The sequence below is a fragment of the Pseudomonas batumici genome (assembly GCF_000820515.1).
Lineage (GTDB): Bacteria > Pseudomonadota > Gammaproteobacteria > Pseudomonadales > Pseudomonadaceae > Aquipseudomonas > Aquipseudomonas batumici.
This window is the reverse complement of record NZ_JXDG01000064.1, coordinates 1-56,634: the sequence shown is the minus strand read 5'-3', so window position 1 is coordinate 56,634 and position 56,634 is coordinate 1. Positions and strand designations below refer to the sequence as shown.

Genomic DNA, 56,634 nt, shown 5'->3' with positions numbered 1-56,634 from the left:
CGGTGCTGTCCCGCGTGCGCATGAACCGCCAGTGGGGCGGCATCGTCGACACCACTCCGGACGCCTGCCCGATCATTTCGAAAACCCCGGTACCGAACATGTTCTTCAACTGCGGTTGGGGTACCGGCGGCTTCAAGGCCACCCCGGGTTCGGGCAACGTGTTTGCCGCGAGCCTGGCCAAGGGTGAAATGCACCCGTTGGCCGCTCCTTTCTCCATCGACCGCTTCCACAGCGGTGCGTTGATCGACGAACACGGTGCTGCTGCGGTCGCCCACTAACAGGAGAAATCCCTATGTTGCATATCTTCTGTCCTCATTGCGGCGAGCTGCGCTCCGAAGAGGAATTCCACGCTTCCGGCCAGGCGCATATCCCGCGTCCCCTGGACCCGAATACCTGCACCGACGAGCAGTGGGGCGACTACATGTTCTTCCGCGACAACCCGCGCGGCCTGCACCACGAGCTGTGGGACCACGTCGCCGGTTGCCGCCAGTATTTCAACGTGACCCGCGACACCGTCACCTACGAGATCCTGGAAACCTACAAGATTGGCGAGAAGCCGCAATTCACCGCTAAAGCAGAGAGTTCGAAAGTGCCCGGCGCGGCTGTGGGAGAGAAGGTATGAGCCAGGTCAATCGCCTGTCCAACGGTGGTCGGATCGACCGCAACAAAGTCTTGAGCTTCACCTTCAACGGCCAGGTCTACAAGGGCTTTGAAGGCGACACCCTGGCCGCCGCGTTGCTGGCCAACGGGGTCGATATCGTCGGCCGCAGCTTCAAGTATTCCCGCCCACGGGGCATTTTCGCCGCCGGTGCCGAAGAGCCGAACGCGGTGCTGCAGATCGGCGCCACCGAAGCGACCCAGATTCCTAACGTGCGCGCCACCCAGCAAGCCCTGTATCAAGGCCTGGTGGCCACCAGCACCAACGGCTGGCCGAGCGTCAACAACGACATGATGGGGATTCTCGGCAAGGTCGGCGGCAAGCTGATGCCACCGGGTTTCTACTACAAGACCTTCATGTATCCGCAGTCGTTCTGGATGACCTACGAGAAGTACATCCGCAAGGCCGCCGGCCTGGGCCGCTCGCCGACCGAGAACGATCCGGACACCTACGACTACATGAACCAGCACTGCGACGTGCTGATCGTCGGTGCCGGCCCTGCTGGCCTGGCCGCCGCACTGGCCGCCGCGCGCAGCGGTGCCCGGGTGATCCTCGCCGATGAACAGGAAGAGTTCGGCGGCAGCCTGCTCGACTCCCGCGAAAGCCTCGACGGCAAGCCGGCGGCCGAATGGATCGCCAGCGTCATCGCCGAATTGAAAGGCCTGCCGGACGTGCTGTTGCTGCCTCGTGCCACCGTCAACGGCTACCACGACCACAACTTCCTGACCATTCACGAACGCCTCACCGACCACCTCGGTGATCGCGCGCCGATCGGCCAGGTCCGCCAGCGTATCCACCGGGTCCGCGCCAAGCGCGTGGTCCTGGCCACCGGTGCCCACGAGCGTCCGCTGGTCTACGGCAACAACGACGTGCCGGGCAACATGCTGGCCGGCGCCGTGTCCACCTACGTCCGTCGTTACGGCGTGGCCCCGGGCAAGAAACTGGTGCTGAGCACCAACAACGATCACGCCTACCGCGTGGCCCTGGACTGGCTCGATGCCAGCCTGCAAGTGGTAGCCATCGCCGATGCCCGCAGCAATCCACGGGGTGCGCTGGTGGAAGAAGCGCGCGCCAAGGGTATTCGCATCCTCACCGGCAGCGCCGTGATCGAAGCCCGTGGCAGCAAGCACGTGACCGCGGCGCGGGTCGCCGCCATCGACGTCCGCGCCCATAAAGTCACCAGCCCCGGCGAATGGCTGGAATGCGACCTGGTAGCCAGCTCCGGCGGCTACAGCCCGGTGGTACACCTGGCCTCGCATCTGGGCGGCAAGCCGACCTGGCGTGAAGACATTCTCGGCTTCGTGCCGGGCGAAGCACCGCAGAAACGCGTGTGCGTCGGCGGCATCAATGGCGTCTACGGTCTGGCCGATACCCTGGCCGACGGTTTTGAAGGCGGCGTTCGCGCGGCCAGCGAAGCCGGTTTCAAGGCTGTCGAAGGCGTGTTGCCCAAGGCTTTGTCCCGTGTGGAAGAGCCGACCCTGGCGCTGTTCCAGGTGCCCCATGAAAAAGCCACTGCCCGGGCGCCGAAGCAATTCGTCGACCTGCAGAACGACGTCACCGCCGCCGCCATCGAACTGGCGACCCGCGAGGGCTTCGAGTCGGTCGAACACGTCAAGCGCTACACCGCGTTGGGCTTCGGTACCGACCAGGGCAAGCTGGGCAACGTCAACGGCCTGGCCATCGCCGCCCGTTCGCTGAACGTGACCATCCCGCAGATGGGCACCACCATGTTCCGTCCGAACTACACGCCGATCACCTTCGGCGCGGTGGCCGGCCGTCACTGCGGGCATATCTTCGAGCCGGTGCGCTACACCGCCTTGCAGTCCTGGCATGTGAAGCAGGGCGCCAAGTTCGAGGACGTCGGCCAGTGGAAGCGTCCCTGGTACTTCCCGCGCAACGGCGAAGACCTGCATGCGGCGGTCAAGCGTGAGTGCAAGGCCGTGCGCGACAGCGTCGGCCTGCTCGACGCCTCGACCCTGGGCAAGATCGACATCCAGGGTCCGGATGCCCGCGAGTTCCTCAACCGCGTGTACACCAACGCCTGGACCAAGCTCGATGTGGGCAAGGCCCGCTACGGCCTGATGTGCAAGGAAGACGGTATGGTTTTCGACGACGGCGTGACCGCCTGTCTGGCCGACAACCACTTCATGATGACCACCACCACCGGCGGCGCGGCCCGCGTACTGCAGTGGCTGGAGCTGTACCACCAGACCGAATGGCCGAACATGAAGGTGTACTTCACCTCCGTGACCGACCACTGGGCGACCATGACCCTGTCCGGACCGAACAGCCGCAAGCTGCTCAGCGAAGTCACCGACATCGACCTGGACAAGGATGGGTTCCCGTTCATGACCTGGAAAGAAGGTCTGGTCGGCGGTGTACCGGCGCGGGTGTTCCGGATTTCCTTTACCGGCGAGCTGTCCTACGAGGTCAACGTCCAGGCCGACTACGCCATGGGTGTGCTGGAGAAGATCGTCGAGGCCGGCAAGAAATACAACCTGACCCCGTACGGCACCGAGACCATGCACGTGCTGCGGGCCGAGAAGGGCTTCATCATCGTCGGCCAGGACACCGACGGCTCGATGACCCCGGACGACCTGAACATGGGCTGGTGCGTGGGCCGGACCAAGCCGTTCTCCTGGATCGGCTGGCGCGGGATGAACCGCGAAGACTGCGTGCGTGAAGAGCGCAAGCAGTTGGTCGGGCTCAAGCCGATCGATCCGACCAAGTGGCTGCCGGAAGGTGCGCAACTGGTGTTCGACACCAAGCAGTCGATCCCGATGAAGATGGTCGGTCACGTGACCTCCAGCTATGCCCACAACTCCCTTGGCTATTCGTTTGCCATGGCGGTGGTCAAGGGCGGCCTGAAGCGTATGGGCGAGCGGGTGTTCGCACCCTTGGCCGACGGCAGCGTGATCGAGGCGGAAATCGTTTCTTCGGTGTTCTTCGATCCGAAGGGCGATCGCCAGAACATCTGACGAGCCCAGGACACGGGATCAAGGTTGAACGCGGACCCTTGTAGGAGCCAGCTTGCTGGCGATGACGGCAGCACAGTCACTACAGGGGCCACGCCCAACCGCAAAGACAGCATTCAACACAGGTGTTTCACATGACCACAGCCAACGTTTACCAACAACGCCCGACTTCCGGGGCCAAGGCCGAGTCGTCGTTGCACCATGCCGACCTCGCCAGCCTGGTGGGCAAGGGCCGCAAGAACGCCGGTGTGACCGTGCGGGAAAAGAAACTGCTCGGTCACCTGACCATTCGTGGCGACGGCCATGACGCGGCCTTTGCCGCCGGCGTGCACAAGGCCCTCGGCCTGGAACTGCCCGTGGCGCTGACCGTGGTCGCCAAGGGCGAGACCAGTCTGCAATGGCTCGGTCCCGACGAGTGGCTGCTGATCGTCCCGAGCGGCGAAGAGTTCGCCGCCGAGAAGGCCCTGCGCGAGGCCCTGGGCGACCTGCATATCGCCATCGTCAACGTCAGCGGCGGCCAGCAATTGCTGGAACTGAGCGGGCCGAAGGTCCGTGAAGTGCTGAAGAAGTCCACCAGCTACGACGTGCACCCGAACAACTTCCCGGTGGGCAAGGCAGTCGGGACAGTGTTCGCCAAGTCGCAACTGATGATCCGCCATACCGCCGAAGACACCTGGGAGCTGGTGATTCGTCGTAGCTTCTCGGATTACTGGTGGCTGTGGCTGCAGGATGCGGCGGCGGAGTACGGCCTCAGCGTTCAGGCCTGAGGTTTGTTCGACCTGTAGGAGCCGGCTTGCTGGCGATAGCGGCCGACCAGGCGATGCAAGGCTTGCCGGCCTCATCGCCAGCAAGCCGGCTCCCACAAGGTTTGGTGTCATACACAAGGACAAGGATTGCCTGGAGCCTCCACCAGGATGCTCGCGATCGACCGCCTAGCGGTTGCCCCTCACGAACAGGAGTCAAGCTATGAGCCGCGCCCCCGATACATGGATTTTGACCGCCGACTGCCCCAGCGTGCTCGGCACGGTGGATGTGGTGACCCGCTACCTGTTCGAGCAGGGCTGCTATGTCACCGAGCACCATTCGTTCGATGACCGCCTCTCGGGGCGTTTCTTCATTCGCGTGGAGTTTCGCCAGCCCGACGGTTTCGACGAACTGGCCTTCCGCGCCGGCCTGGCCGAACGCGGCGAGACCTTCGGCATGCTGTTCGAACTGACCCCGCCGAACTATCGGCCGAAAGTGGTGATCATGGTCTCCAAGGCCGATCACTGCCTCAACGACCTGCTCTATCGCCAGCGCATCGGCCAATTGTCCATGGACGTGGCCGCCGTGGTGTCCAACCATCCGGACCTCAAGCCCCTGGCCGACTGGCACCAGATTCCCTACTACCATTTCCCGCTGGACCCCAACGACAAGCCGGCCCAGGAGCGTCAGGTCTGGCAGGTGATCGAGGAGTCCGGTGCCGAGCTGGTGATTCTTGCCCGCTACATGCAGGTGCTCTCGCCGGAGCTGTGCCGCAAGCTCGACGGCAAGGCCATCAACATTCACCACTCGTTGCTGCCCGGTTTCAAGGGCGCCAAGCCCTATCACCAGGCCTACAACAAGGGCGTGAAACTGGTGGGGGCCACCGCGCACTACATCAACAACGACCTGGACGAAGGCCCGATCATCGCCCAGGGCGTGGAGGCGGTGGACCACAGCCACTACCCCGAGGACCTGATCGCCAAGGGCCGGGATATCGAAGGGCTGACCCTGGCCCGGGCGGTGGGTTATCACATTGAGCGGCGGGTCTTCCTGAACGCCAACAGAACGGTCGTTCTCTAAGTTTTTTGCTGCCCGTGCGGGCCTCATCGCTGCGATGCGGCGTCCCGACAAGCCAGCTCCCACACTGGGCGCGGTGCCTGCCGCATTAATGGATGATGCAATTCCCTTGTGGGAGCCGGCTTGCCGGCGATGGCGCCCGTAAGAACAACGCAACAACCACAGGCAACAACCTGAGCAATCTACGCGTTGCCCCCTGGCGACGCGTCGCTACATAAAAACAACAGCGAGGTGTAAGCATGTCTGGCAATCGTGGTGTGGTGTATCTCGGCAATGGCAAGGTCGAGGTGCAGAAAATCGACTATCCGAAAATGCAGGACCCGCGCGGCAGGAAGATCGAGCACGGTGTCATCCTGCGCGTTGTCTCCACCAACATCTGCGGCTCGGACCAACACATGGTCCGTGGTCGCACCACCGCCCAGGTCGGCCTGGTCCTGGGCCATGAAATCACCGGTGAAGTGGTCGAGAAGGGCAGTGACGTCGAGAACCTGAAACTCGGCGACCTGGTCTCGGTACCGTTCAACGTGGCTTGCGGGCGCTGCCGTTCCTGCAAGGAACAACACACCGGCGTCTGCCTGACCGTCAACCCGGCCCGTGCCGGCGGTGCCTACGGTTATGTCGACATGGGCGACTGGACCGGCGGCCAGGCCGAATACGTACTGGTGCCATACGCCGACTTCAACCTGCTCAAGCTGCCGGATCGCGACAAGGCCATGGAGAAGATCCGCGACCTGACCTGCCTCTCCGACATCCTGCCTACGGGCTACCACGGTGCGGTCACCGCGGGCGTCGGCCCGGGCAGTAGCGTGTACATCGCCGGTGCCGGTCCGGTCGGTCTCGCCGCGGCGGCTTCGGCCCGCCTGCTGGGTGCGGCGGTGGTGATCGTTGGTGACGTCAACCCGATCCGCCTGGCCCACGCCAAGGCCCAGGGTTTTGAAATCGCCGACCTGTCCAAGGACACCCCGCTGCACGAACAGATCGCCGCGTTGCTGGGCGAGCCGGAAGTGGACTGCGCCGTCGATGCGGTGGGCTTCGAAGCCCGTGGTCACGGTCACGAAGGCGTGAAGCACGAGGCCCCGGCCACCGTGCTCAACTCGCTGATGGGCGTGGTCCGCGTGGCGGGCAAGATCGGTATTCCGGGCCTGTACGTGACCGAGGATCCGGGTGCAGTGGACGCCGCCGCGAAAATCGGCAGCCTGAGCATCCGCTTCGGCCTCGGCTGGGCCAAGTCCCACAGCTTCCACACCGGCCAGACCCCGGTGATGAAGTACAACCGCCAGCTGATGCAGGCGATCATGTGGGATCGGATCAATATCGCCGAGATCGTCGGTGTCCAGGTCATCAGCCTGGATGACGCGCCGAAAGGCTACGGCGAGTTCGATGCCGGCGTACCGAAGAAATTCGTGATTGACCCGCACAAGCTGTTCAGTGCGGCGTAAGCAGTAAAGGGCAAGACGGAAAAAGGGCGACTTCGGTCGCCCTTTTTAGTGGGTGAAATTCGGCGATCAGGCCCGCAGCCGCCAGCCCAATACGTCCATCAGATCGCAGCCATCGCGCAGGACCATCGCGGGGACTTGGAGGATGTGTTGGAAGTCGATGTCATTGGCGTTGTGCAGTTCGATGCGGGACAGGGCTTCGAGCATTTTCAGGGTGACTATTTCAGAAACAGCCTCTGATTGCTCCTGACACTTGGCTACTGGCAGAAGTATCAGGTTTTTGCCCGGCTGGGTTCAAGTACGGCGGATGGCATCGGCCAGTGAAGAATTTCGAGGGGCTTTTGGTGGAGAGACCCGCCCATTCTGGTGAAATTCCAGGCGGGGCGGGGGCTTCCACTCAGGTTCAATGCCAGATGGTCCGGAAACAACGGCGCTCTGCTTCTGTCCCTGGGGAACTGCCTGAGCGGATCGAGTGGAAGGTTTTTTAATGCCGAAGAGGTCTTTGAGATTGTTCCGGATCTTGGACATGGGCTTGGGTGCCCTCAGGATATTTCTCACACCCAACGTCAATCTGGCGGTCAGTCCCAGTATCGAAATACCGGCTCCAGCTACCGCCAGGATCTGGCCGGACTTTTTCGTCTCCTCGTTGCCCGCCAACTGCATAACCACTCCCGTGATGGACAAGGGCACCGCGATCAGGCTTGCGCGCGCGGCCCAAATCGAAGGACTGGTGCGGGCGGGTGTGTTGAAGATGGCCACCTTGAAATTGAGCATTGACGTCGCGATCGCGAGGACAGAGGGCAACCACTCGGCAAACTGTCCGGTCGGGTCCACCCTGTTCAGAGGATCGCCCAGCCCATAGGCATAAGCATTAACCCCTCCCTTGCCAAACGGACTCAGCCGATCCGGACTATTGAATCGCATCAGGACTGTATTGAACGCTCGATGGCCATTGCCCAATAAATAATGTCCAGTCACCGGATCCGCTCGTTCGCCGTTGAACCCCAGCAAACTCAGTGAGCCGTTTGTCAGTGCATGATGGCCGTAGGGGCTATAGGCGATGGCTTGGCGTTGTGCCTTGTCCAAGGTGTGCAGGACGGAGCGTTGCTGATCGGTCGCCAGCAGGGTGGTGTCGGTTGTTGTCCCCTGACGCTGTTGCTGGGCCAACAGCAGTTCTTCTTGCTGGAAGATTGAGTGGCTGATTATCCCGTGGATTTCGGTGGCCAGGCGGTCTTTCTGGTAGAAACGCTGCTGGCTCGGCAGGCTGGCCGGTGTACACGTCACCAGCCGGTCGAGTGGATCGTAGCGGTACTGGATCAGCAGGGTTCGTGGTGATGACATGGCGGTGGGTATCAGAGCGACCCGAGGTCTCTGAGCGTAGTTTCTGCGCAGGCTCAGGATTTGCCTACTGACAGAACTATCAGGTTCTTACTCGCGCCCCCGTTAAGTTACCAGGGGCGCGAACAGCGATCAGGCTCGCAGTCGCCAGCCCAGCACGTCCATCAGGTCGCAGCCATCGCGCATGACCATCGCGGGGACCTGGAGGATATGTTGGAAGTCGATGTCATTGGCGTTGTGCAATTCGATGTGAGACAGGGCTTCGAGCATTTGCGTCGCCGCGAGGAAGCGGGCGGCGGCGTTGGCGTGAAGCACATCGGTCGGGCTTTCGGCGTCGATCAGCAGGCTGGGGATCAGGCAGTCGATGGCGGTGAGGGGGATGTATTTCGTCATGGGTAAAGCCTCGGGAGTTCAGGATAGGGCTTACGCATGGGAGTTTAACGAGTCGCCAAACCCGTATCGCCAATAAGGGCGACCGGCGGACTATAAGCCGCAGGCTTCCGAGGAAGCAAGGTGGGGAATTGTTACTGATCATTCTCCTGTCGTAGGGAGGGTGATCTGAAGTTTCCAGATAGGAAGTTGTTGCCAGTTGGCCGGAAAGCCCATGGCGGCAACTTGGATGCCATGGTTGTAGATAAGGTCCTTCAAGCGCTGGCGCCAGTGATGCTGTGGGGCAATGCTATCCATTAGGTAGAGCAGAATAACCAGTGTGTTATAGACCTTGCGCGAATGTTTACTGAATTGTTGAGGTAGACCTGAAGGTTTGCTACGTGGAACTGCGGGTGTAATGGTGAAGTCGCGATTCCACAAGCGGCTATGGTGAGCGCAGGTGTTACGAACTAGCGACAGATGGCGGAGCCAGGACTCCAGGACTTTTTCATCCAGCCCATAGCTTGCGGCAATGGCCCGTCTCGTACGCATCGGTCCAAGATTGTTGTACCAGCGTGAGAGTAAACCGAGCGACATGACTTCACAGACGGCCCAGACCGCAGGCAGGCGCTCGCTGTAAGTGTCCAGGAGGTGGCGTATAAAAACTTCATCCGAGCGACGTACCTCGTCGCTCAATTTGTCCAGATTGTTTTGCCAGCGATCAGCCCTGAAGGCTAGAGACGGATCGAGGTGTGCATGCGTCCCGTGAGAATGAGCTAATTGGTAGGCCCATTGCGTGCGCACGGATACTTCAATACGTTCGATAGCGTCCAGCAGCAGTAGGCGTAGTTCCCGGTCAAAAACATAGAGATTCAGTACGCCTTCGAAGCTAGTCCCTGCACGAAAACGATGTTTGGCATGGTCATCTTCGAATGGCAGCCAATAGGCACCAAGGCGGTAGTAGTTGAGCTGCTGGAGATAGAACTCGGCTTGCACCGGATCGCCGACGGTCATGCCGCGTTGCTGCAGCAACTTAACCTGCTCAGGGAAGGAGGTAGGACGTTTACTGAAAGGCCGCTTCATTTTGTAGCGGCCTCCCGCAAAAAAGTAACCCGCCGGTTTGAGGAAGCGCTTGCGCGCAGAGCCTTGGCGGGTTTTGTTGGGCGAACTATAGGCGTAGCAGCCCGCCATGGGCAAGTCCGAGTCCCCTAAACGGTAAGGTTAAATACCTTTCCAGATGTTGCTTTACGCCGATACGAAGTGGTTTGTGTTGCTTCCCACACCTAAGATGAGCGCGATGATCTGACAAGGCCGGGATGGAGTGGAATGATGAACGCCAAGACTCACCAAAAGATGATGGCCGAAGCGCAGACCTGCTGCGTCCAAGACTGGTTGAGCGCTGTGTCGCGCTTGAATGCTCGCTTGGAGGTCTTACAGGCACCTGAAGTCGCACAAGGCTTGCGATTGTTGCTGGCAGCCAAGGGCAAGCTGAGCAGGCGACCTAAAGCGGGTTCTTCTTTCTGAGGTGACCCTTTCCCAATCGGCTATCGGGTGATCCGAGCCGCGAGCCTTGGAGCTCAAAGCGCCGCCAGCGGCCCCTGGTACAACACCGGTCCGGTCGGTTGCCCGGTTGGTGAGCCGCCCGCCGGCTCAAGGCTGACCGCCAGCACCACCGAGGTGCCGAGCAAGGCCTTATGCGCTTCGCTCAACTCGACTCGCCCCTTGCCTTCCTTCGGCACCAGCCCCAGGGACACCGGCTTGCCGTCCACTGGAATCACCCACAGTTCCAGGCTGCGGTCGGCTTGCACCGCCGCCAGGGTCAGCGGCTCCACTTGCAGGTACTCGGCATGGGCCTTGATCCGTAATGCCGGGGTTTGCGTGCCGCTGAGCAGGGTCGCGCTGGCGCTCACCGGGTCGTGGTTGTAGAGCACGCCCAGGGCCACGATCAGCACCAGCGAACAGGCCACCGCCAGGACCCGCAGCTTGCTCCAGAACGGCCGCCGCTCGGGCAGGTGCAGCCGTTGCGGATCGATCCGCGCCACAATGCCTTGCCACACACGATCCGGTACCGGCTGGTCGGGCACGGATTCGGTCAGGGCCATCAGGTTTTCCTGCCATTCGGCGACCTGGGCGCGCAGCTTGGCGTCATCACGCATCAGCTCTTCGAAGCGCCGACGCGCGGCCTTGGACATCAGGCCGATGGCGTAGTCGGCAGCCAGGGCGCGGCGCAGGCGGGGGTTCTGGTAGTTCATGATTCAAGGCACCTGCGCAGGCGTTCCATGCCACGGCGTATCCAGGATTTGACCGAGCCCAGCGGCGCGGGCAGTCGTTCGGCCAGTTCCGCGTAGGACAGGCCATGGAAGTAGGCCAGGGTGATCGACTGGCGTTGCGGGCCCTCCAGGGTTTCCAGGCAACGGTTCAGGGCACTGGACTGGCGGGCGCTGTCGAGCAGTTCTTGTGCCGATGGGCTATCGTCGGCCAGGCGCTCCGCCTGCCGATCGTCCAGGGGCACTTCGCGGAGCCTGCGCAACTGGTCGATGGCCCGGTTGCGGGTGATGTTGACCATCCAGGTCATCGGCGCCGAAAGGTGGGCCTCGTAGCGCGAGGCGTTGTTCCAGATACGCACGAAGCTTTCCTGGAGGACTTCCTCGGCCAGGTCCGCACGGCCCAGGCACCGCAGGGCCACGCCGTGCAGGCGTGGGGCGACGCTGCGATACAGCGTCTCGAATGCACGGCGGTTGCCCAGCGAACACTGGGCCAACAGCTGCCTGAGTTGTTCGGCGTCGGCGGTGGAAATGGCTGCTCTCCAGTCAATCAAAAGACGATGAATGGGCCGCGCTTTGCGCTCGTTGCCGGCTGAGGGTAGTTCACGGCAGGCGGTTGTTCCATTCATGAGGGCCTCACGGGCGGCACGACCATTGTGGGAGCCAGCTTGCTGGCGATGGCGGTCAACGATAACGCGGGGCGCCTGAAACACCCGGCGCCCTTGAGTTCATCGCCGGCAAGCCGGCTCCTACAGTAGAGCGGGAGCGGCGGCGGGGCCGGGTTCAGCCTTTGGGCAGCAGCACCTTGTCGATCACCTGGATCACGCCGTTGGACTGCATGACGTCGTAGGTGGTGATGTCGGCGGTGGTGCCTTTCTCATCCTTGATCACGATGTTGTGCGGGCCGTTCATCATCGCCCACAGCTTGCCACCGGCCACGGTGGTCAGTTCGGTCTTGCCGCCGCCGGCCTTGATGCGCTTGGCCAGCTCGGCCATGTCCAGTTTCCCGGCCACCACGTGGTAGGTGAGGATATGACTCAGGGTGCCTTTGTTTTCCGGCTTGAGCAGGTTGTCGACGGTGCCGGCGGGCAGGGCGGCGAAGGCGGCGTTGACGGGGGCGAAGACGGTGAACGGGCCCTGGCCCTTGAGGGTGCTGACCAGCCCGGCGGCCTTCACGGCGGTGACCAGGGTGGTGTGGTCGGCGGAGTTGACCGCGTTGTCGATGATGTCCTTGCTCGGCAGCATGCTTTGCCCGCCGACCGTCACGCTGTCGTGGTCCATGCTCATGCTCGCCGCCTCGGCCAGGCCGCCGAACAAGGCAAGGGTCAGCAGGCTGGCAATCAGGGGGGCTTTGATCGAAGTGCGTTTCATGATGAGGAATCCTTGTCGCTGTGAAGTCGGCCAGGGAGTCTGGCCGTGCTTGATATACGCAAGGGGGCGAGGATCGGATGCACAGGCCGCACATTCTTTTTACAGGTCCGGTGAGAGGATTAGCGGGCGGGAACAAGTCCGGCTTTTTTGACTCCAATGGCAAGTGTTCGGCGCCTGTGCCTGCTGGCGGGTGTTTTTGATGACTCTAGAGGGGTGGCAATGAAGATTTCACGCGGTGTGGTACTGGCTTCGCTCCTGACCTTCGCCGCTACGCCGGTGTTCGCGGCGTTCAGTCTGAACGACGCGGCGAATGCGGTCTCGGCCATGCAGGGCGGCCAAAGTGACAATGCGATGGCCCCGGCGGGCGGTCTGCTCAGCGCCCTGGGCTCGCTGGATGTCACCCCGGAACAGGCCGTGGGTGGCGCCGGTGCGATGCTGGGCCTGGCGAAGAACCAGCTCAGCAACAACGACTATTCGCAGTTGAGCCAGAGCGTACCAGGGCTCGACCAGCTGTCGGGTGTCGGTGCCCTGGCCGGCCTGGGCGGTTTGCTCGGCCAGTCGGATAACTCGTCGGTGGTGGGCAGCGCGCTGGGCAATGTGCAGAACATCGATGACCTGAACAAGGCCTTCGGCGCCCTGGGCATGGACAGCGGCATGGTCGGCCAGTTTGCCCCGCTGATCCTGCAATACCTGGGGCAGCAGGGTGTCGGTGGTCCGCTGCTCAACAGCCTGGGCGGTATCTGGGGCGCCGGTGGCTGAGAAGCCATCGGGCTCGAATAAAAACGCATCGAGCGGTTCAGGCCGCTCGATGCGTTTTTTTATGAGGATTGCCGAAGGTTGTCGGTCGACGGTGCCGGGTCGCTTTCGCGAAGCAAGGCAGCGATGCGCTGGTCCTTTTCGCTCCAGATCCGGTTGACCCAGTCCTGGATGCGCTGGCGGAACAGCGGGTCGTTCTCGTAGTCGCCCTGCCACAGGTCCGCGGTCAATTCGCGGGTCTGGAAGTCGATGATGACCTTGGGCAGGTTGCCGCTGATCAAATCCCAGAAGCCCGGGATCCGCTCCTGTGGATAGACCACGGTGACGTCGAGGATCGCATCCAGCTGTTCGCCCATGGCCGCCAGCACGAAGGCCACGCCGCCGGCCTTGGGTTTGAGCAGGTGGGTGAAGGGCGAGGCCTGCTCCCGGCGCTTGGCCGGGCTGAAGCGGGTGCCTTCCAGGTAGTTGACCACGGTCACCGGCTGGCGCTTGAACAGCTCGCAGGCGGCCTGGGTGATTTCCAGGTCATGGCCCTTGAGTTCGGGATGCTTGTCGAGGAAGGCCTTGGAGTAGCGCTTCATGAATGGGTAGTCCAGCGCCCACCAGGCCAGGCCGAGGAAGGGCACCCAGATCAGTTCCTTCTTGAGGAAGAACTTGAAGAATGGCGTGCGCCGGTTGAGCGTCTGGATCAGCGCCGGGATATCGACCCAGGATTGATGGTTGCAGACCACCAGGTACGACGTGTCGCCGCGCAGGCCTTCGGCGCCGCGAATATCCCAGCGGGTGGGGATGCACAGGGCGAAGATCAGCTTGTCGATCTCGGCCCAGGTTTCGGCGATCCACATCACCGCCGCGCTGGCGTAGTCGCGCAGACGACCGGGCAGGAGCAGCTTGAGCAGGGCGAAGAGCATCAGCGGGCCGAACAGCACCAGCGTGTTGAGCAAAAGCAGCAGCGTGACGAAACTGCCGGTGAGCAGGCGGTGCATACAGGGACTCTTTGAAAGCGTGAGGGCGCGCCATGATAAAGGCGACGCGGGCAGACGCCAAATCGCCTGGGCGACGCTAGGCGGGTGCTGATCAGTCCGGAGCGAACACGGCTCCCTGTAGGAGCCGGCTTGCTGGCGATGGCGGCCGTATAGTCGATTCAAGACTCACGGGCCTCATCGCTGCGATGCGGCGTCCCGACAAGCCAGCTCCTACCGGGGGAGAAGTAGGTCTGTCAGATTTGTTCATGAACCAACGCTGAAACAGCGGTCTAAAATGGCGCTCCTTGTGCGTCCACTCAAAGGTACAGCCGAAGTGAAATCCATTATTGCCCTGCTGTCTTTCCTGGCCCTGCCGGTCATGGCGGCCGAACCGACCCTCTACGGGCGCTACGAATACATCCGGTTGCCGGAAATCGGCCAGACCTTCAAGGCCAAGATGGACACCGGTGCGCTGACCGCCTCGTTGTCGGCCAAGGACATCGAGTTGTTCAAGCGCGATGGCGAGGACTGGGTGCGCTTCCGCCTGGGCACGGCGGATGCCGGCAACAAGGTCTATGAGCACAAGGTTTCACGGATCAGCAGGATCAAGACCCGTTCCGAGGAAGACGAGGACGGCGAAGCCGCCGATCCGAGCAAGCGCCCGGTGGTGGAACTGGAGATGTGCCTGGGCAATGTCAAACGCACGGTGGAGGTCAACCTGACCAACCGTAGCAGCTTCAACTTTCCGTTGCTGATCGGTGCCAAGGCCCTGCGTGAGTTCGGCGCGGCGGTGAATCCAGCCCGGCGTTATACGGCGGACAAGCCGGATTGTTGAGTGGCGCGTGTTAAAACGTGAGACGGTCGACGGAGCTTCCCTGAAAAGCAGTGGATGCTTTACAGGGAGGTTTTTTAACATCAGCCCAAGTTCTTATCGGCCTGCGGGCGAAGTGCTACGGGGACTGGGGGGGTGGAGTGTGAACAGGTCTACCTTAGCGAATTCTCTGATGTATTCGGCGCGTTTTATAATTGCGCGATGAGCGTTACCATAATTACCTATGTTCAATGAATTTGAATTGGATTTTAGATAATCTATCGCGAGATTGAAATGTGTGACATCGAGCACATACACATCATTGATCTTGATCATGTGCTTGATGCTTAGGTCTGGATATGCTCCGGAAAAATTGTACACTCCTGCTTCTTTCGCTTGTAAGTAGGCGCTTTCGAGGGTTGCTGGATCGGTGATCTTTTCTGCTCCATAGTAAAGGGTTGAAGGTGGGCGAATTGCTTCGTTTCGCTCGATGGTTTCTGCCAGATTTTTTAGTTTGGTGCGATGCCTGGCCGAATTGTTATTACGTCGAATACGCCTTTCTTCTGGGGACAGAAGCCGGCTCCCTCTGCCTCTTGGAGCGGCGCTTGCAGCTGTTTGGGCGACTGTTCCAGAGCTAGACGCAATCGGACGTGGTGGGCGTGGTGGTTTTGATAGGCCTTCGATCATTTTGGCTAATCGTTTTAAGGGGCTGTGCCCATTCGGATCTATCTGATTTACCGGGTCTCCCAGGCAATATGCATAACTATTAAATCCGCCTTCCGCAAATGGACTCAGACTGTCCGGGCTGTTGAAGCGCATCAGTACCGGATTGAAGGCGCGGTAGCCATTGCCCAGCAAATAATGTCCGGTCAGCGGGTCAGGCCTTTCGCCGTTGAATCCCAGCAAACTGAGCAAACCATTCCTGGCTGTACGTTGCCCATAAGGGCTATAGGCGCTGGGCTGCTGTTGTTGGGGGCTGAGGCAATGCAGGACTGAACGCTGGGCGTCGGTGGCCAACAAACGGCTTTCCCTTGCGCTTGCGTCCTGCTGGTGTTGCGCCAGCAGATGGTCGTCGTACTGAAATACAGTAGAGCGATTCGCGCCCTGAATTTCGTTGGCCAGGCGACTCTTGCAGTAGAAGCGCTGGAGATTCGCTTGGCTCAACGGTGCGCAGTCGACCAAACGATCCAGCGGGTCGTAGCGGTAGCGGCACAGGATGGTTTCGCGAGGGGTGATTGGCATCGGTCTGACTCCGGGCGAGGTCGAGGACACGTACACCAAGTGTTGGCTGTTTCCAGGCTCTTGCCTACTAGCAGAACTATCAGGTAACCGAGCGAGCAGCGTACAAGGCTCGCTGCTGATTGACGGAGCCGCACGCGTCCGGCACCGTTGCGCCATTAACGCCAAGTGCTCGGACGCCATGCCCCATATCCTGATTGTCGAAGACGAAGCGGCGATTGCCGATACCCTTATCTACGCCTTGCAGGGGGAGGGGTTCACCACCACCTGGCTGAACCTGGGCGGCGCGGCGGTGGAACATCAACGTGCGACACCCGCCGACCTGCTGATTCTCGATATCGGCCTGCCGGACATCAGCGGTTTCGAGGTGTGCAAGCAACTGCGGCGCTTTACCGAAGTGCCGGTGATGTTTCTCAGCGCCCGCGATGGTGAGATCGACCGTGTGGTGGGCCTGGAGATCGGCGCCGACGATTACGTGGTCAAGCCCTTCAGTCCGCGGGAAGTCGCGGCACGGGTGCGGGCGATCCTCAAGCGCGTGGTGGCCCCGGCACCGTCGCCGGTTTCCAGCGAACGCTTCCTGGTCGATCACGAGCGGGTGCAGATCAGCTATCGCAACCACCCCTTGAGCCTGACCCGTCACGAATTCCGCCTGCTCGCCTGCCTGCTGGAACAACCCGAGCGGGTGTTCAGCCGCGAGCAGTTGCTCGATGCGCTGGGCGTGGCGGCGGATGCCGGCTACGAGCGCAATATCGACAGCCATATCAAGAGCCTGCGAGCCAAGCTGCGGGCGGTGGCGGCCGATGCCGAACCGATCCAGACCCATCGCGGGCTGGGCTACAGCTACAGTTCGGGGAACAGCTGATGCCCTTGTCGATCCGGATTTTCCTGGTGTACCTGCTCTTCATCGGCCTGACCGGTTACTTCGTGCTGAACACGGTGATGAAGGAAATCCGCCCCGGCGTGCGCCAGTCCACGGAGGAAACCCTGGTGGACACGGCCAACCTGCTGGCGGAAATCCTCCACGATGACGTCAAGAACGGCACCCTCAGCCAGAGCCGCCTGCCGCAAGTGCTCAAGGCCTACGGCCAGCGCAAGCCGGCGGCGACCATCTGGGGGCTGGAGAAGAATCAGGTCAATCACCGGATCTACGTGACCGACGCCCACGGTATCGTATTGCTCGATTCCGCCGAGCAGGCGGTGGGGCAGGACTATTCGAACTGGAACGATGTCTACCTGACCCTGCGCGGCGAGTACGGTGCCCGCTCGACCCGCACGGTGGACGGCGACCCGAATTCCTCGGTGATGCATGTCGGCGCGCCGATCACCGACAACGGCCAGATCATCGGCGTGGTTACGGTGGCCAAGCCCAACAGTTCGTTGCAGCCCTACGTGGATCGCACCGAGCACCGCCTGCTCTGGTACGGCGCCGGGCTGATCGGCCTGGGCCTGTTGTTCGGTGCGCTGCTGTCCTGGTGGCTGAGCGCGGCGTTGCGGCGCCTGACCGCCTACGCCCAGGCGGTCAGCGAGGGGCGCCGGGCCGAGTTACCGCACTATCGCGGCGGCGAGATGGCGCAGTTGGCCAATGCCGTGGAACACATGCGCACGCAACTGGAGGGCAAGGCCTATGTCGAGCGCTACGTGCACACCCTGACCCACGAGCTGAAAAGCCCGCTGGCGGCGATTCGCGGGGCGGCGGAGTTGTTGCAGGGCGAGATGCCGCAGGCTCAGCGCGAACGCTTCGTCGGCAATATCGACAGCGAAAGCGCGCGGATGCAGCAGTTGATCGAGCGGCTGCTGAACCTGGCGCTGGTGGAGCAGCGTCAGGCGCTGGAGGAACAGGTCGAGGTGCCCTTGGCGAGCCTGGTGGATGAGGTGTTGCAGGCCCAGGCTGCGCGGATCGAGCGCGGGCGTTTGCAGGTGGAACAATCGATTGCGCCAGACCTGAAGGTCTTCGGCGAACCCTTCCTACTGCGCCAGGCCATCGGCAACCTGCTGGACAATGCGCTGGATTTCACGCCGACCGAGGGGGTTGTGCGCTTCAAGGCCGAGCGCCAGGGCCGGCAGCTGTGCTTCTCGCTGTTCAACCAGGCCGAGGCGATCCCCGAATATGCCCTGCCGAGGTTGAGCGAGCGCTTCTACTCCCTGCCGCGCCCGGGCAGCGGTCGCAAGAGCACCGGGCTGGGGCTGAATTTCGTCGAGGAAGTGATGAAACTGCACGGCGGCGAACTGCGGATCGGCAATGTGCCCGGCGGTGTCGAGGTCAGCCTGAGGTTTCCCTGACCCGCGCAGCATCTCCACACAGTCTCCATATTCGCCCCATCAAGCCTCCACACAGGCTGCGCAGACTCTCCCCCATACCAACAGGGAGAGACCCCATGAACCGCAGTCTGGCTATAAAACTCGGGGCGATAGCCCTACTGATGCTGTTGTTGCTGGTGCCTTTGATGATGATCGATGGGGTCATCAGCGAGCGCCAGCGCCTGCGCGACGGCGTTCTGGAAGATATCGCCCGCAGTTCCAGCTACAGCCAGCAATTGAACGGCCCGCTGCTGGTGGTGCCGTATCGCCAGACCGTGCGCGAATGGAAGACCGATGCCAAGGGTGAGCGTTACCAGCAAACCAGCGAAGTCAGTGGGCGCCTGTACTTCTTGCCGGAACGCTTCGAGCTCGACGGCAAGGTCCAGACCGAGCTGCGCGCGCGGGGCATCTATGAAGCGCGACTGTTCCACGCCAATAACCAGATCAGCGGTAGCTTCGCGCTGCCGCTGCAATTGGGCATCACCGAGGACTTTGCCGATTATCGCTTCGATGAACCGTACCTGGCGCTGGGCATCAGCGATATCCGCGGCATCGAAAACGCCCTGACCTTGCACGTGGGCAGCCAGAACCTGGAGTTCCGGCCCGGAACCCAGGTGAGTTGGCTGGGCGACGGTGTGCATGTGAACCTGCCGCGCGTCGATGGCCGGGAAGAGCAGCACATCGAGTTCGACTTCGACCTGGCGCTGCAAGGCACCGGCCAGTTGCAGGTGTTGCCGGTGGGCAAGACCAGCAACATCCATCTGGCCGCTGATTGGCCGAACCCCAGTTTTATCGGCAACTACCTGCCGGTCAGGCGCGAGGTCACCGATCAAGGCTTCAATGCCCACTGGCAGACGTCGTTCTTCTCCACCAATCTGAGTGAAGCGCTCAACAACTGCCTGGCGACCACCCACTGTGACGGCTTCAAGTCCCGTAGCTTCGGTGTGAGCTTTATCGAGCCGGTGGATCAGTACCTCAAGTCCGACCGGGCAATCAAATATGCGCTGCTGTTCATCGCCTTGACCTTTGCCGGCTTCTTTCTGTTCGAAGTGCTCAAGCGCCTGGCGGTGCACCCGGTCCAGTACGCCCTGGTCGGGGTGGCGCTGGCCGTCTTCTACCTGCTGTTGCTGTCGCTGTCGGAGCATCTTGGGTTTGGCCTGGCGTACCTGCTGTCGGCCGGGGCTTGTGTCGCGTTGCTCGGCTTCTATGTCTGTCATGTGTTGCGCAGCCTGACCCATGGCCTGGGCTTCGGCATCGGCTTCGCGGCTTTGTATGGCTTGCTGTATGGGCTGTTGAGCGCCGAGGACTATGCGTTGTTGATGGGCTCGCTGCTGCTGTTCAGCCTGCTCGGGGTGTTCATGGTGCTGACCCGCAAACTCGATTGGTACGGGATCGGCCAGGGCAAGCCCGTCGAGGCGCTGAACGTTGATGGCGGGGCTGTCCATGAGTAGGTCGCTGGGGTTGCGCGAGGATCAGCAGTGGGGGGCGGAGTTGGTGCGGTTGCTCGATGATGCCATGAGAACAGACACGATCCCTGTAGGAGCCGGCTTGCCGGCGATGAACTCAAGGGCGCCGGGGTGTTTCCAGTCCCCCCGCGTTATTGTTGACCTTCATCGCCAGCAAGCTGGCTCCTACAGGGGGATGAGGTGTGGCTTAAAAAGACGGTGACTGCCGGCGACGTTTCCATTGGTCCAGGCGTTGTTGCAGATTCAACGGGCTGTGGATCTGCTGTTGCCGCGCCCGACTGAACAGGATCAGCGCCAGTTCGGCGGTGGCCAGGGCATCGGCGCTGGCGTTGTGGCGCTCTTCCACGTGCAGTTTGAAATAGCCGATCCAGTCGTCGAGCCCGGCTTCGCGCAAGGTCGCGTGTGGACATAGCAAGGGCGCCATATCGGCCACATCGAAAAACGGATGCTGCAGGCGGTAACCGAGGCTGTCTTTCAGCGCGCGCGCGAGCATGTGCTGGTCGAAGGGCGCGTGGAACGCCAGCAGCGGGCTGTCGCCGACGAACTCCATGAAGTCCAGCAATGCCTGCGCCGGATCGCTGCCGGCCGCCAGGGCACTGGGCCCCAGGCCGTGGATCAGCACGCTGGGGTTGATGCTCTGCCCGGGGCGCAGCAAGGTCCGTTCAAAGCACTGCCCCAGGTCGATGGCGCCGTCTTCGATGACCACCGCGCCGATGGACAGCACCTGGTCGCGATGCAGGTTCAGGCCGCTGGTTTCCAGGTCGACAACAATCCAGCGCTGTTCCCGCAGCGAACACCCATCCAGGGGCTTGGCGGCCGGCAGTTGCCCAACCCGCGCCAGGGTGGTGGCATCCAGGGTGGGCACGCGGGCGCTGAGCCAGGAAAACAGCTTCATAGCTGATACCGCAAGGTTAGGCTGCTTTGCAGGCGCTGCGCCTGGCGCAGGGCTTCACGCAGGATGCGCCGGTCGAGCTGGTTGAGGCTGTCCGGATCGACCCGGTTGGAATACGGCAGGTTGTGCCGGGTTTGCAACTGATGTTGTTGCAGGCGGGTCTGCTGGATGAAGTGATAGGCCTCTTCATAAGCCGCGCCGTCGAGGCGTTCGATCACGTCTTTGGCCACCAGTTGGCGCAGGCGTTCGACGGTGTTGCCGGCGTCGATGCCGTTGGCCAGTGCCAGCAGGCGGGCGCCGTCGACGAAGGGGGTCAGTCCCTGGACTTTCAGGTCCAGGGTGGCCTTGTCGTTGCCGTTGCGGGTCAGCACGAACTCGCGCAAACGCCCTACCGGCGGGCGCTGGCGCAAGGCGTTATCGGCCATCATGCGCTGGAACAGCCGGTTGTCGGCGACCTGGGCGAGGATGCCCTGGCGCAGTTGTCGGCAGCCTTGTTCGTCGCCCCAGACCACCCGCAGGTCGAAATAGATGCTCGACGCCAGCAGGTTTTCCGGCGTGGCCTCACGAATGAAAGCGGCAAAGCGCCGGGCCCATTCGGCACGGGACAGGCACAACTCGGGGTTGCCGGCCATGATGTTGCCCTTGCACAGGCTGAAGCCGCACAGTGCCAGGCTCTGGTTGATCTGCTGCGCCAGGGGCAGCAACTTGCCGCGGATCTCGGCGGCCTGGGCCGCGTCGCGCGCCTCGAAGAGGATGCCGTTGTCCTGGTCGGTGTACAGCGTCTGTTCGCGGCGGCCTTCGCTGCCGAAGCACAGCCAGCTGAACGGCACGCCCGGGTCGCCCTTGTCGGCCAGGGTCAGTTCGATCACCCGGCAGACGGTGTGGTCGTTGAGCAGGGTGATGATCTGGGTGATCTGGGTCGACGACGCACCATGGGCCAGCATGCGCTCGACCAACTGGCCGATCTCGCCGCGAATGCTGACCAGGTTGTCCAGGCGCGCCGCGCTGCGGATGGTCCGCGCCAGATGCACCAGATCGACCCGTTGCAGGGAGAACAGGTCGCGTTCGGACACCACGCCGCACAGGCGCTGCTCCTTGACCAGGCAGACGTGGGCAATGTGCCGTTCGGTCATGGCGAGCGCGGCGTCGAAGGCGCTGTGGTCCGGGGTCAGGGCGAAGGGCGCCTGGATCATGTGTCGGTCGATGGGCTGGTCGAAGTCATGGACGCCGTCGGCCACCACCTGGCGCAGATCACGCAGGGTGAAGATGCCGAGCGGGGCCTTGGCCTCATTGACCACTACGATGCTACCGACCTGTTGCTCGTGCATCAGGCTCACCGCTTCGCGCAGTGGGGTGCTCGGGCGGCAGGTCACGGGATGGCGCATCGCCAGCTCCCCCAGCCGAGTGTTGAGCGAATACTGGGTACCGAGGGTTTCCACGGCTTTGCGCTGGACCTGCTGGTTGACCTGGTCCAGCAGGCTGCTGACGCAACGCAGGGCAAAGTTGCGAAAGGTCTCGGAGGACGAGAACAGCTTGATGAACGCCGGTTTGTTCAGCAGCAGGCAGAAGGTGTCTTCGCCGGCCAGGTGTTCGGTACGGGTGGCCCGCTCGCCCAACAGCGCCGCGAGGGGGAAGCATTCGCCGGTGGTGATTTCGAAGACGGTTTCGGTACCGCCCTTGGCGGTATGCGGGCGTTCGCCGACCACTCGTCCCTGTTTGACGATATAGAAGTGTTCCACCGGACCGTCGGCGGGCTTGATGATGCTCTCGCCGGTGCCGTAGAAACGCAGCTGGCACTGCTCGACCAGATAGGCCAGATGGGCGTTCTCCATCTGGTTGAAGGGCGGGAATCGCTGCAGGAACTGCAAGGTGCCGTGGATATTCTGCAACACCGCGGTCTTCCCGGCCTGGGTGAAGGCATCCGCTTTGCTCATGACCGCTATCGCTTTTTTGTCCATTGTCAGGGGCGCGATGAATCGCTGTTGCGAGCATGGTCGGCTCCCTTCCCCAGGGTGCCCATTGGACGTAAGTCTAGGATCTGTACGAAAACAGCCTTACCTGATCGCCGCACGGCGAGTTTTCGTACAGATCCTGCGGTCTGCGAAATAGCCTACAGTTGAATAAGTAGATTCTTAACAAATATCGACTTGGAAAACTTTCCGACGAAGTGCACATTGAGCACCCGTTTAGCGATGTCTGAGCGCTGTGCCAGGGAATTGAATTGCTAAGGGATACCAGAGAGCCGTATGTCCGACCACGATATTTTGAGCGATGCCGAGCGCGAGGCCATACTGCAGGTGATGCAGGCACCTCGCTTGTCGCATCAGCGGGTCTTGATCGTCGATGACGACCAGGACGCCCGGGAGCTGCTGTCGGAAATCCTCGCCTTGCACGATATCCACTGCCTGACCGCCGCCAGTGGCGCGGCGGCCTTTGCGTTGCTGGAGTCCAATCGCAACATCGGTCTGTTGATCACCGATCTGCGTATGGCCGATGACGGCCTGGACCTGATCCGCAAGGTGCGCGAGTCGGAGCGGGCGGCGCTGCCGATCATCATCGTCTCCGGCAATGCCGATGTGCGCGATGCCATTGATGCCATGCATTTGAGCGTGGTGGATTTTCTGCTCAAGCCCATCGATACCGCGCAGTTGCTGAAGCTGGTCAAGCGTGAGCTGGGGATGGTGGTTTAGGTCGTCGAGACGGCGCCGCACACCTGTGGGAGCTGGCTTGCCAGCGATGGCGTCCGTTTAGGCGATACAAGACTCACCGGCCTCATCGCTGCGATGCGGCGTCCCGACAAGCCAGCTCCTACAAGGGGGGCGGTGTGTCGGCTGGCGTATTGAGGCATTTGTAATGAAAAAGCCCTGATCGTTACCGATCAGGGCTTTTTCTTTTCGCTATCAGCGCGGGATTACAGGCCGTTACGGGCCTTGAACTCGCGACGACGACGGTGCAGCACCGGCTCGGTGTAGCCGTTGGGTTGCTTGGTCCCCTCGATCACCAGTTCGACCGCCGCCTGGAAGGCGATATTGCTGTCGAAGTCCGGGGCCAGCGGGCGGTACAGCGCATCACCGGCATTCTGCCGGTCGACCACCGGGGCCATGCGCTTGAGGCTTTCCATGACCTGGTCCTGGGTGACCACGCCATGCCGCAGCCAGTTGGCGATGTGCTGGCTGGAGATCCGCAGGGTGGCGCGGTCTTCCATCAGGCCGACATCATGGATGTCCGGCACCTTCGAGCAACCGACACCCTGGTCGATCCAGCGCACCACGTAGCCGAGGATACCCTGGGCGTTGTTGTCCAGTTCGTTGCGGATGTCCTCGGCCGACCAGTCGGTGTTGCTCGCCAGGGGAATGGTCAGGATGTCATCCACCGAGGCGCGGGGGCGCTTGGCCAGCTCGGCCTGGCGGGCGAACACGTCGACCTTGTGGTAATGCAGCGCGTGCAACGCGGCGGCGGTCGGCGACGGCACCCAGGCGGTGTTGGCCCCGGCCAGCGGGTGGGCGATCTTCTGTTCAAGCATCGCCGCCATCAGGTCAGGCATGGCCCACATGCCTTTGCCGATCTGCGCGCGACCCTGCAGGCCGGTGCTCAAACCGATATCGACGTTCCAGTTCTCGTAGGCGCCGATCCATTTTTCGGCCTTCATGGCGGCCTTGCGCACCATCGCGCCGGCTTCCATGGAGGTGTGGATCTCGTCGCCGGTACGGTCGAGGAAGCCGGTGTTGATGAACACCACACGCTCGCTGGCGGCCTTGATGCAGGCTTTCAGGTTGACGGTAGTGCGGCGCTCCTCGTCCATGATCCCGACTTTCAGGGTGTTGCGCGGCAGGTTCAGGACGTCTTCGATGCGGCCGAACAGCTCGTTGGTGAACGCCGCTTCTTCCGGGCCGTGCATCTTCGGCTTGACGATGTAGACCGAGCCGGTGCGGCTGTTCTTGCGCACGGTATTGCCATTGAGGCTGTGGATCGCCGCGAGGCTGGTGACCAGGCCGTCGAGGATGCCTTCGGGGACTTCGTTGCCGTGGCTGTCGAGGATCGCGTCGATGGTCATCAGGTGACCGACGTTGCGCACGAACAGCAGCGAGCGACCGTGCAGGCTCAGTTCACCGCCATCGACGGCGGTGTAGGTGCGGTCGGCGTTCATGGTGCGGGTGAAGGTGGTGCCGCCCTTGGCGACCTGTTCCGCCAGGTCGCCCTTCATCAGGCCGAGCCAGTTGCGGTAGATCACCACCTTGTCATCGGCATCGACGGCGGCGACCGAGTCTTCGCAGTCCATGATGGTGGTCAGGGCCGCTTCCATCAGCAGGTCCTTCACGCCGGCGGCGTCGGTCTGGCCGATCGGGCTGCTGGCGTCGATCTGGATTTCGAAGTGCAGGCCGTTGTGCTTCAGCAGGATGGCGCTCGGGGCCGCCGCGTCGCCCTGGAAGCCGATGAGCTGGGCATCATTGCGCAGACCGCTGTTGGTGCCACCCTTGAGGCCGACCACCAGCTTGCCGTCGACGATCTTGTAGCCCACGGAGTCGACGTGGGAGCCGGCGGCCAGGGGCGCGGCTTCGTCGAGGAAGGCGCGGGCGAAGGCGATGACCTTGTCGCCACGGACCTTGTTGTAGCCTTTGCCTTTTTCCGCGCCGTCGGCTTCGCTGATGGCATCGGTGCCATAGAGCGCGTCATACAGCGAACCCCAGCGGGCGTTCGAGGCGTTGAGGGCGAAACGCGCGTTCATCACCGGCACCACCAGCTGTGGACCGGCCATGCGGGCGATTTCGTCGTCGACGTTCTGGGTAGTGGCCTGGAAATCCGCTGCTTCTGGCAGCAGGTAACCGATGTCTTGCAGGAAGGCTTTGTAAGCCACGGCGTCATGGGGCTGGCCGGCCCGGGACTGGTGCCAGGCATCGATGCGGGCCTGGAAATCATCGCGTTTGGCGAGTAGGGCTCGGTTCTTCGGCGCCAGGTCGTGGATGACCTTGTCGGCACCGGCCCAGAACTGGTCGGCGGTCAGACCGGTACCGGGAATGGCTTCGTTGTTCACGAAGTCGAACAGGACTTTGGCGACCTGAAGGCCACCGACTTGAACGTGTTCAGTCATTGCTTGCCTCACTCTGCTCAGCTATTCAGCTCTTCTATTTAAAGCCTTGCGCGCTTCTCTCAACACAGTACCAGAACATGCCCTTGCGGGCGGCTGGGCGAACCCCGCCAACGCGAGCGGGCGGGGCTTTGCGTGCTTTGGCAGGCACTCGGGCAGATATCGTTGCAACGTTATGTAGTGCGTGCTGGCGCATACTACATGATGCATTGCGGTTGTGAAAATCAGACTAAATACGTCGTTTCGCGACCAGTGGGTTCTGTCTGGTCATGCCGCGGGCGTTGATGTTCTCAAGAAATGCATGGATTGTTCCATACAAATATAAAAATCGTACACGATTTTCCTTTGCGGTCTTCCCGCGACCGACCGCACGGCGCCCGACAAGGGCCGTGCCTATACTGGATCAACCAACAAGAGGGCTATCCCGTGGACCATCTCGTACTGACTGTATTCGCACCCGACAAGGCCGGCCAGGTCGAACAGATTGCCCTGTGTGTCGCCAAGCACGGTGGCAACTGGCTGGAAAGCCGTATGTCTGGCCTGGCCGGGCAATTTGTCGGGATTGTCCGGGTCGAGGCGCCGGCCGAGGCTCATGACGAGTTGATCAAGGCACTCCAAGCCCTCGCCAGCCAAGGTATTCAGATCCAGGTGATTCCCGGCGGTGGTGAAACCCCAGGCCGCTGGAAGCCCATCGCGATGGAACTGGTGGGCAATGATCGTCCGGGCATCGTGCGGGACATCACCCGCCTGCTGACTGAACAGGGGATCAATCTGGAGCAACTGGTGACCGATGTGAGTCCCGCACCGATGAGCGGCGACCCGCTGTTCCATGCCGAGGCGATCCTGGCGGTGCCGTTTGACCTGCCGCTGGAAACCTTGCAGTCGAGCCTGGAAACCCTGGCCGATGAGCTGATGGTGGAGTTGATGTTGCGCAGCGAGGAAGAATGAAGCGGGTTATCCAGTTTTAACGGGGACGGCCCTGTGGATAACCTGGGGAGACACGGCGCCCGGCCAGGCCGGCCGGGGCTTTCCAGGATATGAGCAAAAAACGAGCAGTTTCAAGGGCTTGTGCACAAACGGCGTGGACCGGCTTGTGGATAACCTTGGGGTAGAAGCCTGCAGCCCACGTGGAGCAAGGCTTACAGACTTCTGTGCGTTTTTTGATCAGCTGCGCTTGCGCAGGCTGAGCCAGATGTCGGCGCTGTACACCACCAGGCCAGCCCAGATGAACATGAACGCCACCAGGTTGCTGGAGGACAGATGTTCGCCGAACAGCAGCACGGCTTGCAGCAGCACCAGGGTCGGTGCCAGGTATTGCAGGAAACCCAGAGTGGTGTAGGGCAGGTGACGCGCTGCCGCATTGAAGCTCACCAGCGGGACCAGCGTGACCGGACCGGCGGCGATCAGCCACCAGGCTTGCGAGCTGCTCCAGAATTCGGCCTGGGCGCTGCTGGCCAGCGGGTGCAGCAACAGCCAGCCAATGGCGATGGGCACCAGCATCCAGGTTTCCACCACCAGCCCCGGCAGGGCCTTGACCGGTGCCTGCTTGCGGATCAGCCCGTAGAAGCCGAAGGTCAGCGCCAGCACCAGCGACACCCAGGGCAGGCTGCCGACCTGCCAGACCTGTTGCGCCACCCCCACGGTGGCCAGGCCCACGGCGATCCATTGCAGGCGGCGCAGGCGTTCGCCCAACAGCAGCATGCCCAGCAGTACGTTGACCAACGGGTTGATGTAGTAGCCCAGGCTGGCCTCGAGCATGCGTCCGTTGTTGACCGACCAGACATAGGTCAGCCAGTTGGCGGCGATCAGCGTCCCGCTCAGCGCCAGGATCGCCAGGCGGCGCGGGTTGTCCCGTAGTTCGCGCCACCAGCCCGGGTGCTTCCACACCACCAGCAGCAGGGTGCCGAACAGCGCGGACCAGAGCACGCGGTGGATGATGATCTCGACGGCCGGCACGGCGGCGATGGCTTTGAAGTAGAGCGGGAACAGGCCCCAGATGATGTAGGCGGTGAGGCCAAGGATGTACCCGCGACGCGGGTTGGCGGCTTGCATGCAGAGTCCTTGCTTAGGCTGCTAACTAATTGTCGTTTTTTGTGTGGCGGTCTTGGCTGAAAATCCTGCCACAACCGTCAGAATAATTTCAGCGGTTCTTCGTCCAGGGCGGCTAATTGTTCGCGCAACGCCAGCACCTGGTCGCCCCAGTAGCGTTCGCTGCCGAACCACGGGAAGCTGCGGGGAAACGCCGGGTCGTCCCAGCGCCGGGCCAGCCAGGCGCTGTAGTGCATCAGGCGCAAGGCGCGCAGGGGTTCGATCAGCGCCAGTTCGCGGGGATCGAAGTCGTGGAACTCGCTGTAGCCGTCCATCAGCTCCGACAGTTGGCCGAGGCATTCCTGGCGGCTGCCTGCGAGCATCATCCACAGGTCCTGCACCGCCGGGCCCATGCGGCAGTCATCGAGGTCGACGATGTGGAACATCTCGTCACGGCACATCATGTTGCCGGGGTGGCAGTCACCGTGCATGCGGATGTTCTGGTGCGGGGTTTCGGCGTAGACCTGTTGCACCCGCTTGAGCAGGTCGCGGGCCACGGACTCGTAGGCCGGCAGCAGGCTGCGGGGAATGAAGTCGCCTTCCAGCAGGGTGGCCAGCGAGTCCTCGCCGAAGTTCTTCACGCCCAGGGCTTCGCGGTGTTCGAACGGACGGGCGGCGCCCACGGCGTGCAGGCGCCCGAGCAGTTGTCCGAGGCGATAGAGCTGGTCGAGATTGCCCGGCTCCGGGGCCCGGCCACCCCGGCGGGGGAACAGGGTGAAGCGAAAACCGGCGTGTTCGAACAGGCTCTCGCCGTTGTGGATCAGCGGGGCGACGACCGGGACTTCGCATTCGGCCAGTTCGAAGGTGAAGCGGTGTTCCTCGAGAATGGCCTCGTTGGTCCAGCGTTGCGGGCGGTAGAACTTGGCGACCAGCGGTTCGCCGTCTTCGATGCCCACCTGATAGACACGGTTTTCGTAGCTGTTGAGGGCCAGGACCCGGGCGTCGCTGAGAAAGCCAATGCTTTCCACGGCGTCGAGCACCAGGTCGGGGGTGAGTGTTTCAAACGGGTGAGACATGCTGACTCCTGCGGGCGGCAGGCGGCCGCGTCCGACCCAGCATGTTAACGCAGACGGGGTGGCAGGTGTGGCGGCTGTTGGTCTTGTGTGGCTATGCCGAGGAGCAGCGCGGTCTTTGTGGGAGCCGGCTTGCTGGCGATGAGGCCAGTGAGTCTTGCATAGACTGATCGGCCGCCATCGCCAGCAAGCCGGCTCCCACAAGTTTCGTGGCGCTTTCGAGTTGAGCGCCGGGCTATCAGGCGCCGATGATCCCGCCATCCTCCCGACGGATCGCCATCACCGAGGAGCGCGGCTTGCCGTTCGGCAAATGCTCGGGGAAGGTCGAGTGGCCGCTTTCACCGGGATGCTGGATGCCGACGAACAAGGTCTTCTGGTCCGGCGAGAAGCTGATGCCGGTCACTTCGCAACCCACCGGACCCACCATGAAACGGCGGATTTCGCCGCTGGCCGGATCGGCGCAGAGCATCTGGTTGTTGCCCATGCCGGCAAAATCCCCGGCGTTGCTGTAGTCGCCGTCGCTGAGGATCCACAGCCGTCCGGCCTGGTCGAAACCCAAACCGTCCGGGCTGTTGAACATGTTCTGCGGGGTGATGTTGGACGAGCCGGCCTTGGCCGTGCCGGGATGCACGCTGGGGTTGCCCGCGACCACGAACAGGTCCCAGCCGAAACGGTCCGCCCCATGGTCATCGCCCAGGGCCTGCCAGCGCAGGATCTGTCCGTAGACGTTCTTCTCCCGAGGATTCGGGCCGCCGGCCGGCATGCCGTCGTCGCCGCGCTTGGAATTGTTGGTCAGGGTGCAGTAGACCTGGCCGTCGATGGGGCTGACGACGATCCACTCCGGACGGTCCATGCGCGTGGCCTCGACCACGCTGGCCGCCAGGCGGGCGTGAATCAGCACTTCGGCCTGGCTGGCGAAACCGCTGGCGGCGTCGATGCCGTTCTTGCCGAAGGTCAGCTCGACCCATTCCCCCGAACCCTTCGGACGATCCGGGTGGCCGTCGCTGTTGTCGAAGCGAGCCACGTAGAGCGTGCCATGGTCCAGCAGGTCGCGGTTGGCCTTGGGGTTCTTGTGGTCGATCCTGTCGCGGCTGATGAACCTGTAGATGAACTCGCCGCGCTCGTCGTCGCCCATGTAGGCCACGGCACGACCGTCACGGGTTTCGGCCAGGGCCGCGTTCTCGTGCTTGAAACGGCCCAGGGCGGTGCGCTTGACCGGCGTGGACTGCGGGTCGAACGGGTCGATTTCCACCACCCAGCCGTGACGGTTCAGTTCGTTGGGGTTCAGGGCCATGTCGAAGCGCGGGTCAAAGGCGTGCCAGTTGATCTCTTTGCTGCCGGTCACGACGCCATAGCGCTTTTGCGCGGCATCGAACTTGTGTTCGGCATGGCTGCTGCCGAAGCAGTCGGTGAAGTTCTCTTCACAGGTCAGGTAGGTGCCCCACGGCGTCTTGCCGTTGGCGCAGTTCTGGAAGGTGCCGAGGACCTTGCGGCCCAGTTTGTCGGCCTGGGTCTGCAGCCAGGGATGGCCGGCTGCCGGGCCGCCGAATTTGATCGGGGTGTTGCCGTGGATCCGCCGGTTATAGGACGAACCCTGGACGAAGTGCCATTGGTCGTCCTTGCGCTGTATTTCGATCACCGACACGCCCTCGCTGGCCTGGGCCTTGCGCACGTCTTCGAGGGATTGCGGCTGGCCGCCGTGGGCGTAGAGGTAGCGGTAGTTGGTGTATTCGTTGTTGATCGCCAGCAGCGCGCGGTTGTCGTCGCCGGGGAAGGGGAACAGGCTCATGCCGTCGTTGTTGTCGCCGAACTGGACTTCCTGGGCCTTGGCGGTGCCGTTGCCGCTCGGGTCGAAGGCCGGGCCCTGCTTGGCCAGCGGCTGGCCCCAACTGATCAGCACCGACGCGCTGTAGCCGGGTGGCAGGGTCAGGGTGTCGCGGGTGGCGGCGGCGATGCTGTCGAAGCCCAGTAGCTTGCCTGGGGCGGCGTTGACGCCGGCCGCCATCACGCTGCGGGTCAGCAGGTTGCCGCCGAGGAACATCGCCGCGCCGCACAAGGCGCCGGCACTGATAAAGCCGCGACGGCTGAGGCCGACCATCTGTTCCAGGTCGGTCGGTTGGTTTTCTTCCAAAAGGTTCATGATCAGGCTCCCTGCGGGTCAGGGGGTCACCTTAGTAATGCCGTATGACGGATTTGTTGCAGGAAAAGCGGGGGATCGCGGCGCGATCGATCGCCAGCAAGCGGGCTCCTACAAGGGGAGTGCGGTCCTCTGTAGGAGCCAGCTTGCTGGCGATGGCGTCATAACGGTGTACCCAGAATCACCAAGGACGGCGCAAACGTCGTCTGCACCGGGCTTCCCACGTTCAGGCCGAGATTTTTTATCTGCTCCGGCTGCGCCAGCGCACAGAGGATTTGTCCGTTCGGCAGCGCGATTCTGACCTCCGAAGGTCCGTCTTCGGCCTCGGAAATTTCCTCGATTTGACCGTCCAGAGAATTGTGTCCGGATTTTGCCGGCTGCCCGATGGCACTTAATTCCAGCCAACCGGCCTTGATCAGGGCGACCACTTCGGTGCCGCTCTGCAGTTCCAGGCGCAGGGTGCTGTCGTGGGTGATCTGCGCCTGGAGCGTGAGGCCGCCGGCCAACGCAAGGCGTACGAGGTCGTTGCGCCCGTGGCTGGCGATGTCCTGCACCGTGCCGTGGAGCTGGTTGCGGGCGCTGGTGCGCAGCATCAAGCGACCGAGCAGGTCGAGGTCGCCGCTGTCTTCGGCCGCTTCCAGGACCTGGGCCTGGAGGGTCTGCAGGCGTTGATACAGACGCAGCACCCGTTCGCCCTCAACCGACAATTTTGCGCCGCCGCCGCCCTTGCCGCCGACGCTGCGCTCCACCAGGGGTTTTTGCGCGAGGTTGTTCAGCTCATCGATGGCGTCCCAGGCCGCCTTGTAGCTCAGGCCCGCGCTTTTCGCGGCGCGGGTGATGGAGCCCTGTTCGGCGATATGTTGCAGCAGGGCGATGCGCTGGGGGCGGCGGACGATGTGTTGGGTCAACAGGACGGGCAGGGACATGGGGCGGACTTCGGGCGACAGGGGTATTGGGCAAGGTGCCTTTCGGTACCATCGACGTCAAGCCATGCCCGTCAGCCCAGGCTGCATGCGATTTCTGTAGGAGCCGGCTTGCTGGCGATAGCGGCCGATCAGGCGATGCAAGGCTGACTGGCCTCATCGCCGGCAATCGAGCGTCGACCGGCGCTCCTACAGGAGATCGTGGCAACACAATACTTTGCGGTGATACGCAAATTTATTGTGGGAGCCGGCTTGCTGGCGATGGCGGCCGATCAGGCAATGCAAGGCTCATGGGCCTCATCGCTGGCAAGCCAGCTCCTACAGGGGGCGCGGTGTCTTTGAGAAGGTTAGCGGCTCTGCGGGCTCGGTGTGCGCGCCAGGCAGTAAACGTCGACCCGTCGCGCACCGGCCTTGATCAGCAACCGGGCCAGGCTTTCGGCGGTGGCGCCGGTGGTCAACACATCGTCCACCACTGCCAGGTGCAGGCCTTCGACCTTTGCGCCGGGCGCCAGGGCAAAGGCCTGCAGCAGGTTGCGCCGGCGGGCCCGGGCATCCAGGCCTTGTTGGGCCAGTGTGTCCTGAATACGCCGCAAACAATGCTCATCGGCGCGGATCTCCAACTGCTCGGCCAACCAGTTCGCCAGCATCGCCGCCTGGTTATAGCCGCGTTGGCGCAGGCGCCGGGCAGCCATGGGCACCGGCAGCAGCAGGTCCGGTCGCGGCAGGCCATTGTCGAAGCGCTCGCGCAGCGCCTGGGCCAGCAATTCGCCGAGCAGTCGCCCCAGCGGCCATTGGCTCTGGTGCTTGAAGCGGGTGATCAGGCTGTCCAGCGGGAAGCGGTAGGTCCAGGGCACGATCACCTGCTCGAAGGCCGGCGGCTGCTTGAGACACTGCCCGCAGGTCAGCCCCGCCATCGGCAAGGGCAGGGCGCAGACCTGGCAAGACTCCATCAGCCAGGGCAGCTCGCTCTCGCAGGGTGTGCAGATCGGGTGAGGGGTGTCGGTGGCTTCATCGCATAACAAACAGTGCTGTTTGTTTTTTAACCAGATGTAAACCGGTCCTCTGTATCGTGGTTGACAGTGCATGAGTCTTCCTTAAATATGCCGAGCATCCGTGTCGCGTCTGTGGGTATTGCCCGCCCCAGCCGCTTGCCCAGCATAAAACAAGGAACTCCGCCGATGAGCGCCAGCACCACCGCCACTTTGCGTCACGATTGGTCTTTAGCCGAGGTCAAGGCGCTGTTCGTCCAGCCGTTCAATGACCTGCTGTTCCAGGCGCAAACCGTGCACCGCGCGCACTTCGATGCCAATCGCGTGCAAGTGTCGACCCTGCTGTCGATCAAGACCGGCGCCTGCCCGGAAGACTGCAAGTACTGCCCGCAGTCCGGCCACTACAACACCGGGCTGGAAAAAGAAAAACTGATGGAAGTGCAGAAGGTGCTGGAGGAGGCCGCGCGGGCCAAGGCCATCGGTTCGACCCGTTTCTGCATGGGTGCGGCGTGGAAACATCCGTCGGCCAAGGACATGCCCTACGTGCTGCAGATGGTCAAGGGCGTCAAGGCCATGGGCCTGGAAACCTGCATGACCCTGGGCAAGCTCGACCAGGACCAGACCGTCGCCCTGGCCGAGGCCGGCCTGGACTACTACAACCACAACCTCGACACCTCGCCGGAGTTCTACGGCAGCATCATCACCACCCGCACCTACAGCGAGCGCCTGCAGACCCTGGCCTATGTGCGTGATGCCGGGATGAAGATCTGCTCCGGTGGCATCCTCGGCATGGGCGAGTCCCTCGACGACCGTGCCGGGCTGCTGATCCAGCTGGCGAACCTGCCGGAACACCCGGAGTCGGTGCCGATCAACATGCTGGTGAAGGTCGCCGGTACGCCGCTGGAAAATGCCGAGGAGGTCGATCCCTTCGACTTTATCCGCATGCTGGCGGTGGCGCGGATCCTCATGCCGCAATCCCACGTCCGGCTGTCGGCGGGCCGCGAGGCGATGAACGACCAGATGCAGGCCCTGGCGTTCTTCGCCGGCGCCAACTCGATCTTCTACGGCGATAAGCTGCTGACCACCGCCAACCCGCAGGCCGACAAGGACATGCAGCTGTTCGCGCGCCTGGGCATCCAGCCCGAGGCCCGTGAAGAGCACGCCGACGAAGTGCACCAGGCGGCCATCGAGCAGGCGCTGGTGGAGCAAAAGAGCAGCGAGCAGTTCTACAACGCCGCTGTCTGATCCCGCGAGGCCTTGCATGTCCTTCGATCTCGCCGCCCGGCTGTCCGCCCGGCGTGCCGAAAACCTCTATCGCCAGCGGCCGCTGCTCGAAAGTCCGCAGGGCCCGCAGGTGGTGGTCGACGGCCAGCCCCTGCTGGCCTTCTGTAACAACGACTACCTGGGCCTGGCCAATCATCCGCAGGTCATCGAAGCCTGGCAGGCCGGCGCGGCGCGCTGGGGTGTCGGCGGCGGTGCCTCGCACCTGGTGATCGGTCACAGCACGCCGCACCATGCCCTGGAAGAGGCCCTGGCCGATCTCACCGGGCGCCCGCGGGCGCTGTTGTTCACCACCGGCTACATGGCCAACCTCGGCGCGGTCACGGCCTTGGTGGGGCAGGGCGATACGGTGCTGGAAGATCGCCTCAACCATGCGTCGCTGCTGGATGCCGGGTTGCTGTCGGGGGCGCGCTTCAACCGTTACCTGCACAACGACGCCGCCAGCCTCGCCAAACGCCTGGAAAAAGCCACGGGTAACACGCTGGTGGTCACCGACGGCGTATTCAGCATGGACGGCGACCTCGCCGACTTGCCGGCCCTGGCCCGTGAAACCCGGGCCAAGGGCGCGTGGCTGATGGTCGACGACGCCCACGGTTTCGGCCCGCTGGGCGCCCATGGTGGCGGTATCGTCGAGCATTTCGGTCTGAGCCAGGAGGACGTGCCGGTGCTGGTCGGCACCCTGGGCAAGGCCTTCGGCACGGCGGGCGCCTTTGTCGCCGGCAGTGAAGAGCTGATTGAAAGCCTGGTGCAGTTCGCCCGGCCCTACATCTACACCACCAGCCAACCGCCGGCCCTGGCCTGTGCGACGTTGAAGAGCCTGGAGCTGCTGCGCACCGAGCATTGGCGGCGCGAGCACCTGAATGCGCTGATTCGCCAGTTCCGCCAGGGCGCCGAACAAATCGGCCTGACGCTGATGGACAGTTTCACCCCGATCCAGCCGATCCTGATCGGCGACAGCGCCCGGGCGCTGCGATTCTCGCAGTTGTTGCGCGAGCGCGGCCTGATGGTGACGGCGATTCGTCCGCCCACTGTGCCGGCGGGCAGTGCGCGTCTGCGGGTGACCTTGTCCGCGGCCCACACTGAGGCGCAGGTGCAGCTATTGTTAGAGGGGCTGGCAGCCTGTTTCAGCTTGTTGGGTCCCGTTGAGCCGTTGGAGCCAAACCATGCGTGATCGTCTGATCCTGTTGCCCGGTTGGGGGCTCGGCATTTCGCCGTTGGAGCCCCTGGCCGCGGCATTGCGCGGGTTGGACGAGCACTTGCGGGTGGAAATCGAACCCTTGCCGGAACCGGCCAGCGGCGATCCGGAGGAGTGGCTCGACGAACTGGACGCGAGCCTGCCGGACAATGCCTGGCTGGGCGGCTGGTCCCTGGGCGGCATGCTGGCCTCGGCCTTGGCGGCGCGGCGCGGCGAGCGTTGCTGCGGTCTGCTGACGCTGGCGAGCAACCCCTGTTTCGTGGTGAGCGACGGCTGGCCCGGGGCGATGGCGAACGACACCTTCGACCAGTTCCTGGCCGGCTGCCGCGCCGATCCGCAGACAACCCTCAAGCGCTTCAGCCTGCTTTGTGCCCAGGGCTCGCCAGACCCGCGCAGTCAGGCGCGACAGCTCCTGGCCGGTGCGCCGCACACCGCCCCCGAGGCCCTGTTGAACGGGCTGGAGGTGCTGGCGCAACTGGATACCCGCCAGGCCCTGCAAGCGTTTCGCGGTCCGCAACTGCACCTGTTCGCCGGCCAGGATGGCCTGGTGCCGGCCGAGGCCGCCAGTGATTTGCTGGCGTTGCTGCCGGATGTCGAAGTCGGCCTGATCGAACAGGCCGGTCACGCTTTTCTACTGGACGACCCCCATGGAGTGGCCGGGGCTATCCAGGCCTTTTTGCATGAGTCCGGTGATGACTGATCTTTCCCACCCTGCCTTGCCGGGCGGCCTGCCTGACAAGCGTCAAGTCGCGGCCTCGTTTTCCCGAGCGGCGGCCAGCTATGACAGCGTGGCCCAACTGCAGCGCGATGTCGGTCACGAATTGCTCGGGCGCTTGCCGACCAACCTGAATCCGTCCCGTTGGCTCGACATGGGTTGCGGCACCGGCTACTTCAGCCGTGCCCTGGGCGTTCGTTTCAACCAGGGCGAAGGCGTGGCGCTGGATATTGCCCAGGGCATGCTGGAGCATGCGCGGCCGCTGGGCGGTGCCCGGCACTTTGTCGCCGGGGACGCCGAACGCCTGCCATTGCAGGCCGACAGCTGCGACCTGGTGTTCTCCAGCCTGGCGGTACAGTGGTGCGCCGATTTCGCCGCGGTACTCGGCGAGGCCCACCGCGTATTGCGGCCGGGCGGCGTCATGGCCTTTGCCAGCCTGTGTGTCGGCACCCTGCACGAGTTGCGGGAAAGTTGGCGGGCGGTGGATGGCCTGGTGCACGTCAACCGCTTCCGGCTGTTCAGCGACTATCAGCAATTGTGTCGGGACAGCGGTTTGCGGGTGGTCAGCCTGGAAAGCCGGCCGCAGGTGTTGCACTACCCTGATGTGCGCAGCCTGACCCATGAGCTCAAGGCCCTGGGTGCGCATAACCTCAATCCGGGTCGCCCCGGCGGATTGACCGGGCGAGCGCGGATTCTCGGGTTGATGCACGCCTATGAACAGTTTCGCCAGGCCGAAGGTTTGCCGGCGACCTATCAGGTGGTCTACGCCATTCTGGAGAAACCGCTATGAGCGCTGCCTATTTCATCACCGGCACCGACACCGACGTGGGCAAGACCACCATTGCCGCCGGGTTGCTGCACGCTGCCCGCCAGGCCGGCCTGAGCACCGCGGCGGGCAAGCCGGTGGCGTCCGGCTGCGAGGTGACGCCCGCGGGGCTACGCAACGCCGATGCCCTGGCGTTGCTGGCCGAATGTTCGCTGCCGCTGACGTATGCCGAGGTCAATCCAGTGGCCTTCGAGCCGGCGATTGCCCCACATCTGGCGGCGCGTGAGGCGGGGGTGATGTTGACCGTGCAGTCCTTGCTGGGACCGATGCGGCAGGTGTTGGCCAAACAGGCCGACTTCACGCTGATCGAGGGGGCCGGCGGCTGGCGGGTGCCGCTGGCGGACCAGGCCAGCCTGTCGGACCTGGCGCAGGCGCTGGCCTTGCCGGTGATCCTGGTGGTGGGGGTGCGCCTGGGGTGCATCAGTCATGCCCTGCTGACCGCCGAAGCCATCGCCCGGGACGGGCTGCAACTGGCCGGCTGGGTGGCCAATATCGTCGATCCGAAGACCTCGCGTCTGGAAGAGAACCTCGCGACTTTGGCCGAACGCTTGCCTGCGCCTTGCCTGGGACGGGTGCCCAGGCTCAAGGCGGTGACCGCCGACGCCGTGGCGCAGCACCTGCAATTGGATTTGCTGGACTAGGCTAGGCGCCGTGGCGTCTGCAGGTTGATCGGCGCTCTCTAGATTCTGCCTATCAAAAGGCAATATGCCATTATTGTTTTTGACGGGTGTTCCTTTGGCAGGTCTGCTTAAATGCACACTGTTGATTCTGCCTCCAGTCGAGTTCGCCCATGGAAATCTCAGGAAATACCGCTGTTTATGCCGGTCTGAGCACTATTCGCTCCGGGCAGAACCGTGTCGACCAGGCCGCCAGCCAGATCGCCGATACCACGATCGAGCGCTCGCTCAAGAGCCAGTCGTCCGATACCCAGGTCAACCGCTTGTTGTCGGTGGACCGCAGCCAGCAGGATCTGGCGAGCAGTATGGTGGACATGTCCCAGGGCAAGCTCCAGGTGGAGTTGGGCGCCAAGGTGGAAAAGGCCTCGGACAAGATGCTTGGCACCTTGATCGATACCTACGCCTGAGGCGTACACCGCCCTACCAGAATTGAAACACGCTCCTACATTGATTTCCCTCGCCCCATAAACCCGCCCCCACCCTCGACTATTCTTTCCTTATCGCCCTCTGCTGCCTTCCAGGCCGCAGGCCTTTTCCTGCGCGTTTCTCAGCCATGTGTGACGAATGGCTTATGAACGACACTTGACAAGGATTGAGCGCAAACGTATGTTTCAAACAACCGTTTGACCGGCGTGGCAAATCGACGCGGTCGCTCATTCCAGGATTCATCAGCAGAGGTTTATCGCTATGCCTGACTACAAGGCCCCCTTGCGTGATATTCGTTTCGTCCGTGACGAGCTGCTCGGTTACGAAGCGCACTATCAGAGCCTGCCGGCATGCCAGGACGCTACCCCGGACATGGTTGACGCCATCCTCGAGGAAGGCGCCAAGTTCTGTGAGCAGGTACTGGCCCCGTTGAACCGGGTCGGCGACACCGAAGGTTGCACCTGGAGCGAGTCCGGCGTTAAGACGCCAACCGGTTTCAAGGCAGCCTACAAGCAGTTCGTCGAAGGCGGCTGGCCAAGCCTGGCCCACGACGTGGCACACGGCGGCCAGGGCCTGCCGGAGTCCCTGGGCCTGGCGGTCAGCGAAATGGTCGGCGAAGCCAACTGGTCGTGGGGCATGTACCCGGGCCTGTCCCATGGCGCGATGAACACCATTTCCGAACACGGTACGCCCGAGCAGCAAGAGGCCTACCTGACCAAGCTGGTCTCCGGCGAGTGGACCGGCACCATGTGCCTGACCGAACCGCACTGCGGCACCGACCTGGGCATGCTGCGCACCAAGGCCGAGCCTCAGGCCGACGGTTCCTACAAGGTCAGCGGGACCAAGATCTTCATTTCGGCCGGTGAGCACGACATGGCCGACAACATCGTCCATATCGTCCTGGCACGCCTGCCGGATGCGCCGGCCGGCACCAAGGGCATTTCGCTGTTCATCGTGCCCAAGTTCCTGCCGAATGCCGACGGTAGCGTCGGTGCGCGCAACGCGGTCTCCTGCGGTTCCATCGAACACAAGATGGGCATCCACGGCAACGCCACCTGCGTGATGAACTTCGACGCGGCCACCGGTTTCCTGATCGGCCCGCCGAACAAGGGCCTGAACTGCATGTTCACCTTCATGAACACCGCTCGCCTGGGGACCGCGCTGCAAGGCCTGGCCCACGCCGAGATCGGTTTCCAGGGTGGCCTGAAATACGCTCGCGAACGTCTGCAGATGCGCTCCTTGACGGGCCCGAAAGCGCCGGACAAGGCTGCCGACCCGATCATCGTGCACCCTGACGTGCGTCGCATGCTGCTGACCATGAAGGCCTTCGCCGAAGGCAACCGGGCGATGGTGTACTTCACCGCCAAGCAGGTGGACATCGTCAAGTACGGCCAGGATGAAGAAGAGAAGAAGAAAGCCGATGCGCTGCTGGCGTTCATGACCCCGATTGCCAAAGCGTTCATGACCGAAGTGGGCTTCGAAGCCGCCAACCATGGCGTGCAGATCTACGGCGGCCACGGTTTCATCGCCGAGTGGGGCATGGAGCAGAACGTTCGCGACAGCCGCATCTCGATGCTGTACGAAGGCACCACCGGTATCCAGGCCCTGGACCTGCTGGGTCGCAAGGTGCTGATGACCCAGGGCGAAGCGCTGAAGGGCTTCACCAAGATCGTCCACAAGTTCTGCCAGGCCAACGAAGGCAACGCAGCGGTCAGCGAGTTCGTCGCGCCGCTGGCGGCCATCAACAAGGAGTGGGGCGAGCTGACCATGAAAGTGGGCATGGCCGCGATGAAGGACCGTGAAGAAGTCGGCGCCGCTTCGGTGGACTACCTGATGTACTCCGGTTATGCCTGCCTGGCTTACTTCTGGGCCGACATGGCGCGCCTGGCGGCCGAGAAACTGGCTGCCGGTACCACCGAGGAAGGTTTCTACACCGCCAAGTTGCAGACCGCGCGCTTCTACTTCCAGCGCATCCTGCCGCGTACCCGCACTCACGTGGCGGCCATGCTGTCGGGTGCCAATAACCTGATGGACCTGAAGGAAGAGCATTTCAGCCTGGGCTACTAAACCGCGCTGAGTTCGCTGCAAAAGCCGCTTCGCCTACGGGGGAAGCGGCTTTTTTTTGCGTGCGGCCCAAGCGATCCGGACAGAAAATATTCCCGACTGAATCGCTAAGAAGAATCGCCGCGCTGCCGTTAAAGAGATGGCATTTGTGACTGATGTCACATTGCCGTGCTTTAGGTCTTACATACAGGCACAATGCCATTTGTTGCTTTGCCGGTCGGAGTTTTACCCTTGCCGCGTTCTTCCGCTGTCCATCTCAGTCATTTTTTAGCCTCTCTGCTGTTGTTGCTTGCGGGGCTTGCGGCTGCCTACGTCAGGGAACTCAACGTCTTCTTCACCTCGCTGTTCAATGTGCTGCCGACCCTGGTGCTGTTGCTGGGCGGGTCCTACTGCGCGGTGTATCGACGCCAGCGCGAGCTGTTCCTGATGGTGACGGTGTACATCGCCTATTTCCTGCTCTCCACCCAGACCGATTATTACCGGGATCACGGCAAGGTCCGCGAGGACGCCGCCGTGGTCTTTCACCTGTGTTGCCTGTTGCTGCCGCTGCTGTTCGGGGTGTACGCCGCCTGGCAGGAGCGCACGCACCTGTTCCAGGACATGGTGGCGCGTTTCGCCGTGCTGCTGGCAGTCGGCAGCGTGGCGCTGGGGTTGGAGCAGAGCTATCCGGAAAGCTTGCTCGGCTGGCTGGCGGAAATTCGCTGGCCGGCGCTGCACGGTGCCTGGATGAGCCTGATCCAGCTGTCCTACCCGGTGTTCTTCGCTTCCTTCGTGTTGCTCTTGGTCCAGTACTGGCGTAATCCGCGACCGCTGCACGCGGCGCAGCTGACCGGGCTGGTCGGGTTGTTCTGGATGCTGCCCAAGACCTTCATCCTGCCGTTCACCCTGAACATCATGTGCAGCCAGGTGATGTTGATGATCGCCGCAGCGGTGGCCCACGAGGCTTATCAGATGGCCTTCCGCGACGAGCTCACGGGCTTGCCGGGACGACGGGCGTTGAACGAGCGCATGCAGCGCCTGGGGCGCAACTATGTGCTGGCGATGACCGACGTCGACCACTTCAAGAAATTCAACGACACCCACGGTCACGACGTCGGTGACCAGGTGTTGCGCCTGGTGGCCAGCAAGCTGGCGAAGGTCAGCGGTGGCGGTCGCGCCTATCGCTACGGCGGTGAAGAGTTCGCGGTGGTGTTCGCCGGCAAGAGCCTGGAAGAATGCATGCCGCACCTGGAGGTGATTCGCGAAGTGATCGCCAACTACCATATCCAGTTGCGCAACCAGGACAACCGCCCCCAGGACGACCAGCAAGGTCGCCAGCGGCGTGCGGGCAGCGGGGCCTCGAGTGTCTCGGTGACCATCAGTATCGGTGTCGCCGAGCGTCAGCCGGAGCAGCGCACCCCGGAAGAAGTGCTCAAGTCCGCCGACCAGGCGCTCTATGCCGCCAAGGGCGCGGGCCGTAACTGTGTGGTCGCGGCAGGGCAGACCCGACGTGGGGCGATCCGCACGGGCGAAGCTGTCGGCTGAGTGATGGTGGAGCATTCAGCGGTTGGACGGTGATTGTCCGGGGCGGGGCAGGGCAGTAGGTTGAGTCATCTGCTGCCGGAGAAACGACCATGCCTGAGTACAAAGCCCCGCTACGCGATATGCGCTTTCTGATCGACCATGTTTTCGATTTCCACGCCCACTACCTCGCGCTCGGTGCCACCGATGCCAGCCCCGACATGGTCGGCGCGATCCTTGAAGAAGGCGCGAAGTTCTGCGAACAGGTGTTGTCGCCGCTGAACCGCTCCGGCGATGAGGAAGGCTGCCATTTCGACAACGGCGTGGTGACCACGCCCCAGGGCTTCAAGCAGGCCTTTGCCCAGTATGTCGAAGGCGGCTGGCATGGCCTGGCGGCGGACCCGGCCTATGGCGGGCAGGGCCTGCCGTTGTCCCTGGGACTGGTGATCAGCGAGATGATCGGTTCCAGCAATACCTCCTGGGGCATGTACCCGGGCCTGACCCATGGCGCGATGTCGGCGATCCATGCCCATGGCACCGAGGAACAGAAAAACACTTACCTGAGGAAACTGACCGAAGGTCGTTGGACCGGCACCATGTGCCTGACCGAAGCCCATTGCGGCACGGACCTGGGGATCATCAAGACCCGCGCCGTGCCCCGGGCCGACGGCAGCTATGGGATCACCGGCAGCAAGATCTTCATCTCCGCTGGCGAGCACGACATGAGCGAGAACATCGTGCACCTGGTGCTGGCCAAGCTGCCGGACGCACCGGCGGGGACCAAGGGCATTTCCCTGTTCATCGTGCCCAAGTTCCTGCCCGATGCCGCCGGCGACGCGGGCGGGCGCAACGGTGTGCACTGCGGTTCCATCGAGCACAAGATGGGGATCAAGGCGTCCGCGACCTGCGTGCTGAACTTCGACGACGCCCAGGGCTTTCTGATCGGCGAGGCCAACAAGGGCCTGAACTGCATGTTCACCATGATGAACCATGCCCGGCTCGGTACCGGGATGCAGGGCCTGTGCCTGGGCGAAACGAGCTTCCAGGGCGCGGTCCGGTACGCCAACGACCGCCTGCAGATGCGCGCGCTCACCGGCCCCAAGGCGCCGGACAAGGTCGCCGACCCGATCATCGTCCACCCCGATGTGCGGCGCATGCTGTTGACCATGAAGGCCTTCAACGAAGGCAACCGGGCACTGACCTACTTCACCGCGCAGTGGCTGGATGTCGCTCATCTGAGCGGCGATGCGACCCAGCGCCAGGACGCCGAGGACCTGCTGGCGTTCCTGACCCCGATCTGCAAGGCCTTCATGACCGAGACCGGCCTTGAAGTGACCAACCACGGGATGCAGGTGTTCGGTGGTCACGGCTTCATTCGTGAGTGGGGCATGGAGCAACTGGTCCGCGATTGCCGGATCGCGCCGATCTACGAAGGCACCAACGGGATCCAGGCGCTGGACCTGCTGGGGCGCAAGGTGCTCGGCAGCCAGGGCAAGTTGCTGCGCGGCTTTACCAAAATCGTGCACAAGTTCTGCGCGGCGAATGCCGGGCATCCGCAGCTCAAGGAGTATGTGGCGCAACTGGATGGCTTGAACCGGCAGTGGGGCGAACTGACCACCCAGGTCGGCATGGCGGCGATGAAGAACCCGGATGAAGTGGGGGCCGCGGCGTTGGACTATCTGATGTACAGCGGCTATATCATCCTGGCCTACCTCTGGCTGCGCATGGCGCTGGTGGCCCAGGCCCAGTTGGCGGACGGGAGCGGCGACGCGGAATATTGCCAGGGCAAGCTGGCGACCTGCGAGTTCTACTTCAAGCGCCTGCTGCCGCGTACAACCACGCATCGGGCGGCGGTGGAGGCCGGCAGCGAGTGCCTGATGCGTTTGCCGGCGGAGCTGTTCGCGCTCTAGCCATTGGCGGGCGGCGTTCCGGCGAAGCCGTCGGAACAGCCGTCGCATGACTCGAATATAACTGCGTGACTAAAAATAACAAAAAAGTCACACATAGACCCTATGTGTTGCAAAAGTTGTTCTGGTAAGCTCGGCCTTAGAAATCGCCCCCATTCGGGCTTATCGTTTAGATCTTGCGAGGTTTGCCATGGCTGACTACAAAGCGCCCCTGCGCGATATGCGCTTCGTCCTCAATGAAGTGTTCGAGGTCGCGAAACTCTGGGCCCAACTGCCTGCCCTGGCCGAGACCGTCGACGCCGAAACCGTCGAGGCGATTCTCGAAGAGGCCGGCAAGGTCACCGCCAAGAGTATCGCGCCCCTGAGCCGCAGCGGCGATGAGGAAGGTTGCCGCTGGGACAACGGCGCGGTCAGCACGCCGGCCGGTTTCCCCGAGGCCTACCAGACCTACGCCGAAGGCGGTTGGGTCGGTGTCGGCGGTGATCCGGCCTTCGGCGGCATGGGCATGCCCAAGGCGGTGTCGGCCCAGGTCGAAGAGATGATCAACTCCTCCAGCCTCGCATTCGGCCTCTACCCGATGCTGACGGCCGGTGCCTGTGTATCGATCAATACCCACGCCAGCGAAGAACTGAAGGCCGCTTACCTGCCGAACATGTATTCGGGCGTCTGGGCCGGTTCCATGTGCCTGACCGAACCCCATGCCGGCACCGACCTGGGGATTATCCGCACCAAGGCCGAGCCACAGGCGGACGGCTCCTACAAGATCACTGGCACCAAGATCTTCATCACCGGCGGCGAGCACGACCTGACCGAGAACATCATTCACCTGGTGCTGGCCAAGCTGCCGGACGCACCGGCGGGGCCCAAGGGCATCTCGCTGTTCCTGGTGCCGAAGTTCCTGGTCAACGCCGACGGCAGCCTTGGCGCGCGCAACCCGGCGAACTGTGGTTCCATCGAGCACAAGATGGGCATCCAGGCTTCCGCGACCTGCGTGATGAACTTCGACGAGGCCGTGGGTTACCTGGTCGGCGAGCCGAACAAGGGCCTGGCCGCGATGTTCACCATGATGAACTACGAGCGCCTGGGGGTTGGCATCCAGGGCCTGGCGTCGGGCGAGCGCTCCTACCAGAACGCCGTCGAGTACGCCCGTGACCGTCTGCAAAGTCGTTCTCCGACCGGGCCGAAGGCCAAGGACAAGGTCGCCGACCCGATCATCGTCCATCCCGATGTGCGGCGCATGCTGTTGACCATGAAAGCCTCGAACGAAGGTGGCCGGGCATTTTCCACCTACGTGGCGATGCAGCTGGACACCGCCAAGTTCAGCGAGGACGCCGCCACCCGCGAGCGCGCGGATGGCCTGGTGGCCTTGCTGACACCGGTGGCCAAGGCGTTCCTGACCGACCTGGGCCTGGAAACCACCGTGCATGGCCAGCAGGTTTTCGGCGGCCATGGCTATATCCGCGAGTGGGGGCAGGAACAACTGGTGCGCGATGTGCGCATCACGCAGATCTACGAGGGCACCAACGGTATCCAGGCCCTGGACCTGATGGGGCGCAAGATCGTCGGCAACGGCGGTGCCTACTACCGGTTGTTCGCGGAAGAAATGCGCCATTTCATCAAGACCGCCGACGCCGGGCTGGCGGAGTTCACCCAGCCGCTGAGCGCCGCTGTGGATAACCTCGATGACCTGACGGCCTGGGTCCTGGATCGCGCCAAGACCAATCCGGACGAGATCGGTGCGGCATCAGTCGAATACCTGCAAGCCTTCGGTTACACCGCCTATGCCTACATGTGGGCGCTGATGGCCAAGGCTGCGTTGGGCAAGGAGAATCAGGAGGCGTTCTACGCGAGCAAAGTGGGCACGGCGCGGTTCTATTTCGCACGTCTGTTGCCGCGTATTCACTCGCTGACGGCATCGGTTAAAGCGGGGAGCGAGTCGTTGTTCCTACTGGATGCCGAGCAATTTTAATTCTTCGGATGTCCTGTAAGCATTTACTTACATAACGCGCTGCTCTTTGCCCCTATCGCCAGATTGGATCCAGCGATAATCTTTGCACCAAGGACGTCGAGCAGGAAGCTCAAAAGCAACAACAGGGACACGTAGGATTCCGCCAGGACGGTGGAGTGAAATGGATGTCAGGGAAACAGTCTGCAAAGCCCCGCTTCGGCGGGGTTTTCTTTTGCCCGCGAAAAAGTCCCGGTCAGTTCAGCCCCTCGCGCGCCACCGGCGGATGCCCGCCCGCGCGGCTCGTCACGTCTTCGAGCAAGGTGCGCAACAACTCCAGCGTCGCCTGCTGACGCTGCATATCCCGGCACACCAACCCCACTTTCAAGGCGACACGCGGTTCGGTCAGCGGCTTCCACAGCAGCAGCTCGTCGTCATGCTCATGGCGCGAGCGGCCCGGGAGTACGGTCGCCAGTCGTGTGTGGGGCAGGCTGTCGAGAATACCGGCCATGTTGTTCAGCTCGGCCTGGACCTGGGGGCGTCGACCCAGGTTGGCCAGTTGTCCCTGCCAGATCTGCCGTATCTGGAACTCCTCGCCCAGCAGCAACATCGGCAGTTCGGCGGCCTGGCTCAAGGAGACCTTCTTGAATTCGCGCAATGGATGATCGCTCGGGATCACCAGTTGCAGTTCGTCTTCGTACAACAGCACGCCGTGCAAGCCGGGCTGGCGCGGCGGCAGGTAGCTGATGCCGATGTCCAGCGAACCATTGAGCAGGCGTCGCTCGATCTCCATGCCGGTCAGCTCGTAGATCTGCACCACCAGGTGCGGCTGGGCCTTGCGCACCTGTTCCAGCATCTGCGGCACCAGGCTGGTGTGTACGGTCTGCAGCACACCAATGGCCAGGGTCCGCAGGGCCTGCCCCTGGAAGTTGCGCAGGTCGTCGCGGGCCCGTTGCAGACCATCGAGCAGCGGCAGCGCGTGGTTGTAGAGCGTATGGGCGGCGAGGGTGGGCAGCAGGCGCTTGCTGCTGCGCTCGAACAGGCTCACATCCAGGTTGTGTTCGAGCTGGCGGATCTGCTGGGAGAGGGCTGGCTGCGAGATCGACAGGCGCTCGGCGGCGCGGCCGACATGGCCTTCTTCATACACCGCGACGAAATAACGCAGTTGCTTGAAATCCATAAGCTGTACTTATCGAAAATGCTCGAAAAACGAAATGGCCGCGGGTGCCGGGGAGGCCTAGTCTACCCCCAATTCATAAGGCTTACAGGGCCATAGAGCGCGATGAATACGGTTTGCGTGGATGGTGTTTACATAGGCAAGGCAAAAAATCTCGGGCAGGGTTTGGTCGGCGACACGGATAAACACCGGGTTGCCAATCGGCTCTGGCTGTGGCCACAGGGCCTGGGCAGCGACGAGCACGGCGACCCGCGTTTCCACACCGGGCCCGAGCGGGCGCTGCACCACTATCCCGCCGAGCATTACGCCTACTGGCGCAAGCGTTATCCACAGCTCGACTGGGCCGCACCGGCTTTTGGCGAGAATCTGTCGACGCGGGGCCTGACCGAAGAACAGGTTTGCCTGGGCGATCTGTTTCGCTGGGGCGGCGCGTTGTTGCAGGTCAGCCAGCCGCGCTCGGCCTGCTATCGCCTCAGCCGTCTCGGAACATTGCCGGATCTGCCGCAACAGGCCCAGGACACGGGGCGTTGCGGTTGGTTCTACCGGGTGCTCAAACCAGGGTTTGTCAGCGCCGATCAACCGTTCGAACTGATCCAGCGCAGTTATCCCGGCCTGACCGTGGCCTGGGCACTGCATGCCTTCTACCAGGAACCCCTCGAGCATGCGGGCCTGAAGAAACTGGTGGACTGCCCGGCGCTGTCTTCGCGCTGGCGCGACACGGCCATCAAGCGCCTGCGCAGCGGACGGGTGGAGGACTGGTCGGCCCGGCTGCTCGGCCTGCCTCTGGAGGGGCTGCGCGCATGAACCTGTTCAGCTTGCGTCGCACGCCGCCGAGCCTCGATGACCTGACGGCCGAGTACCGGCAATCCACCCGGCGTGACAGTGTCAGCGATGAATACCTGATGCCGGCTGCCGAGCGTCCTGCCCCGGTGTTCGTTCGCGGCCAGGGCTCCTGGGTGTGGGATAGGCAGGAACAGGCCTATCTGGATTTCAGCCAGGGCGGTGGCAGCAACAGTCTCGGCCACAGTCCTGGCGTTCTGGCCCGGGCCTTGTCCGACCAGGCCTACGGCTTGATCAACAGCGGGGCCGGATTTCATAACCAGGGACAATTGAATCTGGCCCAGCGCCTGTGTGAAAGCACCGGTTGCGACCAGGTGCATTTTTTCAACAGCGGTTCCGAAGCCTGTGACGGCGCGATCAAGCTGGCGCGCAAATGGGGGCAGCTGCATCGTGGTGGCGCGTCCCGGATCATTTCGCTGAGCAACGCCTGCCACGGCAGTGGCTTCGGTGCCATGGCGGCCTCGGCGCCTGATGCCTTCGACAATCGTTTCGAACCCCAACTGCCGGGCTTCAGCCAGGTGCCGTTCAATGACTTGCCCGCCTTGCATGCCGCCGTGGATGCCAAGACCGTCGCGATCATGCTGGAACCGATCCAGAGTGCTGCGGGTGTGATTCCGGCGACCGGGCACTACCTCAAGGGCGTCGAGCGGTTGTGCCGTGAGTTGGGCATCCTGCTGATCGTGGACGAAGTGCAGACCGGCATGGGGCGCTGCGGCGCCTTGCTGGTGGAGCAGCAGTACGGTGTGAAGGCCGACATCATCACCCTGGGCAAGGGCCTGGGCGGCGGTGTGCCGCTGGCCGCCCTGCTGGCGCGGGGCAAGGCCTGCTGCTTCGCGCCGGGCGAAATCGGTGGCAGCCATCACGGCAATGCCCTGATGTGCAGCGCCGGGCTGGCGGTGCTGGAGACGCTGCTCGGCGGCGATTTCCTTGCTCATGTCCGCGAAACCGGGCAGTACCTGCGTGATGGGTTGGCGCGCCTGGCCCAGCGTTATGCCCAGGGCGAGTTGCGCGGCAGCGGGCTGCTCTGGGGCCTGGACCTGGGCGACGACTCGGCGGATGCGGTGCTCAAGGCGGCGCTGCAGGAAGGGCTGCTGCTGGATGCGCCGAAAGCCGATTGCCTGCGTTTTTCACCGGCACTGAACGTCAGCAAGGGCGACATCGACGAGATGCTGCTGCGCCTGGCCCGCGCCTTTGCCCGTGTGCGGACCGCCCAGGTCCAATGCCGCAAGGGCATTGCCGTCTGACATTGAGCGGCGCCTTTTCCCCAACGAATTCCCGAACCGTCTCGCGGTATAACGCGTCGCCCTGTGCCTGACTCTTTTGGCACGGGGTGTTTTTTTGTGGGCGACGTTCGGCACACGCCGCTGGCATAAGGACTCCCTTCAGGAGTCCGGGCATCGCGCAGAAATACGGCCTGCAGATATTGGCCTAGCGCTCTCGGCGATTGCGTGAGCGATCCTGGGCGAAGGTGCGCAACCCGCGGTGGGCGCTGGTTTGTCCACGAATCAGGCCGGTGCGCTCGACAGGTTCAGCGGGCGGCACAAGAGGGCTGGAAGGCGGCAGTGTTTGTGCCAGCTCCGCGGATTCGTTCGAGGACACTGGACCTTCGGAGTCGGGAGAGGTCGGCAGGGACATGGGCGTTTCCTTGGAAGAGGAACGCCCATTTTAGCGGATAACGCCCGCTCAGTCCCGGCTCAGGTCCGTGTAGAGTGCCGGACGGCGGTCCAGCAGGTAGCGGTTGCTGGCCCGTGAGGTTTGCATCAGCGAGCGGTCCAGGGTGGCGACGATCAGGGTTTCATCCAGGCCGGCTCGGGCCAGGCGGCTGCCGTCCGGTGCGGCGATGCTGCTCTGGCCGCAGTACTGGATATCGCCCTCATGGCCGCAGTAGTTGGCGTACGCCACAAAACACTGATTCTCGAAGGCCCGGGCGCGAATGGTGACATCGGCGACGAAGTCGAACGGCACCATGTTGGCGGTGGGCACCAGGATCACCTCGGCCCCGCTCAGGGCCAGGCGCCGGGTGTTTTCCGGGAATTCGACGTCGTAGCAGATCAACAGCCCGAATTTCCAGCCGCCCAGTTCCACCACCGGAAAGTGATCGGGCCCGGCACTGAACATCGAATGATCCAGGTCGCCGTAGAGGTGAGTCTTGCGGTAGTTGCACAGACTCTGGCCGTGGGCATCGATCAACTGCACGGCGTTGTAGATCCGACCGTCTTCATCACGCTCCGGGTAACCGTACACGATGGCCATGTTCGCCGCCCGGGCGAGGGCGGCAATCCGCTGTGCGCTGGCGCCGTCGCGGGCCTCGGCCAGGGTGCCGACCGCTTCGGCACCGATGTTGTAGCCGGTCAGGAACATCTCCGGGAGCACCAGCACGTCCGCCCCCCGGGCCTCGACGGTCAGGCGCTGCAAGCGTTGCAGGTTGCCCGCGACATCCAGCGGTTGCGGCGGGCATTGGTAAAGGGCGATCTGCACGAGCGCGTTCCTTTCAGTCGGCCAGGGCAATCGGACCGATGTCATTGAAGACATCGCCCGGTCCCGGGTTCTCGGCGTGGGTGCGGCCACCGAAGTGGTTCATGATGCCCCATACGGCGTTCAGCGAGGTCTGGACCGCGCCTTCGACCCAGGCCGGCGTCCAGGACACATCGTCACCGGCAATGAAGATGCCGCGTTGTTCGGCGGGCATGCCGGCCTGCATGAAGTGCGCGTACATCCGCTGGTTGTAGCGGTAGTGGCCGGGCAGGGCGCCTTTGAAGGCCCCGAGGAAATGCGGGTCGGCTTCCCAGGACACGGTGATCGGATCGCCGATGATGCGCGCGGCGATATCCACTTTCGGGTAGATCTTCTTCAGCGCGTCCAGGGCCAGTTTCACCCGCTTGTCGATGGGCTGTGGGAGCATTTTCAGGGCGTCGCTCATCCACGAGTATGACAGGCAGATCACCCCGGGCTTGTCGTCGCCGTTGTCGAACAGGTAGGTCCCGCGGGTCAGGCGATCGGTGAGGGTCATGCTCATCAGGTCGCGACCAGTCTCCGGGTCCTTGTCCTTCCAGAACGGGCGGTCGACCATGACGAAGGTCTTCGAGGACTGCATGTAGCGCGTGCGGTCCAGGGCCATCCACATCTTCTGCGAGAACAGCGATTCCTCGCACTCGATCTGGGTGGTCAGCAGCCAGCTCTGGCAGGTGGTCAGGACGGCGGCGTAGTGACGGGTATCGCCCCAGTTGTCGGTGACCGCGAACTGGCCGTCGGCGGCGCGGGCAATACGCTTGACGCCGGTGCGTGGCGCGCCGTGGTGCAGGCTGCTCAGGCTGGTGCCGGCCGGCCAATGGGCGCAGCGCTCCGGTACATGGCGCCAGATCCCCAGCGGCACTTGTTCCACGCCGCCGACCACCAGGTGCTGGTGGTCGTCGCAGTTGGTCATCACCACGCGGAAGATTTCCAGCATCGAGTTGGGGAAGTCCGAATCCCAGCCGCCGGTGCCGAAACCGACCTGGCCGAACACTTCGCGGTGCTGGAACGACAGCTTGGCGAAGGCTTTGGAGGTGGCGACGAAATCGTAGAAGGTGCGGTCGTCCCACAGCGGGACCAGGGTGTTCCACAGTTCTTTCAGGCGCGGCACATCGCGGTCGCGAATGGCCTGCTGGATATCGCCGAAGCGTGCGCCGTCTTCCAGGGCATCGGCCCAGGCGTCGGCCACTTCCTGGAACAGGGCGGGCAGGTCGGCGAGTTTCTCGGCGTAGTAGGTTTCGCCTTCGAGATCGATCACGGTGCTGCCGGACGCCGGGGTCAGCGGGTTGGGGAAGGGCTTGGTCTCAAGGCCGAGCTTGTCGACGTAGTGGTAGAACGCCGTGGAAGAGACCGGGAAACGCATGCCGCCCAACTCGGCGATGATGCCTTCGGCGCCTTCGAAGGACTGGGAGCGCAGGCGCCCGCCCATTTTCGAGGCTTCGTAGACGACCGGCTTGAGGCCCAGCTTCATCAGTTCGTAAGCGGCCACTAACCCTGCGATCCCGGCGCCGACAATCGCCACCTCGGCGCCGTGGTTTTCCGCCGGGATGCTGCCCAGCCCGGCTGGGTGTTCGATCCAGTCGTCGAAGGCGAAAGGGAAATCCGGGCCGAAGATGGTGATGGGTTTTTTACCGTCGGCAGGGTGGCGATTGTTCTTGTTCATGGCAGACCTTACTGGCGACTCGGGCCGGGCGGTGTGTCCGGCTGGAGTATAGATAGGAAAAGACTGACGCCATTGTAGGGAGCTGGGAGTACGTTAATAAGACGCAGAGTGTCGTCGTTTTGATGGTTATTGATACTTTATGACGACACTATTTTTCGAATCGACGAAATCCTGTAGGAGCTGGCTTGCCAGCGATGAGGCCCTCAAGATCGCTGAAAGCTTCGGCGCAGGCTCAACATCTGTGGGAGCCGGCTTGCTGGCGATGACGATCTGTGCGGCACCACCAAAACCTCAGCCTGCCGGCTGATCGTGAGCAAGCTTGCTCCCACAGGAACCGCATTCAGGCAGTCAGCCACTGGTGTTAAACCGGCTGGCCCCGATCCACCTTGCTGCTGAGAATGATCGAGGTGGTGGTTTTCTCCACGCCTTCGACACTGCCGATCTGGTCGAGCAACTGGTCCAGCTGTTCCGGCGAATCGCTGCGCAGCCAGGCCACGTAGTCGAACTCGCCGCTCACGGCGCAGAGTTGCTGGACCTGCGCCATGGCGCTGAGGCGTCGCACCACATCCTTGCCCGAGCGCGGCTGGACCGTGATCCCCACGTAGGCCTGCAGGCCGCCGTCGACCACTCGCTGACCCAGGCGTACGCCATAACCGGTAATGATCTTGGCCTTTTCCAGGCGTGCCAGCCGCGAGGTGACCGTGGTCCGCGCGATCCCCAACTGCCGCGCCAACATCGCCACGCTTTCGCGGGCATTGATCTGCAGGGCTGAAATCAACTGACGGTCGATTTCGTCGAGAACGGGAGGGCGTGTGTCGGACAAGGTCGGGCTCCGGTAGCGGGTGTCGAGAGTGTTGTCATGTTACAGGCTTGAAGAGTCCGCCGGTCGCAGGCCGGGAATCTGGTAGCGGGTACTGCGTCCGCCCCCGGGAAGGCGATAGAGGCAGCCTTTTTCCAGAAGATCCGCCAGATGGCGAGTTGCTGTCGCCTTGCTGACTTTGGCGACTGCCTGGTATTGCGCGGCATTGATGCCGCCTTCGAAGCCCCTCTCGCCACCATCGAGCAGCCTGTTGAGGACTTTGAGTTGTTCCGGCGAGAGTTGAAGATGGCGATGTTGTTGCCAGTACCTTGCCTTGATCAGCACCCGGTCTATGTTGGCCTGAGCCTGTTCCAGGCTGCGTAGAAGGGTTCGCAGGAACCATTGCAGCCAAGGTGTGATATCCAGCGAGTCTTTCTGGCTGGACTCGAGTATTTCGTAATAGCCCTTCCGGTCTTCGAGAATACTCGCGGACATCGCATAGAAACGAATGGCTTGTTGTTCGCCCTGTGCCAGTGCCAGATCAGTGAGGGTGCGGGTCAGACGCCCATTGCCATCATCGAATGGGTGCAAGGTCACGAACCAGAAATGAGCGACGCCTGCACGCAGTAGCGGATCGAGTGCCGTATCTGCCTGACTGGCGTTGAACCAGTGGATAAACGCCGTTAGCGCTTCGTCGAGTCCAGCACGCGGTGGTGCCTCGAAATGCACGACAGGTCGATCCAGGCGTCCGGAGACCACCTGCATCGGCTCGTTACCGCGCAGCATGCCGATACGAATTTTCGGTGCCAGAGGGCTTTCATCGGTCTGGAACAGCAGGGTATGCCAATGCAGCAGCCTCTCCAGGCTCAACGGCGAGTCATGGTGCTGCGTCGCATCCAGCAGCAGCTCTGCCAAACCCTCGCTGCGTGGGCTTGTGGATTGGTCGGCACTCAGCCCCAGGCGTCTTGCTAACGAGGACCTGACTGAGCCGACATTCAACGGCTCTCCTTCGATGGCCGAGGAGGTGATGATGTTTTGCAGCAAGGCATCCAGTTCGTTCTGGGCGCTGCTGTCCTCGCCTATGGCTGCGGTCATGCCGAGCAAGCGTCCCTGGGCGTGTCCGCATTCCAGCAGCAGTGGCGCCAGGGCCTTTTCCTGCCAGGTGAAATGAGGCCAGTCGGGCTGTTGCCAGATCCAGTGAGGCAGATCGTTCATAGAAGACTCCGCATGAGCGTGAGCCGAATAAATGGCTTATTCGGCTCATTTGGTGAGCCGATTGTGCGATTTATTCGGCTCATCGTCTAGTTGGGAGGCGCTTATATCTTGTTCTAGCGGTCCCATCCTTCAGTTATGCCGGGTTCTGCGTATCGCTACCGCAGAAACGACAAAGCCGTGTAATAGGCGGCTTTCAAGATGGTGGGCCCACACGGACTTGGACCTGGACCAAAGGATTATGAGTTGCTGGGTGAGCTGATATGCCTAGAGCAACCGTTGGCATAGCTGGGGGCCTGATTTTACTGATGTTGAGCGTAGTTTGCAGAAGCTTGCTAAAACTGAGTTCTGTACTCAGACGTATTGCTTCTGCAGCTCACGTATCCGTCGTTGGCCGTTTTTATTGGTGCTGGGTCGTAGGGAGAATCTACCCTAACCCGGTTAACCGAGTAGCCTCAAAAAGAGGTGGTGAAAATATTAATGCAGAAAGCTAAGCTGTCTTTAGATAGAAGTTCTCCATCTGCGATGAGCGTATCGTGGTGTGATAATTAAATGCTTGGTGTAGATGCTTAGTCGTCTTCCATTAATTTGAAGACTCGTTTGACAATCATAAGTAATGTTAGGACTAAGTTTGTAGTGAGGAATACCGATGTTGAGAATAGTAAGTTCTTGAAGTCGTAATTTTCAATTGTGGGCCAGAATCCTTCGATTGCGGATACGTTTTTTGGGGGGGATGAGGTAAGATACGCTATCAAACACGAAACAGAAGAAAAAACAGCGATGATAACCGCGTAAGAGATGTTGACAACTAACTCACTTAATAGTTTCTTATGCAGGCTGTATCGTCTAATTGGAGCGTCTTCAACGGATTCTAAACTCCCTGAGTTTAATTCGGCTAAATTAGAGGCCGGTTTGATAAGGCCTCGTTTAGCTTTACTTAGAGTTAATAATTTCTCGGTTGCCCTTTTGTTTTGGTCGTAAACAAGGACTAGTAGATTTAGTAAGAGGCCAGCGAAAATTGCACAAACAGAAGTCAGCAAGCTTATAGTGTTGGCCTTGTCTGTGATTTCCGTTCGATAAACCACTGCAGCAGTAACCGCAGGGACGACCAAAAACATAAAAATATCTGGCCAAGAAATTTTGTCAGTAGCAGAATTTCGGATCGCTGATCTGAAATGTTTGGCCAAAATAAACAATATATTTATTTTTTGGCTCATTTGGCTACTTTCCTGATGAATTCTTTCATGATGTCTTGTGCGTACTTATGAAGGCTTTCAGGATTCGGGCTGCCGTTGACCATTGTTACATTGTCTTCATCTATATCTATGGCAGCGATAGGCTCGCCGTTGCGAAGAGAAAGAACTTTTTTTCGTCCTCCCGACTCTACCACAGCTTTGACGTCCGTCGAGTAATCCGAAAGCATCTCAACATAAGATCGATTTGTTCCATCCACCTTGTCGCGTAACCCTTTAATGTTTCCAAAACCCATGCCTCGCTTTGGTTTAAGTATTAGCTCCGCGCGCTCCACCCCTAAGTTGTCCGCGATATCGGCACCCTGATCAGTTAATACATAACGGCCAAGTCGGATTTCTTTTACATCTGATTTGTCGAGCCACTCTTTTACTGAGCTTTCATGTGCAAGCGGCGGCATTTGCACGTTGAGGCCTACCATTTTGTTAAAATAGTTGCCAAACTCTTTGTGGAAAAAAGATTTGACGCCCTTGTTTCCCGCAGTATGAAGAAGAGTAATGCCAGTCTTGCTTTTGTTTGGGATGCAAAAGTTAAAATAAAGGGATCTTACGTCGGTTTCATCATGCTTTTTATCATGAGTTTTTTTCTTGCTTTTTATGTCGACAATACTTCCGGCAAGGCCGTATTCACCGTATTCTAGCCAGCCATATACACTGCGGCCTTTCTTTTCAACTTCAACGACCTGGATGGTTTTTTTTGCGTCCTTGTCGTCGTGCATTTCTGCTTTTAAAGTTTCCAGAAACGCGAAAATAAACTCTAGCATGTCATTTGTTCGGATGCTATCCAACTCGTGGTAGCGCTCTCCTCGTGGACCATCTAATAGATTATCGTGAACTTTAAGCGTGTAGGCCGAGAGAGAGTGCATACGATTCCTTTCGAGATTTTTTAATAATCAAAAATTGTGGGTAGCCAGATAGTGGCTTTATAGTAGCCCCACTTTTTCTACAACGCACGCTTGCTCAGCGTTTTTTTCTCTAAGCCTTGATCTAGGCAGCTGAGTCGTTGAGCTGATCGGCTGGAGGGAAGGCTAGCAGGGAGGGCTCAACGCTCTGGCTCGCCCGAAATACATAACGTCAGGTAGGGCTTTTTTGAAGACTGATCTGATGAAAGTGAAAGGCCATTTCCAAGAGGTGTCCCAACCCTTGCGATGCGATATGGTCATACCAAGCGTCTCAGTGGCTTTCACTCTTGTGGGCGTAAAAGACCGGTGATCATGTATTTCTGACGATGATGGGCCAGCTGGATCTCTTCGCTGGCGTGACGCTCTCGAACGCGTGGCTGTAGTGATCTAATGAAACTGGACACCCATTTTCTGCCCTGTTGCCCTTGCTGGCCGAAGGTGCTGTCGACATGTTTCAGTTAAATTTGCACACGTTTTCCACGTTGCGTCAGCCAAGCACGGCAACTACATTTTGATCATCGCTGCAAACTCAGCGATCGGGCTGGACACCCGTGGTTTTCAAAAGTAGTCGCACAATACCGCGCAAGCGGTATGCTTATGTTCGCTCTATGGCGGACTGTGCGCGGGACATCCCTTGGGGATGTGCTGGGTCCTACTTTTCCCGGTTGTCCACCTGCGTACAGTTCGCCACCTTTTCGCTGGACACGAAAATGTACGAACTCCTTAAGGTATTTCTTTAGGTAGGAGTTTTTACCTGTGATCAAGAAAATCATCCCCGATCCGCCTCCCGCATCCAAAGGTTCCAAACCAGATGACGGAAGCGCTCTCTTTCATGGCGTTGTTGATAGC

Annotated in this window: 51 protein-coding genes (1 of these 51 only partly in view); 26 read left to right on the top strand and 25 right to left on the bottom strand. The window is 62.0% G+C overall.

Features of this window, described 5'->3' with window-relative positions:
• The 6 genes from UCMB321_RS24960 to fdhA all read left to right on the top strand — a co-directional run.
• Positions 1-278 carry the 3' portion of a sarcosine oxidase subunit beta gene (locus UCMB321_RS24960; RefSeq protein WP_040071338.1) on the top strand. 973 nt of this gene lie to the left of the window's left edge, so the window shows 278 of its 1,251 coding nt (coding positions 974-1,251); its start codon lies off the left edge, out of view; it ends in the stop codon at positions 276-278.
• Positions 279-292: 14 nt separating this feature from the next.
• Positions 293-622 carry a sarcosine oxidase subunit delta gene (locus UCMB321_RS24955; RefSeq protein WP_040071336.1) on the top strand — a complete coding sequence of 110 codons (330 nt, stop codon included), beginning with the start codon at positions 293-295 and terminating at the stop codon, positions 620-622.
• Positions 619-3,636: a sarcosine oxidase subunit alpha gene (locus UCMB321_RS24950; RefSeq protein ID WP_040071335.1), complete on the top strand. Its 3,018-nt coding sequence runs from the start codon at positions 619-621 to the stop codon at positions 3,634-3,636. Before UCMB321_RS24955 ends, UCMB321_RS24950 begins: the two co-directional genes overlap by 4 nt.
• A 131-nt stretch (positions 3,637-3,767) precedes the next feature.
• A complete protein-coding gene (locus UCMB321_RS24945) occupies positions 3,768-4,400 on the top strand; it encodes a sarcosine oxidase subunit gamma (RefSeq protein WP_040071334.1) in 633 nt (210 codons plus the stop codon).
• A gap of 199 nt (positions 4,401-4,599) precedes the next feature.
• Positions 4,600-5,457, top strand: coding sequence for a formyltetrahydrofolate deformylase (purU, locus tag UCMB321_RS24940; protein ID WP_040071333.1), 858 nt, complete (start codon positions 4,600-4,602; stop codon positions 5,455-5,457).
• Positions 5,458-5,693: 236 nt separating this feature from the next.
• Positions 5,694-6,893: a formaldehyde dehydrogenase, glutathione-independent gene (gene fdhA, locus UCMB321_RS24935; RefSeq protein WP_040071332.1), complete on the top strand. Its 1,200-nt coding sequence runs from the start codon at positions 5,694-5,696 to the stop codon at positions 6,891-6,893.
• A 66-nt stretch (positions 6,894-6,959) separates the two neighbouring features.
• On the opposite strand, the gene UCMB321_RS31105 is transcribed toward fdhA, so the two are convergent.
• From UCMB321_RS31105 to UCMB321_RS24920, 4 genes are all read right to left on the bottom strand, one after another.
• On the bottom strand, positions 6,960-7,097 hold the full coding sequence (locus tag UCMB321_RS31105; protein WP_167337462.1) for a hypothetical protein: 138 nt from the start codon (positions 7,095-7,097) through the stop codon (positions 6,960-6,962).
• Between the two features lie 87 nt (positions 7,098-7,184).
• Complete coding sequence (locus UCMB321_RS29600; protein WP_052451357.1) at positions 7,185-8,231, bottom strand: RHS repeat-associated core domain-containing protein; 1,047 nt, start codon at positions 8,229-8,231, stop codon at positions 7,185-7,187.
• A gap of 129 nt (positions 8,232-8,360) precedes the next feature.
• The gene (locus UCMB321_RS24925) at positions 8,361-8,621 is read right to left on the bottom strand and encodes a hypothetical protein (RefSeq protein WP_040071331.1); all 261 of its coding nucleotides are present in this window, start codon (positions 8,619-8,621) and stop codon (positions 8,361-8,363) included.
• Between the two features lie 138 nt (positions 8,622-8,759).
• Positions 8,760-9,788, bottom strand: coding sequence for an Abi family protein (locus tag UCMB321_RS24920; RefSeq protein WP_245220848.1), 1,029 nt, complete (start codon positions 9,786-9,788; stop codon positions 8,760-8,762).
• A gap of 138 nt (positions 9,789-9,926) precedes the next feature.
• Here UCMB321_RS24920 and UCMB321_RS24915 point away from each other — a divergent pair, with 138 nt between their 5' ends.
• Positions 9,927-10,121, top strand: coding sequence for a hypothetical protein (locus tag UCMB321_RS24915; protein WP_052451356.1), 195 nt, complete (start codon positions 9,927-9,929; stop codon positions 10,119-10,121).
• A gap of 53 nt (positions 10,122-10,174) precedes the next feature.
• On the opposite strand, the gene UCMB321_RS24910 is transcribed toward UCMB321_RS24915, so the two are convergent.
• The 3 genes from UCMB321_RS24910 to UCMB321_RS24900 form a co-directional block, all read right to left on the bottom strand.
• Positions 10,175-10,849 (bottom strand): anti-sigma factor, encoded by a 675-nt coding sequence (locus UCMB321_RS24910; RefSeq protein ID WP_040071329.1) that lies wholly within the window; start codon positions 10,847-10,849, stop codon positions 10,175-10,177.
• Complete coding sequence (locus tag UCMB321_RS24905) at positions 10,846-11,490, bottom strand: sigma-70 family RNA polymerase sigma factor (protein ID WP_040071328.1); 645 nt, start codon at positions 11,488-11,490, stop codon at positions 10,846-10,848. The genes UCMB321_RS24910 and UCMB321_RS24905 overlap by 4 nt, the downstream gene beginning before the upstream one ends.
• A 154-nt stretch (positions 11,491-11,644) precedes the next feature.
• Complete coding sequence (locus UCMB321_RS24900; protein WP_040071327.1) at positions 11,645-12,232, bottom strand: fasciclin domain-containing protein; 588 nt, start codon at positions 12,230-12,232, stop codon at positions 11,645-11,647.
• Positions 12,233-12,451: 219 nt separating this feature from the next.
• Here UCMB321_RS24900 and UCMB321_RS24895 point away from each other — a divergent pair, with 219 nt between their 5' ends.
• Entirely contained in the window at positions 12,452-12,991 is a 540-nt protein-coding gene (locus UCMB321_RS24895) for a DUF2780 domain-containing protein (RefSeq protein WP_040071326.1), read from the top strand.
• A 59-nt stretch (positions 12,992-13,050) separates the two neighbouring features.
• On the opposite strand, the gene UCMB321_RS24890 is transcribed toward UCMB321_RS24895, so the two are convergent.
• The gene (locus tag UCMB321_RS24890; protein ID WP_052451355.1) at positions 13,051-13,974 is read right to left on the bottom strand and encodes an acyltransferase; all 924 of its coding nucleotides are present in this window, start codon (positions 13,972-13,974) and stop codon (positions 13,051-13,053) included.
• 313 nt (positions 13,975-14,287) lie between these two features.
• On the opposite strand from UCMB321_RS24890, the gene rloA2 reads away from it, so the two are divergent.
• Positions 14,288-14,788, top strand: coding sequence for a retropepsin-like aspartic peptidase RloA2 (rloA2, locus tag UCMB321_RS24885; RefSeq protein WP_040071420.1), 501 nt, complete (start codon positions 14,288-14,290; stop codon positions 14,786-14,788).
• Positions 14,789-14,881: 93 nt separating this feature from the next.
• On the opposite strand, the gene UCMB321_RS30350 is transcribed toward rloA2, so the two are convergent.
• Positions 14,882-16,006 carry an RHS repeat-associated core domain-containing protein gene (locus UCMB321_RS30350; protein WP_084615156.1) on the bottom strand — a complete coding sequence of 375 codons (1,125 nt, stop codon included), beginning with the start codon at positions 16,004-16,006 and terminating at the stop codon, positions 14,882-14,884.
• Positions 16,007-16,184: 178 nt separating this feature from the next.
• Here UCMB321_RS30350 and creB point away from each other — a divergent pair, with 178 nt between their 5' ends.
• The 3 genes from creB to creD all read left to right on the top strand — a co-directional run bounded on the left by creB (position 16,185) and on the right by creD (position 19,752).
• On the top strand, positions 16,185-16,865 hold the full coding sequence (gene creB / locus UCMB321_RS24875) for a two-component system response regulator CreB (protein ID WP_040071324.1): 681 nt from the start codon (positions 16,185-16,187) through the stop codon (positions 16,863-16,865).
• The gene (gene creC / locus UCMB321_RS24870; protein WP_040071323.1) at positions 16,865-18,283 is read left to right on the top strand and encodes a two-component system sensor histidine kinase CreC; all 1,419 of its coding nucleotides are present in this window, start codon (positions 16,865-16,867) and stop codon (positions 18,281-18,283) included. Before creB ends, creC begins: the two co-directional genes overlap by 1 nt.
• Before the next feature lie 95 nt (positions 18,284-18,378).
• Entirely contained in the window at positions 18,379-19,752 is a 1,374-nt protein-coding gene (gene creD, locus UCMB321_RS24865) for a cell envelope integrity protein CreD (protein ID WP_040071322.1), read from the top strand.
• A gap of 202 nt (positions 19,753-19,954) precedes the next feature.
• On the opposite strand, the gene UCMB321_RS24860 is transcribed toward creD, so the two are convergent.
• Together UCMB321_RS24860 and UCMB321_RS24855 are read right to left on the bottom strand one after the other, a co-directional pair.
• Positions 19,955-20,662, bottom strand: coding sequence for a 3'-5' exonuclease (locus UCMB321_RS24860; protein ID WP_040071321.1), 708 nt, complete (start codon positions 20,660-20,662; stop codon positions 19,955-19,957).
• Positions 20,659-22,593: a putative nucleotidyltransferase substrate binding domain-containing protein gene (locus UCMB321_RS24855; RefSeq protein WP_209437207.1), complete on the bottom strand. Its 1,935-nt coding sequence runs from the start codon at positions 22,591-22,593 to the stop codon at positions 20,659-20,661. Before UCMB321_RS24855 ends, UCMB321_RS24860 begins: the two co-directional genes overlap by 4 nt.
• Positions 22,594-22,905: 312 nt before the next feature.
• Between UCMB321_RS24855 and UCMB321_RS24850 the strand changes: the two genes are divergently transcribed.
• Positions 22,906-23,349 (top strand): response regulator, encoded by a 444-nt coding sequence (locus UCMB321_RS24850; protein ID WP_040071319.1) that lies wholly within the window; start codon positions 22,906-22,908, stop codon positions 23,347-23,349.
• A 221-nt stretch (positions 23,350-23,570) separates the two neighbouring features.
• Here UCMB321_RS24850 and UCMB321_RS24845 read toward each other — a convergent pair whose 3' ends face one another.
• Positions 23,571-25,748: a malate synthase G gene (locus tag UCMB321_RS24845; RefSeq protein WP_040071318.1), complete on the bottom strand. Its 2,178-nt coding sequence runs from the start codon at positions 25,746-25,748 to the stop codon at positions 23,571-23,573.
• Between the two features lie 423 nt (positions 25,749-26,171).
• Between UCMB321_RS24845 and UCMB321_RS24840 the strand changes: the two genes are divergently transcribed.
• Complete coding sequence (locus tag UCMB321_RS24840) at positions 26,172-26,693, top strand: glycine cleavage system transcriptional repressor (protein WP_040071317.1); 522 nt, start codon at positions 26,172-26,174, stop codon at positions 26,691-26,693.
• Between the two features lie 216 nt (positions 26,694-26,909).
• On the opposite strand, the gene rarD is transcribed toward UCMB321_RS24840, so the two are convergent.
• The 5 genes from rarD to UCMB321_RS24815 all read right to left on the bottom strand — a co-directional run bounded on the left by rarD (position 26,910) and on the right by UCMB321_RS24815 (position 32,991).
• A complete protein-coding gene (rarD, locus tag UCMB321_RS24835) occupies positions 26,910-27,797 on the bottom strand; it encodes an EamA family transporter RarD (RefSeq protein WP_040071316.1) in 888 nt (295 codons plus the stop codon).
• 77 nt (positions 27,798-27,874) lie between these two features.
• Positions 27,875-28,849 (bottom strand): serine/threonine protein kinase, encoded by a 975-nt coding sequence (locus UCMB321_RS24830; RefSeq protein ID WP_040071315.1) that lies wholly within the window; start codon positions 28,847-28,849, stop codon positions 27,875-27,877.
• A gap of 235 nt (positions 28,850-29,084) precedes the next feature.
• Positions 29,085-30,986: a PhoX family protein gene (locus tag UCMB321_RS24825; RefSeq protein WP_040071314.1), complete on the bottom strand. Its 1,902-nt coding sequence runs from the start codon at positions 30,984-30,986 to the stop codon at positions 29,085-29,087.
• Positions 30,987-31,144: 158 nt separating this feature from the next.
• A complete protein-coding gene (locus tag UCMB321_RS24820; RefSeq protein ID WP_040071313.1) occupies positions 31,145-31,909 on the bottom strand; it encodes a TOBE domain-containing protein in 765 nt (254 codons plus the stop codon).
• A 344-nt stretch (positions 31,910-32,253) separates the two neighbouring features.
• A complete protein-coding gene (locus UCMB321_RS24815; protein ID WP_040071312.1) occupies positions 32,254-32,991 on the bottom strand; it encodes a ComF family protein in 738 nt (245 codons plus the stop codon).
• Positions 32,992-33,084: 93 nt separating this feature from the next.
• Between UCMB321_RS24815 and bioB the strand changes: the two genes are divergently transcribed.
• From bioB to UCMB321_RS24765, 10 genes are all read left to right on the top strand, one after another.
• Positions 33,085-34,140, top strand: a complete 1,056-nt coding sequence (bioB, locus tag UCMB321_RS24810) for a biotin synthase BioB (protein ID WP_040071311.1) — start codon at positions 33,085-33,087, stop codon at positions 34,138-34,140.
• A gap of 16 nt (positions 34,141-34,156) precedes the next feature.
• Entirely contained in the window at positions 34,157-35,347 is a 1,191-nt protein-coding gene (gene bioF, locus UCMB321_RS24805; protein WP_040071310.1) for an 8-amino-7-oxononanoate synthase, read from the top strand.
• A complete protein-coding gene (locus tag UCMB321_RS24800) occupies positions 35,340-36,071 on the top strand; it encodes an alpha/beta fold hydrolase (protein WP_040071309.1) in 732 nt (243 codons plus the stop codon). Before bioF ends, UCMB321_RS24800 begins: the two co-directional genes overlap by 8 nt.
• A complete protein-coding gene (gene bioC, locus UCMB321_RS24795) occupies positions 36,064-36,876 on the top strand; it encodes a malonyl-ACP O-methyltransferase BioC (RefSeq protein ID WP_040071308.1) in 813 nt (270 codons plus the stop codon). The genes UCMB321_RS24800 and bioC overlap by 8 nt, the downstream gene beginning before the upstream one ends.
• Positions 36,873-37,553, top strand: coding sequence for a dethiobiotin synthase (gene bioD, locus UCMB321_RS24790; protein ID WP_040071307.1), 681 nt, complete (start codon positions 36,873-36,875; stop codon positions 37,551-37,553). The genes bioC and bioD overlap by 4 nt, the downstream gene beginning before the upstream one ends.
• 149 nt (positions 37,554-37,702) lie before the next feature.
• On the top strand, positions 37,703-37,996 hold the full coding sequence (locus tag UCMB321_RS24785; RefSeq protein WP_040071306.1) for a hypothetical protein: 294 nt from the start codon (positions 37,703-37,705) through the stop codon (positions 37,994-37,996).
• A gap of 280 nt (positions 37,997-38,276) precedes the next feature.
• Positions 38,277-40,082 carry a phenylacyl-CoA dehydrogenase gene (locus UCMB321_RS24780; protein ID WP_040071305.1) on the top strand — a complete coding sequence of 602 codons (1,806 nt, stop codon included), beginning with the start codon at positions 38,277-38,279 and terminating at the stop codon, positions 40,080-40,082.
• Positions 40,083-40,310: 228 nt separating this feature from the next.
• Positions 40,311-41,603 (top strand): GGDEF domain-containing protein, encoded by a 1,293-nt coding sequence (locus UCMB321_RS24775; RefSeq protein WP_040071304.1) that lies wholly within the window; start codon positions 40,311-40,313, stop codon positions 41,601-41,603.
• 89 nt (positions 41,604-41,692) lie between these two features.
• A complete protein-coding gene (locus UCMB321_RS24770) occupies positions 41,693-43,489 on the top strand; it encodes an acyl-CoA dehydrogenase C-terminal domain-containing protein (protein WP_040071303.1) in 1,797 nt (598 codons plus the stop codon).
• A 187-nt stretch (positions 43,490-43,676) separates the two neighbouring features.
• Positions 43,677-45,455, top strand: a complete 1,779-nt coding sequence (locus tag UCMB321_RS24765; protein ID WP_040071302.1) for an acyl-CoA dehydrogenase C-terminal domain-containing protein — start codon at positions 43,677-43,679, stop codon at positions 45,453-45,455.
• A 232-nt stretch (positions 45,456-45,687) separates the two neighbouring features.
• Here UCMB321_RS24765 and UCMB321_RS24760 read toward each other — a convergent pair whose 3' ends face one another.
• A complete protein-coding gene (locus UCMB321_RS24760; protein WP_040071301.1) occupies positions 45,688-46,611 on the bottom strand; it encodes a LysR family transcriptional regulator in 924 nt (307 codons plus the stop codon).
• 102 nt (positions 46,612-46,713) lie between these two features.
• Between UCMB321_RS24760 and UCMB321_RS24755 the strand changes: the two genes are divergently transcribed.
• Both UCMB321_RS24755 and UCMB321_RS24750 read left to right on the top strand, forming a co-directional pair.
• Positions 46,714-47,412: an MOSC domain-containing protein gene (locus UCMB321_RS24755; RefSeq protein ID WP_040071300.1), complete on the top strand. Its 699-nt coding sequence runs from the start codon at positions 46,714-46,716 to the stop codon at positions 47,410-47,412.
• Entirely contained in the window at positions 47,409-48,692 is a 1,284-nt protein-coding gene (locus UCMB321_RS24750) for an aspartate aminotransferase family protein (protein ID WP_040071299.1), read from the top strand. The genes UCMB321_RS24755 and UCMB321_RS24750 overlap by 4 nt, the downstream gene beginning before the upstream one ends.
• A 184-nt stretch (positions 48,693-48,876) precedes the next feature.
• Here UCMB321_RS24750 and UCMB321_RS24745 read toward each other — a convergent pair whose 3' ends face one another.
• The 7 genes from UCMB321_RS24745 to UCMB321_RS24720 form a co-directional block, all read right to left on the bottom strand.
• On the bottom strand, positions 48,877-49,083 hold the full coding sequence (locus tag UCMB321_RS24745) for a hypothetical protein (protein WP_040071298.1): 207 nt from the start codon (positions 49,081-49,083) through the stop codon (positions 48,877-48,879).
• A gap of 48 nt (positions 49,084-49,131) precedes the next feature.
• A complete protein-coding gene (locus UCMB321_RS24740; protein ID WP_040071297.1) occupies positions 49,132-49,926 on the bottom strand; it encodes a carbon-nitrogen hydrolase family protein in 795 nt (264 codons plus the stop codon).
• A gap of 13 nt (positions 49,927-49,939) precedes the next feature.
• A complete protein-coding gene (locus tag UCMB321_RS24735; protein ID WP_040071296.1) occupies positions 49,940-51,622 on the bottom strand; it encodes a flavin monoamine oxidase family protein in 1,683 nt (560 codons plus the stop codon).
• A gap of 361 nt (positions 51,623-51,983) precedes the next feature.
• Positions 51,984-52,445 carry an Lrp/AsnC family transcriptional regulator gene (locus tag UCMB321_RS24730; RefSeq protein WP_040071295.1) on the bottom strand — a complete coding sequence of 154 codons (462 nt, stop codon included), beginning with the start codon at positions 52,443-52,445 and terminating at the stop codon, positions 51,984-51,986.
• Positions 52,446-52,484: 39 nt separating this feature from the next.
• Positions 52,485-53,636 carry a Fic family protein gene (locus UCMB321_RS24725; protein ID WP_040071294.1) on the bottom strand — a complete coding sequence of 384 codons (1,152 nt, stop codon included), beginning with the start codon at positions 53,634-53,636 and terminating at the stop codon, positions 52,485-52,487.
• Between the two features lie 566 nt (positions 53,637-54,202).
• Entirely contained in the window at positions 54,203-54,850 is a 648-nt protein-coding gene (locus UCMB321_RS30845) for a hypothetical protein (RefSeq protein ID WP_157016062.1), read from the bottom strand.
• Positions 54,847-55,749 carry a hypothetical protein gene (locus UCMB321_RS24720; protein WP_040071293.1) on the bottom strand — a complete coding sequence of 301 codons (903 nt, stop codon included), beginning with the start codon at positions 55,747-55,749 and terminating at the stop codon, positions 54,847-54,849. Before UCMB321_RS24720 ends, UCMB321_RS30845 begins: the two co-directional genes overlap by 4 nt.
• Positions 55,750-56,634 lie beyond the last annotated feature (885 nt).

Excerpts from the sequence above, each read along its gene's own strand:
- UCMB321_RS30845 (WP_157016062.1), bottom strand. The coding sequence starts at position 54,850 with ATGAGCCAAAAAATAAATATATTGTTTATTTTGGCCAAACATTTCAGA.
- UCMB321_RS24735 (WP_040071296.1), bottom strand. The coding sequence starts at position 51,622 with ATGAACAAGAACAATCGCCACCCTGCCGACGGTAAAAAACCCATCACC.
- UCMB321_RS31105 (WP_167337462.1), bottom strand. The coding sequence starts at position 7,097 with ATGCTCGAAGCCCTGTCCCGCATCGAACTGCACAACGCCAATGACATC.
- UCMB321_RS24910 (WP_040071329.1), bottom strand. The coding sequence starts at position 10,849 with ATGAACTACCAGAACCCCCGCCTGCGCCGCGCCCTGGCTGCCGACTAC.
- bioB (WP_040071311.1), top strand. The coding sequence starts at position 33,085 with ATGAGCGCCAGCACCACCGCCACTTTGCGTCACGATTGGTCTTTAGCC.
- UCMB321_RS24820 (WP_040071313.1), bottom strand. The coding sequence starts at position 31,909 with ATGTCCCTGCCCGTCCTGTTGACCCAACACATCGTCCGCCGCCCCCAG.
- UCMB321_RS24750 (WP_040071299.1), top strand. The coding sequence starts at position 47,409 with ATGAACCTGTTCAGCTTGCGTCGCACGCCGCCGAGCCTCGATGACCTG.
- UCMB321_RS24760 (WP_040071301.1), bottom strand. The coding sequence starts at position 46,611 with ATGGATTTCAAGCAACTGCGTTATTTCGTCGCGGTGTATGAAGAAGGC.
- UCMB321_RS24765 (WP_040071302.1), top strand. The coding sequence starts at position 43,677 with ATGGCTGACTACAAAGCGCCCCTGCGCGATATGCGCTTCGTCCTCAAT.
- UCMB321_RS24900 (WP_040071327.1), bottom strand. The coding sequence starts at position 12,232 with ATGAAACGCACTTCGATCAAAGCCCCCCTGATTGCCAGCCTGCTGACC.
- UCMB321_RS24770 (WP_040071303.1), top strand. The coding sequence starts at position 41,693 with ATGCCTGAGTACAAAGCCCCGCTACGCGATATGCGCTTTCTGATCGAC.
- creC (WP_040071323.1), top strand. The coding sequence starts at position 16,865 with ATGCCCTTGTCGATCCGGATTTTCCTGGTGTACCTGCTCTTCATCGGC.
- fdhA (WP_040071332.1), top strand. The coding sequence starts at position 5,694 with ATGTCTGGCAATCGTGGTGTGGTGTATCTCGGCAATGGCAAGGTCGAG.
- UCMB321_RS24850 (WP_040071319.1), top strand. The coding sequence starts at position 22,906 with ATGTCCGACCACGATATTTTGAGCGATGCCGAGCGCGAGGCCATACTG.
- UCMB321_RS24825 (WP_040071314.1), bottom strand. The coding sequence starts at position 30,986 with ATGAACCTTTTGGAAGAAAACCAACCGACCGACCTGGAACAGATGGTC.
- UCMB321_RS24745 (WP_040071298.1), bottom strand. The coding sequence starts at position 49,083 with ATGTCCCTGCCGACCTCTCCCGACTCCGAAGGTCCAGTGTCCTCGAAC.
- UCMB321_RS24815 (WP_040071312.1), bottom strand. The coding sequence starts at position 32,991 with ATGCACTGTCAACCACGATACAGAGGACCGGTTTACATCTGGTTAAAA.
- rarD (WP_040071316.1), bottom strand. The coding sequence starts at position 27,797 with ATGCAAGCCGCCAACCCGCGTCGCGGGTACATCCTTGGCCTCACCGCC.
- UCMB321_RS24915 (WP_052451356.1), top strand. The coding sequence starts at position 9,927 with ATGAACGCCAAGACTCACCAAAAGATGATGGCCGAAGCGCAGACCTGC.
- UCMB321_RS24725 (WP_040071294.1), bottom strand. The coding sequence starts at position 53,636 with ATGAACGATCTGCCTCACTGGATCTGGCAACAGCCCGACTGGCCTCAT.
- UCMB321_RS24860 (WP_040071321.1), bottom strand. The coding sequence starts at position 20,662 with ATGAAGCTGTTTTCCTGGCTCAGCGCCCGCGTGCCCACCCTGGATGCC.
- UCMB321_RS24955 (WP_040071336.1), top strand. The coding sequence starts at position 293 with ATGTTGCATATCTTCTGTCCTCATTGCGGCGAGCTGCGCTCCGAAGAG.
- bioC (WP_040071308.1), top strand. The coding sequence starts at position 36,064 with ATGACTGATCTTTCCCACCCTGCCTTGCCGGGCGGCCTGCCTGACAAG.
- UCMB321_RS30350 (WP_084615156.1), bottom strand. The coding sequence starts at position 16,006 with ATGCCAATCACCCCTCGCGAAACCATCCTGTGCCGCTACCGCTACGAC.
- UCMB321_RS24720 (WP_040071293.1), bottom strand. The coding sequence starts at position 55,749 with ATGCACTCTCTCTCGGCCTACACGCTTAAAGTTCACGATAATCTATTA.
- UCMB321_RS24755 (WP_040071300.1), top strand. The coding sequence starts at position 46,714 with ATGAATACGGTTTGCGTGGATGGTGTTTACATAGGCAAGGCAAAAAAT.
- UCMB321_RS24780 (WP_040071305.1), top strand. The coding sequence starts at position 38,277 with ATGCCTGACTACAAGGCCCCCTTGCGTGATATTCGTTTCGTCCGTGAC.
- bioF (WP_040071310.1), top strand. The coding sequence starts at position 34,157 with ATGTCCTTCGATCTCGCCGCCCGGCTGTCCGCCCGGCGTGCCGAAAAC.
- UCMB321_RS24830 (WP_040071315.1), bottom strand. The coding sequence starts at position 28,849 with ATGTCTCACCCGTTTGAAACACTCACCCCCGACCTGGTGCTCGACGCC.
- UCMB321_RS24925 (WP_040071331.1), bottom strand. The coding sequence starts at position 8,621 with ATGACGAAATACATCCCCCTCACCGCCATCGACTGCCTGATCCCCAGC.
- bioD (WP_040071307.1), top strand. The coding sequence starts at position 36,873 with ATGAGCGCTGCCTATTTCATCACCGGCACCGACACCGACGTGGGCAAG.
- UCMB321_RS24950 (WP_040071335.1), top strand. The coding sequence starts at position 619 with ATGAGCCAGGTCAATCGCCTGTCCAACGGTGGTCGGATCGACCGCAAC.
- creB (WP_040071324.1), top strand. The coding sequence starts at position 16,185 with ATGCCCCATATCCTGATTGTCGAAGACGAAGCGGCGATTGCCGATACC.
- UCMB321_RS24920 (WP_245220848.1), bottom strand. The coding sequence starts at position 9,788 with ATGGCGGGCTGCTACGCCTATAGTTCGCCCAACAAAACCCGCCAAGGC.
- UCMB321_RS24785 (WP_040071306.1), top strand. The coding sequence starts at position 37,703 with ATGGAAATCTCAGGAAATACCGCTGTTTATGCCGGTCTGAGCACTATT.
- UCMB321_RS24905 (WP_040071328.1), bottom strand. The coding sequence starts at position 11,490 with ATGAATGGAACAACCGCCTGCCGTGAACTACCCTCAGCCGGCAACGAG.
- UCMB321_RS24800 (WP_040071309.1), top strand. The coding sequence starts at position 35,340 with ATGCGTGATCGTCTGATCCTGTTGCCCGGTTGGGGGCTCGGCATTTCG.
- UCMB321_RS24945 (WP_040071334.1), top strand. The coding sequence starts at position 3,768 with ATGACCACAGCCAACGTTTACCAACAACGCCCGACTTCCGGGGCCAAG.
- UCMB321_RS24855 (WP_209437207.1), bottom strand. The coding sequence starts at position 22,593 with ATGAGCAAAGCGGATGCCTTCACCCAGGCCGGGAAGACCGCGGTGTTG.
- UCMB321_RS24845 (WP_040071318.1), bottom strand. The coding sequence starts at position 25,748 with ATGACTGAACACGTTCAAGTCGGTGGCCTTCAGGTCGCCAAAGTCCTG.
- purU (WP_040071333.1), top strand. The coding sequence starts at position 4,600 with ATGAGCCGCGCCCCCGATACATGGATTTTGACCGCCGACTGCCCCAGC.
- creD (WP_040071322.1), top strand. The coding sequence starts at position 18,379 with ATGAACCGCAGTCTGGCTATAAAACTCGGGGCGATAGCCCTACTGATG.
- UCMB321_RS24890 (WP_052451355.1), bottom strand. The coding sequence starts at position 13,974 with ATGCACCGCCTGCTCACCGGCAGTTTCGTCACGCTGCTGCTTTTGCTC.
- UCMB321_RS24895 (WP_040071326.1), top strand. The coding sequence starts at position 12,452 with ATGAAGATTTCACGCGGTGTGGTACTGGCTTCGCTCCTGACCTTCGCC.
- UCMB321_RS29600 (WP_052451357.1), bottom strand. The coding sequence starts at position 8,231 with ATGTCATCACCACGAACCCTGCTGATCCAGTACCGCTACGATCCACTC.